Origin of the sequence: Kitasatospora sp. NPDC093102, from assembly GCF_040683915.1 — a bacterium.
In the GTDB taxonomy this organism is placed as follows: domain Bacteria; phylum Actinomycetota; class Actinomycetes; order Streptomycetales; family Streptomycetaceae; genus Kitasatospora.
In genome coordinates, this window is sequence record NZ_JBFBFA010000016.1 from 1 (window position 1) to 56718 (window position 56718).

Sequence of the window (56718 nt, forward strand, 5' to 3'; positions counted from 1 at the left end):
TCGGAAAGCCGTGTGCGGGAGAACTGCATGCACGGTTTGAAGCGGCGGGGACTGGAAACGGAGCAACGGCCACCGCGCCAGTCCCCGACCCTACTGAGGCGACACCGGCGGGCCGCCGACCGCGTGAGCGTGACACGGTGAACATGACACCGTGAACGTGGCACAGAGAATCGGTCGGCAATCGCAATTCGCCTGACGTCCGTACCCGGTTTCCGTCGTTTTCGTGGGCCCTCGCGCCGGCGCCTCGCCTCTGCCATGCAACACCCGTCGGAGTGACGGCGCAACAGCGGTGAGTGACGCACGGACCGCAGGGGAGGCGGGCGGGCGTGCGATGACGGTCCGCAGCTGGACGGTGGTGCCGCCGACTGCGGCTTCCCGTCGCCGGCTGGGACTTCCGGTCACACTCCGTGTGCGGGGAGACGGGGCCGGAATCGAATAAACAAGCAAGCGTGATTGCTTTTTTCTCTGGGCGGTGCCACGCTGCTGCCCGGCGGTGCCCGCCCGGGCGCGGCCAACTCACCGGCAGGGGAGGCGCATTGGTGCGCGACAGCGCGGTACTGCGGATCGGCAACGCCTCGGGGTTCTACGGGGACCGCTTCGCCGCGATGCGGGAGATGCTCACCGGCGGACCGCTGGACGTGCTCACCGGGGACTACCTGGCCGAGCTGACCATGCTGATCCTGGCCCGGGACCGGCTGAAGGACCCGTCGCTCGGCTACGCCCGGACCTTCCTGCGGCAGATGGAGGAGTGCCTCGGGCTGGCCCGCGAGCGCGACGTGAAGATCGTGGTCAACGCGGGCGGCCTCAACCCGGCCCGGCTCGCCGAGGAGTTGCGCGCGCTGGCCCGGCGGCTCGGCGTCGAGGCGGCCGTCGCCCACGTCGAGGGCGACGACCTGCTCCCGCGCCGGGCCGAACTGGGCCTGCCCGAGGGCCTGCTGGCCGCCAACGCCTACCTCGGCGGGTTCGGCATCGCGGCCTGCCTGGCCGGCGGCGCCGACGTGGTGGTGACCGGCCGGGTGACGGACGCGGCACTGGTCGTCGGCCCCGGGATCGCCCACTTCGGCTGGACCCCGGAGGACCTGGACGCCCTGGCCGGCGCCGTGGTGGCCGGCCACGTCCTGGAGTGCGGCGCCCAGGCGACCGGCGGCAACTACGCCTTCTTCCGCGAGCACGACGTGACCCGCCCGGGCTTCCCGCTGGCCGAACTGCACGCCGACGGCTCCAGCGTGATCACCAAGCACCCGGGCACCGGCGGCGCCGTCACCACCAGCACCGTCACCGCCCAACTCCTGTACGAGACCGCCGGACCGCACTACCTCGGCCCGGACGTCACGGCCCGGCTGGACACCGTACGGCTCACCGAGGAGGGCCCGGACCGGGTCCGGATCGACGGCGTGCGCGGCGAGGCCCCGCCGCCCACCCTGAAGGCGGGCCTCAACCGGCTCGGCGGCCACCTCAACGAGGTGGTGTTCGTCCTCACCGGCCTGGACATCGAGGCCAAGGCCGCCCTGGTACGGCGGCAGTTCGCCGAAGCCCTGCCGCCCGGCGCCCGTCCCGCCGAACTGCGCTGGACGCTGGCCCGCACCGACCACCCGGACGCCCCGACCGAGGAGGCCGCCTCCGCCCTGCTCCGGCTGGCCGCCCGCGACCCGGACCCGGCCAAGGTCGGCCGCGAACTCGGCAAGGCCGCCGTCGAGCTGGGGCTGGCCGGGTACCCGGGCTTCCACCTCACCGCCCCACCCGGACCGGGCACTCCGTACGGGGTGTTCAGTGCCGCACACGTCGACGCGAAGGCCGTCGAGCACACCGCCGTCCTGCCGGACGGCCGCCGGATCGCCGTACCCCCGCCGCCCGTCACCGCCCAGGCCCACCCGGTGGAGGGCGAGTTGCCCGAACCGCTGCCGGCCGGCCCCACCCGGCGGGCCCCGCTCGGCCTGGTGGCCGGCGCCCGCAGCGGGGACAAGGGCGGGGACGCCAACCTCGGCGTCTGGGCCCGCTCCGAGGACGGCTGGCGCTGGCTGGCGCACGCCCTCACCGTCGAAAGACTGCGCGAACTCCTCCCCGAGGCGGCAGAGCTGCCCGTCACCCGGCACCTGCTGCCGAACCTGCGCGCGGTCAACTTCACCCTCACGGGCCTGCTCGGCGAGGGCGTCGCCGCCCGCCACCGCTTCGACCCGCAGGCCAAGGCCCTCGGGGAGTGGCTGCGCGCCCGCCACCTCGACATTCCGGAGGTCCTGTTGTGACCGTCCTGCCCACCCGCGTCGACCCGGCCGGGCCCGAGTACGCCGAGCACCGCGCCGCGATGCTCGCCAAGCTGGCCGCCCTGGACGCCGAACACGCCAAGGCCCTGGCCGGAGGTGGTCCCAAGTACCTGGAACGCCACCGGAAACGCGGCAAGCTGCCGGCCCGTGAACGGATCGAGCTGCTGGTCGACCAGGACTCGCCGTTCCTGGAGCTGTCCCCGCTGGCCGCCTGGGGCAGCGACCACCCGGTCGGCGCCGCACTGGTCACCGGCATCGGGGTGATCGAGGGCGTCGAGTGCGTGATCACCGCGAACGACCCGACCGTACGCGGCGGCGCCAGCAACCCCTGGACGCTGCGCAAGGCCCTGCGGGCCAACGAGATCGCGCTGCGCAACCGCCTCCCGCTGGTGAACCTGGTCGAGTCCGGCGGCGCCGACCTGCCCAGCCAGAAGGAGATCTTCATCCCCGGCGGAGCCCTGTTCCGCGACCTCACCCGGCTCTCCGCCGCCGGAATCCCCACCGTGGCCGTGGTGTTCGGCAACTCGACGGCCGGCGGTGCCTACGTGCCCGGCATGTCCGACCACACCGTACTGGTCAAGGAGCGGGCCAAGGTCTTCCTCGGCGGCCCGCCGCTGGTGAAGATGGCCACCGGCGAGGAGGCCGACGACGAGTCGCTCGGCGGCGCCGAGATGCACGCCCGCACCTCCGGCCTGGCCGACCACGTGGCGACGGACGAGGCGGACGCCCTGCGGATCGCCCGCCGGATCGTCGCCCGGCTCGGCCACCGCAAGCCCGGCCCCGACCCGGACCCGCTGGCCGAGCCGCCGAAGCACGACGAGGAGGAGCTGCTGGGCATCGTCCCCGGCGACCTCAAGGTGCCGTTCGACCCGCGCGAGGTGATCGCCCGGATCGTCGACGGCTCCGACTTCGACGAGTTCAAGCCGCTCTACGGCACCAGCCTGGCCACCGGCTGGGCCCGGCTCCACGGCTACCCGGTCGGCATCCTGGCCAACGCGCAGGGCGTGCTGTTCAGCCAGGAGTCCCAGAAGGCCGCCCAGTTCATCCAGCTGGCGAACCAGCGGAACACCCCGCTGCTCTTCCTGCACAACACCACCGGCTACATGGTCGGCAAGGACTACGAGCAGGGCGGCATCATCAAGCACGGCGCGATGATGATCAACGCGGTCGCCAACTCCACGGTCCCGCACCTGTCGGTGCTGATGGGCGCCTCGTACGGGGCCGGCCACTACGGCATGTGCGGCCGCGCCTTCGAGCCGCGCTTCCTGTTCGCCTGGCCGAGCGCCAAGTCCGCGGTGATGGGCCCGCAACAGCTCGCCGGGGTGCTGTCGATCGTCGCCCGGCAGTCCGCCGCGGCGAAGGGACAGCCGTACGACGAGGACGCGGACGCGGCGATCCGCGCGATGGTCGAGCAGCAGATCGAGGCCGAGTCGCTGCCGGTGTTCCTCTCCGGCCGGCTCTACGACGACGGCGTCATCGACCCGCGCGACACCCGTACGGTGCTCGGCCTGTGTCTGTCCGCGATCCACAACGCGCCGGTCGAGGGCGCGCGCGGCTACGGCGTCTTCCGACTGTGAGGGAACGCGTGATGACTTCCACGACTTCGATCGGCAACCTGCTGGTCGCCAACCGGGGCGAGATCGCCCGCCGGGTCTTCCGCACCTGCCGGGAGCTCGGCGTCGCGACCACCGCCGTCCACTCCGATCCGGACGCCGGCGCCCCGCACGTGCGCGAGGCCGACGCGGCCGTCCGGCTGCCCGGTGCCGCGCCCGCCGACACCTACCTGCGCGCCGACCTGATCGTCCGGGCCGCGCTGGCCGCCGGGGCCGATGCCGTCCACCCCGGGTACGGGTTCCTGTCGGAGAGCGCCGACTTCGCGCAGGCGGTGCTGGACGCGGGCCTGGTCTGGGTCGGCCCGCCGCCGGCCGCGATCGCCGCGATGGGCTCCAAGACCGCCGCCAAGCGTCTGATGGCCGAGGCCGGGGTGCCGGTGCTGGGCGCGCTCACCGAGCCCACCGAGGCCGACCTGCCGCTGCTGGTCAAGGCCGCGGCGGGCGGCGGCGGGCGCGGCATGCGCGTCGTCCGAAGCCTGGCGGACCTTCCCGGCGAACTGGCGGCCGCCCGCGCCGAGGCGGCCAAGGCCTTCGGCTCGGACGAGGTGTTCTGCGAGCGCTACCTGCCCGCCGGACGGCACGTCGAGGTCCAGCTGCTGGCCGACGCCCACGGCACCGTCTGGGCGGTCGGCGACCGCGACTGCTCGCTGCAACGGCGGCACCAGAAGGTGATCGAGGAGGCCCCGGCCCCCGGCCTGCCGGCGGAGGTCCGCGCCGAACTGCACGCGGCGGCCCGCGACGCGGCCAAGGCGATCGGCTACACGGGCGCCGGCACCGCCGAGTTCCTGCTCGCCGAGGACGGCCGGTTCTTCTTCCTGGAGATGAACACCCGGCTCCAGGTCGAACACCCGGTCACCGAGGCGGTCACCGGCCTGGACCTGGTGGCGCTGCAACTCGCCGTCGCCGAGGGCGCGCAGCTGCCGCCCGAGCCCCCGGCCCCCCGCGGCCACGCGATCGAGGCCCGGCTCTACGCCGAGGACCCGGCCAAGGACTGGCAGCCCGCCACCGGCACCCTGCACCGGCTCGAACTCGCACTGCCGTACCAGGAGTTCACCGGCGCCGGGCTCCGGCTGGACTCCGGCGTGGAGGCCGGCAGCGAGATCACCCCGCACTACGACGCGATGCTCGCCAAGGTGATCGCCTGGGCGCCCACCCGCGCCGCCGCCGCCCGTCGGCTCGCCGACGCGCTCGCCCGCGCCCGCATCCACGGCCCGGCCACCAACCGGGAGCTGCTGGTCCGTGCGCTGCGCCACCCGGCCTTCCTGGCCGCGGACCTGCACACCGGCTTCCTGGCCGAGCACACGGCCGAACTCACCGCCCCGGACAGCAAGGGCGTCGAACGCGCCGCGCTGGCCGCCGCCCTCGCCGACGCCGCGGGCCGCCGCGGCGCCCTGCCCTCCGGCTGGCGCAACCTGCCCTCCCAGCCGCAGTTCAAGCGCTACCGGGCCGAGGACGGCGCCGAGTCGGCGGTCCGCTACCGGCACACCCGCAGCGGGCTGCTGGCCGAGGACCACCCGGAGGTCGAACTCGTCGAGGCCGCGCCGGACCGGGTCGTGCTGTCCGAGGACGGGCTCCGGCGCACCTACCGCGTCGCCCGGTACGGCGACCGGGTGCACGTCGACACCCCGGCCGGCGGCACCGCGCTCACCGCCCTGCCGCGCTTCCCCGACCCCACCGTCCGCACCGACCCCGGGGCGCTGCTCGCCCCGATGCCCGGCACCGTCGTCCGGGTCGTCGCCGCCGTCGGGGACCCCGTCACCGCCGGCCAGCCGCTCCTGGTGCTGGAGGCGATGAAGATGGAGCACCGCGTCGCCGCCCCGGCCGACGGCACCCTCGTCGAACTGCGCGCCACCCCTGGCCGGCAGGTCGAAACCGGCACCCTGCTGGCCGTTGTCCAGCCCACCGAAGCCTGAGGAAGGACCCGAATGTCCAGCATCGGCAGTCAGCTCCTGGAGACGCCCGAACGCCAGACCCTGCGCCGGGCCGTCGGCGACCTCGGTCGCCGCTACGGGTCCGCCTACTACCTCGCCAAGGCCCGGGCCGGCGAGCCCGCCGAGGAACTGTGGGCGGAGGCCGGCAAGGCCGGCTACCTCGGCGTCAACCTGCCCGTCGAGTACGGCGGCGGGGGCGGCGGCATCACCGACCTCGCCATCGTCCTGGAGGAACTCGGCACCGCCGGCTGCCCGCTGCTGCTGCTCATCGTCTCCCCGGCGATCTGCGGCACCGTGATCGCCCGCTACGGCACCGAGGAGCAGAAGCGCCGCTGGCTGCCCGGCCTGGCCGACGGCAGCCGCAAGATGGCCTTCGGCATCACCGAACCGGACGCCGGGTCCAACGCGCACCGGATCTCCACCGTCGCCCGCCGGGACGGCGACGACTGGGTGCTGACCGGCCGCAAGGTCTTCGTCTCCGGCATCGACCACTCCGACGCGGTGCTGTTCGTGGCCCGCACCGAGGACGCTCGCACCGGCAGGCTGAAGCCCTGCCTGTTCGTCGTCCCGCGCGAGACCCCCGGCTTCGAGTACCGGGCGATTCCGATGGAGATCGTCGCCCCGGAGAAGCAGTTCCAGGTCTTCCTGGACGACGTCCGGCTGCCCGCCGACGCCCTGGTCGGCGACGAGAACGCGGGCCTGCTCCAGCTCTTCGCCGGCCTCAACCCCGAGCGCATCCTCACCGCCGCCTTCTCGCTCGGCCTCGCCCGCCAGGCCCTCGGCAAGGCGGTCGAGTACGCGAAGACCCGCACCGTCTGGTCCACCCCGATCGGAGCCCACCAGGGCCTGGCCCACCCGCTGGCCCAGTGCGCGGTGGAGATCGAGCTGGCCCGGCTGATGACCCAGAAGGCCGGGCTGCTCTACGACGCGGGCGAGGACATCGCCGCCGGGGAGGCCGCCAACATGGCCAAGTACGCCGCCGGCGAGGCCGCCGCCCGTACGGTCGACCAGGCGGTGCAGACCCTCGGCGGCAACGGCCTGACCCAGGAGTACGGGCTGGGCGCGCTGCTGGCCGCCACCCGGGTCGGCCGGGTCGCCCCGGTCAGCCGCGAGATGGTGCTCAACTACGTGGCCCAGCACACCCTCGGCCTGCCCAAGTCGTACTGAGTCACCGAGCCGCACTCAGGTGAGTGAACGCCACGGTGTCGTCCTGACATCCGGTGCGGCGGGCCGAGCCTGCCGCCGCAGGTGAGCAGCCGCGGTTCGGCGCGGTCGGTGGCGCCGTGGACCGGCGCGTCCGGGAAGTCCCGCTTCGGGAACACCCGGACGGAGTCCACGGTGGACACCGCCGTGCGCCGGTCCTCGTGGTCCACCCCGACGGTGCCGTGGGCACCCGGCGCGGTGAGGGCGGCCGGGGCGGCGGTGGCGCGGTGGCGGTGAGCAGCCGGCGGCCGGCGGCAGGGGTGTGGGGTCTCGCGGCGGGGGTGCTCCAGGGGCGGGCGGCCGTGGTGCACACCGTCCTGCCGGGCGCCCCCGGGGACCAACTGCTCCACCCCCGGTTCCCCACAATGGCCGAGCCAGGCCCCTGACTGTCCGTATGCTCCTGAACGCGCCCCGCACCGAATTGCGCACACCGGTTTTGTTGCTGCGTCAACTTCCTTACTGGAGGCTCACCTTGGTGTTCCGAAGCGAGTTCCCCGACGTCCCCGTGGTCGACCTGCCGATCCACGAAGCGGTGCTCGGCGCCGCGGCGAGGCACGGCGACCGTCCGGCCCTGATCGACGGCCTCACCGGCGAGAGCATCAGCTACGCCCAACTCGCCGCCGCCGTCGAGCGGGTGGCCGCCGGGCTGGCCGAGACAGGCGTGCGCCGCGGTGACGTCGTCGCCCTCTTCAGCCCCAACTCGACCGCCTACCCGATGGCCTACTACGGCGCGACCAGGGCCGGCGCCACCGTCACCACGGTCTCCTCCTTCGCCACGCCCGTCGATCTGGCCGGCCAGCTGCGCGACAGCGGCGCCCGCTGGCTGGTCACCGTCTCCGCCTTCCTGCCGACCGCCCGTGCGGCTGCCGAACTGCTCGCCGAACAGGGCCGCCCGCTGGCCGAGATCGTCGTCCTGGACGGCGCCGAGGGCCACCGCTCGATCACCGACCTGCTGGCCGCCACCGGTCCCGCCCCCGAGGTCGCCATCGACCCCGGCGAGGACATCGCCGTGCTGCCGTACTCCAGCGGCACCACCGGCCTGCCCAAGGGCGTGATGCTCACCCACCGCTCGATCGCCACCAACCTCGCCCAGTGCGACGCCCTCTACCGCCCCGCCGAGGGCGAACGGGTGCTCGCCGTCCTGCCGTTCTTCCACATCTACGGACTGGCCGCTCTGCTCAACCAGCCGCTGCGCTGCGGCGCCACCGTGGTCGTGCTGCCCCGCTTCGACCTGGAACAGTTCTGCCACTCGATCCAGGAACACCGGGTGCAGGCGCTGGTGGTCGCCCCGCCGATCGCCCTCGCACTGGCCCGGCACCCGATCGTGGAGCAGTACGACCTCTCCTCCGTCGAGTACCTGCTGTGCGCCGCCGCCCCACTGGACCACGAACTCGCCGACGCCTGCGCCCGGCGCCTGGGCCTGCCGCACCTGCTCCAGGGTTACGGCATGACCGAGCTCTCGCCGGTCACCCACGTCGTCTCCCCGCGCGAGGGCGACCCGCCGCCCGGCTCGGTCGGCCGGATGGTCCCCTCCACCGAGCTGCGGATCGCCGCCCTGGACGGCTCCGACGGCGACCTCGGGCCCGGCGAGCGCGGCGAGCTGCTGATCCGCGGCCCGCAGGTGATGAAGGGCTACTTCGGCCGCCCCTCCGAGACCGCGGCGGTGGTCGACGCCGAGGGCTGGCTGCACACCGGCGACGTCGGCTTCGTGGACGAGCGCGGCTACCTGCACATCGTCGACCGGGTCAAGGAGCTGATCAAGTACAAGGGCTACCAGGTCGCACCCGCGGAGCTGGAGGCCGTCCTGCTCGGCCACCCGCAGATCACCGACGCCGCCGTGATCGGGGTCCCGGACGCCGAGGGAACCGAGTGCCCCAAGGCCTTCGTGGTCCGCGCCCCGGGCAGCGCCCTCACCGCGGAGGAGGTCACCGGGTACGTCGCCGGACACGTCGCCCCGTACAAGAAGGTCCGCGCGGTGGAGTTCGTGGACGCCGTCCCCAAGTCCGCGGCCGGCAAGATCCTCCGCCGTGAGCTGCGCGCCCGTGAGGCCGCGCGCGCCGCCGTCCGCTGACCGGCCGGGGCCCACCCCGGCGGCCGAAGACCGGCGCCCGTCTGTGAGGATCTTCCCGTCGCGCCCCGACGGGGACCCGCCGCGCCCCGACCGGAACAGGAACCGCCCGCCGCCATGACCAGCCACCCCGCCGCCCGCACCCCGCAGCAGGACCGCAGCCGAGCGACCAGGGCCCGGCTGCTCGCGGCGGCCGTGGACTGCCTGGCCGAGCTCGGCTGGCACGGCTCCACCGTCGCTGTCGTCGCCGAGCGGGCCGGGGTCTCCCGGGGCGCCGCCCAGCACCACTTCCCGACCCGCGAGGACCTCTTCACCGCGGCCGTCGAGCACGTCACCGCCGAGCGGCTGGCAGCCGTCCGCGCCCACGCGGACGAACTGCCGGCCGCCGGGCCGGACCGCACCCGGGCCGTGGTCGACATGATCGTGCGCCTCTACACCGGCCCGCTGTTCCGCGCCGCCCTGCACCTGTGGACCGCCGCCGCCACCGAGGAGGCGCTGCGCGAGCGGATCATCGCACTGGAGGGCCATGTCGGACGGGAGGCCCACCGGGCCGCCGTGGAGTTCCTGGACGCCGACGAGAACCGCCCCGGGGTGCGCGAATCGGTGCAGGCCACGCTGGACCTCGCCCGCGGACTGGGCCTCGCCAACCTGCTCACCGACGACAGTCACCGACGTTCCGGAGTGATCCGGCAGTGGGCGGCCGTTCTGGAGAGTACGCTGCGGCCGGTACGCCCATGACGCCCGTACAGCCGGAGCGGCCGGACGCCCCCTGACCAAGGGGTCGCCGGGCGGTCGATGTCCGTGCAGTCTGGAGAAGAACCCCGGCCGGCACGGACCGCGAGGCCCACCCGGCCGGGCACGAGCCGAACCGGGGTGCTGCCTGATCATGCACGGACACGAGTGGGACGCGACCGCCGCCGACCCGGTGCCGGACGATGCCGCGGCACGTCCCGAGGGCGCCCGCCCCGAAGGCCATCGGCTCGTCCCGCTCGCCACGGCGCTGCTCCAGGACGACGGACTGATCCTGCACTGGAGCGAGGACGCCGAGGCCCTGCTCGGCTATTCCGCGGAGGAGGCCGTCGGCAGCTATGCCGCCCGCCTGCTCACCGACGAGTCCGAACGCTCCGAGGTGCTCGGCCTCTTCCAGCGGATCATGAGCAGCAGCGGCTGGTCCGGCGTCTTCCCGGTGCGCCACCGCGACGGCCACAAGGTCGACCTGGAGTTCCGCACCTACCCGATCGCCGGCCCGGCCGGCACCCTGCTGCTGCTCGCCACCGCCTCCGACACCCGCGCCCTGCACGCCGTCGAGGCCGACCTCGCGGTACTGGACGGCATCTTCGGCCGCTCACCGATCGGCATGGCCGTCTACGACACGGAGCTGCGCTACATCCGGATCAACGAGGCGCTGGCCCGGATGAACGGGGTGCCGGTCGCCGCCCACCTCGGCCGCCGGATATCCGCGGTGCTGCCCGGCATCAACAGCACCGAGATCGAGCAGATCATGCGCCAGGTGCTGAGGACCGGCAAGCCCGTCGTGGACGCCCGCTCGCACGGCCGGGTCCCCGGCGATCCCAACCGGGACCACGCCTGGTCCGCCTCCTACTTCCGGCTGGCGGACTCCACCGGCCGGATCTTCGGGGTCTGTTCCTCGATCATCGACGTCACCGAGCGCTTCCAGGCCGAGGCCCGCGCCGCCCGGGCCCAGGAGCGGCTCGCCACCATCGCCGAGGCGACCGCCCGGATCGGCACCACCCTCGATCTCCAGCGCACCGCCGAGGAACTGATCGAGGCCGTCGTCCCGAGGTTCGCCGACTTCGCCACCGTCGACCTGCTGGAGCCGGTGCTGCGCGGCGCCGAGCCCACCGCGATCCCCTCCGACCGGAACGTCACGCTGCGCGCCGTCGCCGTCGGGGAGTCCTACGAGACCGGCCTCGCGCACGCCGTGGACGTGGTCGGCGAGGCCTCCGAGTACGCCCCCGACCGCAGCTACACCCAGTGTCTGCGCAGCGGGAAGCCGCTGCTGCGCGCCTACGTGGACGAGGACGTGCTGCGCGGACTGGTCTCCAGCGAGGACCGGGTGGCCCCCGGGATGGCGGCGGGCATCCACTCGTACCTGATGGTGCCGATCACCGCCCGGGGCATGGTGCTCGGCGGCTCCGAGTTCATCCGAATGCGCAACCTCGAGCCGTTCACCGCCGCCGACGTCGCCCTCGCCGAGGAACTGGTCGCCCGCACCGCGCTGGCGCTCGACAACGCCCGGCTCTACCGCCGCGAGCGGGAGACCGCGCTCACCCTCCAGCGCAGCCTGCTGCCGCAGGAGGTGCACCGCACCCTCGGCCTGGAGATCGCCTACCGCTACCTGCCCAGCAGCGTGGTCAGCGAGGTCGGCGGCGACTGGTTCGACGTGGTGCCGCTGTCCTGCGGGCGGGTCGCCCTGGTGGTCGGCGACGTGATGGGCCACGGCATCCGGGCCGCCGCCACGATGGGCCAGCTGCGCACCGTCGCCCGGACCCTCGCCACCCTCGACATGCCGCCCGAGCAGGTCCTCACCCGACTGGACGAGACCGCCTCCGGAATCGGCGAGGGCCAGTTCGCCACCTGCATCTGCGCGGTGTACGACCCGCTGGAGCGCACCGTCCAGGTCGCCTCGGCCGGCCACCTGCCGCCGGTCCGGGTCGCCCCCGACGGCACCGCCGCCAGGGTGGAGGTGCCGCCCGGGGTGCCGCTGGGCGTCGGCGGGGTGGCCTTCGAGTCGATCGAGTTCACCATTCCCGAGGGCGGCATGGTCGCGCTCTACACCGACGGCCTGGTCGAGCGGCGCGGCCAGGACCTGGACGCCGGGATCGACCTGCTCGCCCGCACCCTGGCCGGACCCGGCCGGACCCTGGAGGAGAGCTGCGACGCCGTTCTCGGGGCGCTGGTCACCGACGGCACCGAGGACGACATCGCGATGATCATGGCCCGGGTGCTGCCGCTGCCCGCCGACCGGATCGCCGCCCTGCCGCTGTCCGGCGGCGGCCGGCTGCCCGGCAGGGCCCGCCGCTTCACCCGCGCCACCCTGGAGGCCTGGGGCCTGTCGGCGCTCACCGACTACGCGGAGCTGCTGGTCAGCGAGCTGGTCACGAACGCTCTGCTGCACGCGGACGCGCCGCGCCGGCTGCGGCTGTTCCGCGACCGGGTGCTCACCGTGGAGGTCTCCGACGCCGGCGGCCAGACCCCGCAGCTGCGCCCGTTCGCCGAGCAGGACGAGGGCGGGCGCGGCATGTTCCTGGTCAGTGAGCTGGCCCAGCGCTGGGGCACCCGGCTCACCCGGGACGGCAAGGTGGTCTGGGCCGAGCTGGAGCTGCCCTTCGGGGCCTCCTAGAGAACGATCGTTCCGCAGACGAGAACGGCCGTTCCCGCTGGGGGAACGGCCGTTCTTGTGTGCCCTTACGCGTCGACCTTCGGCTGCGCGGTCGGCGCGTCGACCACGCCGTCCGCCGCGGCCGCCGGCTCGGCCTTCGGGTCGGACAGCCCTCGCAGCAGCCGCCAGGCCATCACGGCCGCACCGACCAGCAGGACGGCGGCCAGCAGCCCGGCGTTGTTCATGCCGTGGACGAAGGCCTCCCGGGCGCTCGCCAGCAAGGGCCCTGCGAGCTCCGGCGGCAGGCCCTGCGCCGCCTCGACGGCCGAGCCCAGGGATTCGCCGGCCCGGGCGGCGGCCGCCGGGTCGGTCCCGGCCGGGACCGAGAGCCCGCTCGCGTAGATCGAGCCGACCACCGAGCCCACCAGCGCGATGCCGAGCGCGGTGCCCAGCTCGTACGCCGTCTCCGAGACCGCCGAGGCGGCGCCGGCCTTGTCGGCCGGCGCGGCGCTCAGCACCAGGTCCGCACCGAGCGTGTAGACCACGCCCTCGGCCGTCCCGACCAGCAGGAAGGAGGCGGCGAGCAGCAGGTAGGCGGTGTCCTGCGCCAGCCAGCCGAGCACGCCCACGCCCAGACCCATCGCCAGCAGACAGGCCGTCAGTGCCTTGCGGGCGCCGAAGCGCCGGGCGATCAGGGCGGTCAGCAGGCCGCCGACCACCGAGCCCGCGAAGGCCGGCAGCTCCGCCAGGCCCGCCTGGAGCGGCTGGTAGCCGCGGACCAGCTGGAGGTACTGCGAGACCACGAAGATCACGCCGGAGAGCCCGACCAGGGAGATCAGCGAGGCCGAGACGGCCGCCGTGAACCGCCGGTCGCGGAACAGCCGGACGTCGAGCAGCGGGGTCTCCAGCCGCAGCTGGCGGCGGACGAAGACGAACAGCGCCGCGGCGCCCAGCACGAAGGCGGTCGGCACGTCCCAGCGGTCCACGCCGTGTGCGGCGGCCTCCTTGATCGCGTACACCACGCCGATCACGCCGGCCATCGACAGCAGCACGCTCAGCACGTCCCAGCGGCCCGGCGTCGGGTCCTTGGACTCCGGCAGCAGCCAGGCGCCGGACACCAGCAGCAGGATCAGCACCGGGATGTTCAGCAGGAACACCGAACCCCACCAGAAGTGCTCCAGCAGCACTCCGCCGACCACCGGTCCGAGGGCGGCGCCGGCGGTGGCGGCCGCGCCCCAGATGCCGATCGCGGTGGCCCGCTCCCGGTCGTCCGGGAAGAGGCTGCGGATCAGCGACAGCGTGGAGGGCATGATCGTCGCCCCGGCCACGCCGAGCAGTGCGCGGGCCAGGATCAGCCAGCCGGGGCTCGGCGCGTAGGCGGCCAGCAGCGAGGCGGCGCCGAAGGCGGTGGACCCGGCCAGCAGCAGCTTCTTGCGGCCGATCCGGTCGCTCAGGGCGCCCATGCTGACCAGCAGGCCGGCCAGCACGAAGGAGTAGGAGTCGCCGATCCAGAGCAGCTGGGTGCCGCTGGGGCGCAGCGTCTCGCTGATCGACGGGATGGCGAGGGAGAGGACGGTCGCGTCCAGGGCGACCACGGTCACGGCCAGGACGAGGACGGCGAGGCCGGTCCAGCGCTGGCGGGCGGTCAGGGTGTTCATGGTTTATCGGTGTCCGGCCTGTGGTCGGAGGTGCTGTGGGCAGTGGGAACGGGGGTATGGGCGTCCGGTCTGCGCAGCGCGCCGCCGAGGAACAGCTCGGCGAGCGAGAAGGCGGCGTCGCGCGGGGCGAGCCGGCCGTCCTGGATGGACCAGCCGACGCCGGCCACCAGGTCGAAGAAGGCCTCGCTCAGCCAGGCGGCGCTCAGCTCGATGCGGAACACGCCCTGCTGCTGGCCGCGCAGGAAGAGCGCGTGCAGCCGGGCGATCTGCACCTCCCAGAGGTCGTTGATGTCGTCGTGCTCGTAGAGCTGGTTCTCGCCGGCCAGGAAGGCGCAGAGCATGGCGTCCGGGACGGAGGCGTCCACCAGGCGGCGCAGCGCGGCCTCGGCGTCGCCCTGCTCGACCTCGGCGGTGTCCAGTGCGGCGGCGAACCGGCGCAGCCCGAGTAGGCCGACCTCGCGGATCAGGGCGTCGCGCCCCGGGAAGAGCCGGTGCAGCGTGGCGCGGCTGATGCCGGCGGCGCGCGCGATCTCGTCCAGGTGGGCGGTCGGGCGGCGGGAGAGCACGCCGACGGCGGCTTCCAGGACGGTGTCGCGATCGGTGGCCATGGACCGAGTTTAATCCATGTGAGACATCAATGTCTCATTCTTTTGTTCGAGCTCTCAAATGATGCGCAGGATCTCGGTGGCCGGGCAGCAAAAAACCGGGGACGGTGGGTACCGTCCCCGGTCTTCGGGGTGCCGCGCTCCCGGCCGCTGCGGGGCCGCGGCGGTTCAGCTCTGGTTGTAGAAGCCGGTGTCGTCCATCGGGCGGTCGATCACCATGACCTCGACGTCGGCCGGGGTGAGCAGGAAGACCCTCCGGGCGATCCGCTCGATGCCGCCCCGGGTGCCGAAGATCAGCCCGGAGGCGAAGTCGACCATGCGCTTGGCCTCGGCCTCCTCCATCTCGGTGAGGTCCATGACCACCGGGATGCTCGCCCGGATGTGCTCACCGACCGTCCGGGCCGCCTCGAAGCCCGTCGGCCGCAGGGAGACGATCTTCGTGGGCGCGGTGGCGGCCGGAGCCGTCTCCTGTTCGACCCACTCGTCGTCGTACACCGCGGCCGGGTAGTTCCCCGAGGGCATCAGCCACCCGTTGTGGTGCTCGTCGCGAAGTGCTCCCATGCCGCGCCTCCCTGCCTCGTCCCGTCCTGGTCCCCCGGGGGCGCGTGCCGTTCTTGACACGTCATCCACTCGTCGGAACTGTCCGAGTATCGCACTGTTCACCGGTCCCGTGCCCGCTCGCAACCCCCGTACGAGTCGTGCCGCGCCGGAAACCCGGGCGAACCCGGGCACTCCCACTGACGCGGCGCAGCGCCGTACGGTTGCGCGCGTTGACCTTATCGGTCGCGGTCACTGCGTAATTGACCTTCTGTCAACAATGCGGAAACGATTTCACCCGCCGCGTCACTCGCCGGTCGAGCCGTCGACCAATTCGCGCAGAAGATCCGCGTGGCCGTTGTGTCGCGCGTACTCCTCGATCATGTGGGTGAGGATCCAGCGCAGCGTCACCGGCTCGCCGCGGCGCAGGTTCCTGCCGACGGTGTCCAGCGGCAGGCCGGCCGCGGCGCGCCGGGCGGCCTCGACCTCGGCGTGCCAGGTGGCGAAGTCGGCCGCGACGTCGGCGGTGTCGACGTCGTCGAAGTCGCCGTCCTCGTTCTCCTTGGTCCAGAAGTGCCCGGCGGTGATCTCCTGGCCGAGCAGGACGGACTGGAACCAGTACTGCTCCACCTCGGCCATGTGCCGGACCAGGCCCAGCAGCGAGAGGTTTGACGGCAGGACGGAGCGCAGCCGCAGCTGGTCGTCGGTCAGGCCCTCGCACTTGAGCGCGAGCGTACTGCGGTGGTAGTCGAGGAAGGCGGTCAGGGTGACGGCCTCGTCGGCCGTCATCGGCGGGTCCACCCGCGGAGCCTGTTCGGTCATGCGCGCCATCCTGGCGTCCGGCCGCGCACGGGCGCGAACGATTTTGCGTCGCGGGGCCGAAGTGGCCGGCTCGGGCCGGTTCAGCCGGCCGTCGCCCGGCGGCGGGTCCGGGCCGTCCGCCACAGGCCCACCACGCTGCCCAGCACCAGCAGTGTGATCACCCCCGCCGACAGCAGGAAGGCCGCCGAGCCCGGTCGGCCCGCGCTGGCCGCCGCCGTGACGTACACCGCGGTGGTCGGCACCACGCCGATCGCGGTGGCCAGGACGAAGGGCAGGAAGCGGACCCCGGAGAAGGCCGCGCCGTAGTTGGCCGCCTGGAACGGCATGCCGGGCAGCAGCCGCAGCACCAGCACGCTGCGGAAGCCCTGCTCGGTGAACCGCCGGTCCAGCGCCCCGAGCACCTTCCCGCGCAGGTGCGGGCGCAGCGCCTCGCGGCCGAGGCCCCGGCCGAGCACGAAGGCCAGGGCGGCGCCCACCGTGGTGCCGAGCACCGCCAGCAGCACGCCCTGCTGGATGCCGAGCAGCAGCCCGGCCGCGGCGTTCAGGGCCGGCCGGGGCACGAAGGCGAGCGTCCCCACCGCGTAGACCAGGGCGAACAGCGGGCCGAACCAGTACCCCGGCATCCGGTCCGCCAGCCCGCCGGACAGCAGTTCCGTCGGGCTCCACAGCAGCAGCGACCCGGCGGCCGCCGCGAGCACCACCACCAGCAGCGCGAACCGCCACCAGGGGGAGCGCGGCGCGACGGCAGACGTCTGCGGCACGGCGGGCGGCGCGGGAACGGTCGCGACGGGCGGTGCGGGAACGGCATCGGGCTCGAACACCGCCCGAGCCTAACCGGCGCCCCGACCCCGCCCACTCCCCGGGCCCGGTCGGGGAGCGGGCCCGGGCGCCGCCGGGGGAGTGGGCCCGGTTTGTGTGCCGCTACCGCCGGCCCGGTCCGGCCCCGGGTGCCCCCGGGGCCGACGGGCATCGGGTCGACCTCCGGGAGCGGGGGTTCACCTCGGTCGGGCGAGGAATCCCAGCAGGCGTTGCCACGAGTCCCGGGCCGCCTCGGCGTGGTCGACCGCGGCGAGTTCGAAGAAGTTGTGCGGTGCGCCCGGATAGCCGACGAACTCGTGGGGGCAGTCGGCCGCGGTGAGTGCCGCGTCGAAGGCCTCGACGGTGGCCGCCGGGATGTGCTCGTCGGCGCCGCCCCAGAAGGCGAGGATCGGGGCGGTCAGTTCCCCGGCCAGCTGGGTGGGTCCCGGGGCGCCGTTGATGGCGTCGGGGTAGCCGTAGTAGCCGACCGCGCCGGCCAGGCCGAAGCGCGGGGCGGCGGTGCGGAAGGCCTGCCGGCCGCCGAAGCAGAAGCCGAGCGCGACCACCTCGTCGGGCCCGTCGGCGCGCAGCCGTTCCAGTGCGGCGGTGATGTCGGCGTCCAGGCCCTCGGGGGTGAGCGCGAGGAGGTGGGGGAGCAGGTTCGGCATTTCGCCGAATTCCGCCGGGCGCTTTTCCGGGGAGGCTCCGGCGGTACGGCCGTAATAGTCGAGGACGAGGGCCGGGTGGCCCTGTTCGGCGAGCCGGGCGGCGGTCTGCCGGTAGAACGGGGACAGGCCCTTGTTGTCCGGCAGGAGGAGCACGCCCGGTCCGGTGACGACCTCCGGGCGGGCCAGGAAGGCGCCGAACCGGGTGCCGTCGGCCGAGGTCAGGGTGAGGGGGGCGGCCTCGGCCAGCGGCCACAGGGCGGGGCTGAAGGCGGGTGGGGCGGCGTCCGGGTCGTAGCACACGGGGAATCCCTCTCGCGGAGCGCGAAAACCGCCGGACGCGGTCGCGCCCGGCGGTTCGAGACTTTAGCGGGAAATTCCTCGGTAATTCGGCATCATATCGTGGAGAGATCTTTTCCGGAAGGCTTTTCCGGTGACGTTGCGATCACGTTTTCGCCGCCGGAGTTCCGTTCGGTCAGCCGCAGCGCCCCGGCGCTCAGCAGCAGGGCGAAGGCGAGCGCGGTGACCAGTCCGAAGGAGACGGTCAGCGAGGTGGCCTGGGCGAGGGCGCCGATGACCGCGGGGGCGATCAGCCCGGAGGTGTAGGTGACGGTGGCGACGCCCGCGATGGCCTGGCTGGGGTTGGTGCCGATCCGGCCGGCCGCGGCGAAGGCGAGCGGGACGATCACCGCGATGCCGACACCGATGAGGGCGAATCCGGGGATGGCGAGCGCCGGGCTGTCGGCGGCGACCACCAGCAGGCCGCCGACGGTGGCGACGGCGCCGCCGATGCGGGTGGTGCGGACGGCGCCGAGGCGGCGGATCGCGGCGTCCCCGGCGAGCCGGCTGACTGCCATGGTGAGCGAGAAGGCGGTGTACGAGGCGGCGGCGACGGTGGCCGAGGCGCCGGTGACGTCCCGCAGGTAGACGCCGCTCCAGTCCATCGAGGCGCCCTCGGCGAAGACCGCGCAGAAGCCGACCAGTCCGATCACCAGCGAGCTGCGCGGCGGCAGGGCGAACCGTGGCGGCTCCTCCGCGCCCTCGTGCGCCCGGATGTCGGGCAGGCCGCGGCAGACGGGCTGGGCGAGCGCGAGCAGGACGAGCGCGGTGACGGCCAGCTGGAGCCGGGCGTCGAGGTCCAGGTGGGCGGCGAGGATGCCGAAGGGGGAGGCCAGCAGGCCGCCCGCGCTCCACATGCCGTGCAGGCCGGACATGATCGAGCGGCCGAGCCGCTCCTCGATCTCCACGCCCTGGGCGTTCATCGCGACGTCCGCCATCCCGGCCGTGGCGCCGTACACCAGCAGCGCCGCGCACAGCACCGGCAGTGAGGGGGCGAGCGCGGGCAGGGCGAGGGCCAGGCACCAGAGCGAGATCAGCCCGCGCACCGCGGCCCGGCCGCCGTAGCGGTGCACGAAGCGGCCGGCCAGCGGCATGGCGAGGGAGGAGCCGATGGCGGGCATGACCAGGGCCAGGCCGAGCTGGCCGGCGGAGAGGTGGAGGCGGTCCTGGATCCACGGGATGCGGGTGACGAAGCTGCCGCTGACGGCCCCGTGCACGCAGAAGACCAGGGCGATGCTCGCCCGGGCCCGGCGCGGTGCGGTCAGCGGCTCCGGCGGTGGTGGTGCGGTGGTTCCGCTCATGGGGTGTTTCCCTCCCGGTCGCGCGGTGCGGGGCGCGACGTGCCCTGTGGGTGGCCCTGTCGGCAGTCAAGCAGCATGTGGTGCGTCCGGCCCGCGCGGCGGGGACGGCCGTCCGGCGGCCGGGCCGACCGGCTGGCCGTCCGGACGGTTCGATAAATTATCAGGAAGGGATCCTGATAGAAACACTCTGGAAGGATGAGCTGCCATGACCACCGCGCGTACGGCCACGCCGAGCACCGCCCGGGCGATCAACGACCGGCTGGCACTCAACCTCCTGCTCGAACAGGGCCCCCTGACCGCGACCGAGCTGCGCGGCCTCACCGGCCTGTCCCGGCCGACCGTCGCCGACCTGCTCGAACGCCTCCAGCGCACCGGCCTGGTGGCCGTCGTCGGCGAGCGCGGCGAACAGCGGCGCGGCCCCAACGCCCGGCTCTACGCACTGGTCGCCTCCCGGGCCCACCTCGCCGCCTTCGACGTCCGCTCCGGCGGCGTCAGCCTGGTCGTCGCCGACCTGGCCGGGCGCAGCCTCGCCGTCGCCGAGGTTCCGGTCGAGGGCGACGGCGGGCCGGACACCGCCGGGGCGATCGTGGCCACCCTGCTGGAGGCCGCGCGCGGCGCCGGCGTCGAGCGGCTGCACACCGTCGCGGTCGGTGCCCCCGGGCTGGTCGACCCGGCCACCGGGAGGCTGCAGAGCACCGGCAAGCTCCCCGCCTGGCACGCCGAACTCCTCGCCGCGCTGCGGCAGTTGCCCGGCACCGAGGTGATCCTGGAGAACGAGGTCAACCTGGCCGGGCGGGCCGAGTACCGGGTCGGCGCCGCGCGCGACCGCGACACCTTCGTGCTGCTCTGGCTGGGCCACAGCGTCGGCGCCGCGGTGATCCTGGACGGGCGGCTGCGCCGGGGCTTCTCCGGCGGCACCGGCGAGATCTGCTTCCTGCCCGTCCCCGGCACCGTCGGCCTGCCCAGTGCCGACAGCTGCGAGGGCGGCTTCCACGGCCTGGTCGGCAGCGCCGCGATCTGCGCGCTGGCCCGCGCCCACGGACTGCCTGCCGACCCGGCGGGGGACGCCGCCGCTGCGGAGGCCGCCGTACGGGCCGCCCTGGCGGCCGGCGCGGCGGGCGAGGCCTTCCTGGACGAGCTGGCCGAGCGGATCGCGATCGGCGCGGCGGGCGTCTGCGTGGTGCTGGACCCCGGCTGCGTGGTGCTCGGCGGCGAGATCGGCCGGGCCGGCGGTCCCGAGCTGGCCGGCCGGGTCGAGCGGCGGCTGGCCCGGCTCTCCCCGTTGAGCACCGAGGTGCGGGCCGGTACGGCGGGTGGTGGTGCGGTGCTCGCCGGGGCGGTGCTCACCGCCGGGGACGCGGTGCGGCGCGACCTCTTCGGCGAGCCGTGACCGCCTTTGCGTGATCACCCGCGCCGTCCGTACGGCAGGATGGCGCAAGGGGGCACCTGCCTCCGGATCTCGAACCACCGTCAGGAGACGCACATGGGCCAGCCCGAGGTGCCGGCCAACCCGTACCGCATCGGCGAGGCCGCGGCGCTGCTCGGCGTCAGCGCCGACACCATGCGGCGCTGGGTGGACGCCGGGCGGGTCGCCGCCGCACGGGACGAGCACGGGCACCGGATCATCCCGGGCGCCGAACTCGCCGCCTTCGCCCGGGAGCTGGCCCGGCCGGAGAACGCCGAGGTGGAGGGCCGGCCGTCCTCGGCCCGCAACCGCTTCCCGGGGATCGTCACCGGCGTGGTGCTCGGCGACGTGGCCGCGCAGGTGGAGATCCAGGCCGGGCCCTTCCGGGTGGTGTCGCTGATCAGCCGGGAGTCGGCGGAGGAGCTGAACCTGGTCCCCGGTGCACCCGCCACGGCGGTCATCAAGTCCACCAATGTGATGATCGAGCGGCGCTGACGCCCCACCGAGGAATCCCCGAGCGACCCGGAACAACACGACTCCCCGAGCTGGCCGGAACGACGCCGGACGACCCGGAACGAAGCGGAACCGAACGAGAGGCCCGGATGCCACCGCCGCACCTGCCGACCACCCAGAGCGCCGTGCTCGCGATCGAGGCCGTGGCCGGCCGGCACGGCCGCACCGTCCGCGCCCAGCACGACATCGGCCGCGACCGGACCTTCGCCGGGCTGGTCGGCCCGGCCGGTCCGGATGATCTGGACGGGGAACCGGACGCCATCCCGCACGAGGCGCTGCTGGAGTTCGACGGCCGCCCCGCCGTCACCGTCCGGCTGTTCACCCACGACGAGGTCACCGTGACCGTCGAGGGCATCGCCTTCGACGTCGACCGCGACCGCGTCCCCGGTTTCCTGAACGCCGTCTGGTCCGACCTCGTGCACGTCAAGGTGCGCACCTTCCCACCGTCCACCACGCTGATCGTCACCGTCCCGGGGGAGCCGAGCCACCGCGAGGCCATCGGCGTCCACGACCTCACTCCCTGGCTCGCCGGAAGGATCCGTTGAACGCCGTCGCCAAGCCGCTCGCCGTCGCCCACCGCGGCGACCCGTACCGCTTCCGTGAAAACACCCTGCCCTCCGTGGAGTCCGCGCTGGCCGCCGGGGCCGACGCCGTCGAGGTGGACGTCCAGCTCACCCGCGACCGGGTGCCCGTCCTGCTGCACGACCGCACCCTGGAGCGGCTCTGGGGCGACCCGCGCCCGATCGACCGGGTCACCGCCGAACAGCTGGAGGAGCTGCGACGGGGCCCGCTCGCCGTCCCCACCCTGGCCGAGGCGGTCAAGGCGGTGGCCGCCGTCGAGGGCCGCCGGCTGCTGATCGACCTGGACGACCCCGGGCCGGCCGCCGCCACCTGGTCGGTGGTCACCGGGCTCGGCGCCGAACGGGCGGTCGCCTTCTGCGGCCCCGTCAGCGCCATGCTCGCGGTGCGCGAGCTGAGCCCGGACGCCGAGATCGCGCTCACCTGGAAGCAGCCCCGGATGCCCGTGCGCGCCCTGCTGGACGACCTGCGCCCGCGCTACCTCAACCCCCCGTTCGGCCTGGTCACCCCCGAGTTCACCGCCGCCGCGGCGGACGAAGGGCTCGCCGTCTCCACCTGGACGGCCGACCTGCGCCGCACGATGCGCCGACTGCGCGACACCGGCGTCGCGTCCATCACCTCCAACCGGGTCGGCGTCCTGCGCTCGGTGCTGGACGGCCGCCGGTGAGCGTGCCCGCGCCGGGACCGGTCCTCGGGCAGCGGGCGCTCGGCCGGGCCCTGCTGGCCCGTCAGCACCTCCTCGCCCGCACCGACCTGGCACCCGCCGCGCTGATCCACCACCTCGGCGGGCTCCAGGCCCAGGCCGCACCCCAGCCGCCGTACCTCGGCCTGCTCGCCCGGCTCGACGGCTTCACGCCCGAGCAGCTGAGCGCGCTGATCGAGCAGCGGGCGGTGGTCCGGATCGCCCTCCAACGCGGCACCATCCACCTCGTCACCGCCGAGGACTGCCTGACGCTGCGCCCGCTGCTCCAGCCGATGCTGGACCAGGCACTGCGGACCACCTACGGCAAACGGCTCACCGGGCTGGACCTGGACGCGCTCGTTGCCGAGGCCCGCGCACTGGTGGAGGAGGAGCCGCGCACCTTCCAGCAGCTCGGCGCGCTGCTCGCCGCCGGCCGCCGGGACCGCGACCCGGCCGCCCTCGCCCAGGCCGTCCGCTGCCGGCTGCCGCTGGTGCAGGTCCCGCCGCGCGGGCTGTGGGGGCGCGGCGGCCCGGCCGCCCACACCACCGCCGAGGCCTGGCTCGGCCGCCCGCTCGACCCGTCGCCCAGCCCGGACGACCTGGTGCTGCGCTACCTCGCCGCCTTCGGCCCGGCCTCCGCGGCGGACCTCCGCAAGTGGTGCGGCCTGGCCGGCCTCGCCCCGGTGCTGCGGCGGCTCGCACCACGGCTGCTGGCCCTCCGGGACGAGCAGGGCCGGCAGCTGTACGACCTGCCCGAGGCACCCCGTCCGGACGCGGACACCCCGGCGCCGGTGCGGCTGGTCGCCCCGTTCGACAACCTGCTGCTCTCGCACGCGGACCGCACCCGGGTGCTGCCCGAGGAGCACCGCGGCCGGGTGATGACACAGAACGGCATCGTGCACGGGACGCTGCTGGTGGACGGGCTGGTCGCCGGGACCTGGCGGCTGACCGGCGAGCGGGAGGTGGCCGTCGTCCCCTTCGCGCCGCTGTGCCGGGCCGACCGGCAGGCGGCGGAGGCCGAGGCGGAGCGGGTGCTGGCCTTCGCGGGGGCAGGTGACGAAGGCGCGGTGCGGTTCGAGGCACCCCAGTAGCTCGTTCGGGTGTTCGCGGCCGGTCCGGCGGGCAGCCCGCCGGAACCTCTGTTGAGCTGGGGCGGTTCGGAATCATCGACGACCCCCGGCGGAGGTGGCCGTGTCCGCGGAGCACGCGCCCGACGAGCGACGGCAGCCGGACCGGCGCAGGCCGTACCTGATGCTGCCGCCCGGGCTGCGGCAGGCGGCGGCCTGGTCGGCGGCGGTGATCCTGCTGATCGCCGTCGCCTCGCTGGTGGTCTTCGCGCTGGTCGAACTGCGGGCCGCGACCGTGCCGTTCGTCCTGGCACTGCTCGGGACCTCGCTGCTCCACCCGGTGGTGCCCTGGCTGGTGCGCCGGGGCGTCGGACGGGGCCTGGCCGCCGGGCTGACCTGCACGGTGCTGGTCGCCGCGGTCGGCGGGGTGATCTCCCTGCTGGTCAACTCCCTGGTGCACAGCGCCCCGCAGATCGCCGCCTCGCTCCCGGAGGCCGGGCGGCGGTTGTCCGTCTGGCTCGGCCCGTTCGGGGCGAAGATCCAGCACGCGCTGGGCAACGCCAAGGGCGAGACCAATTCGCTGGTCTCCACCCTCACCAACGGCGTGCTCTCCGGGCTGGGCCTGCTCACCCAGCTGGTCACCGGCGGGGTGCTGGCGCTCGCCCTGGTGTTCTTCTTCCTCCGGGACGGCCACCGTACCGGCGACGCCATCCGCTCCTACCTGTCCGAGCGCAGCGCCACGACCGTGATCGCCTGTGCCGAGCGGGCCTTCGACGCGATGGCCGGGTACATGCGCGGCACCACCCTGATCGCCCTGATCGACGCGGGCTTCATCACCATCGGCCTGGTCGCCCTCGGGGTGCCGGGCGCGCCCGGGCTCGGCGCACTGGTCTTCATGGGCGCGTACATCCCGTTCGTCGGCGCCTTCCTGTCCGGCTCGGCGGCCGTCCTGGTGGCCCTCGCCGACGGTGGCCTGGGCACCGGCCTGTGGGCCCTCGGCGTGGTGCTCGCGGTGCAGATGATCGAGGGCAACATCCTCCAGCCGGTCATCCAGAGCCGGACGGTCGAGTTGCATCCGGCCACCATCATGGTCGCCGTGGTGGCCGGCGCCGGGATCGCCGGGATCATCGGCGCCCTGCTCGCCGTCCCGGTCTGCGCCGCCGGGATGGGCGTCGTCTCCGTCCTGCGTGGTGACCCGGGACGGGCGACGGCGGCGGGGGAGTAGGGCGGGTTCGGCAGTCCGGGCGGTCCGGAGGCGCGGGCGGGGGACACCGGGGAGACGCGATGTCGTGACGCCGAACCGGGTTGCCGGGGTGGGGGCGGCATGCGACACTAAAGCGACGCAAGTCGCGATAGTGCTGGGGAGGGGTCGCATGGAACTGATCGAGGTCGCCGAGTCGGGGGCCGGGCCGTACGGGGTGGCCGTGGGGCCCGACGGGGGTGTCTGGTTCACGCTGGTGCACAGCGGGGAGGTCGGGCGGCTGGGCCCGGACGGGACGGTGGAACGCCATGACCTCGGTGCTCCGGAGTGCGGGCCGGCGGTGATCGCGGCGGGGCCGGACGGGGCGCTGTGGTTCAGCCGGATGCGGGACCACCGGATCGGGCGGATCACGGCGGACGGGGAGGCGGGCTCGTTCGGGCTGCCGACGGGGAACGCCGGGCCGTACGGGATCGCGGCCGGGCCGGACGGTGCACTCTGGTTCACCGAGTTGAACGCGAACCGGGTCGGACGGATCACCGTCGACGGCCGGGTGACGGAGTACCCGCTGCCGATCGCCGGGGCCTTCCCGTCGCTGATCGCCGCGGGCCCGGACGGCGCGCTGTGGTGCACGCTCAACCAGGCGGACGCGGTGGCGAGGGTCGGTACGGACGGCGAGGTGACCGTCCACCGGCTGCCCACCGAGGGCACCGCGCCGGTCGGGATCACCGCCGGGGCGGACGGCGCGCTCTGGTACGTCGGCATCGGCGGCGGGCTGGTCGGGCGGATCACCGTGGACGGGGAGGTGGCGGAGCACCCGCTGGCCGACCGCTCGGCCAGGCCGCACGCGATCGCGGCCGGACCGGACGGCCGGCTCTGGTTCACCGAGTGGGGCGCGGGCCGGATCGGGGTGCTCAGCCCGGACGGGCGGCTCGACGGCCACCCGGTCCCGGGCGAGGGCGCCGAGCCGCACGGCATCGCCGTCGCCCCGGACGGCACCGTGTACGCCGCGCTGGAGCGCGGGCAGATCGCCAGGCTGGACGCTCAGGGCTGACGGCGCAGCAGCTCCTCCAGGTCGGCGAGCAGGCCGAGGGCGGCGGCCCGGTCGGGGACCGGCTCGGGGGCCGGGGAGCGTTCGGCGATCACCCGCAGGGCGGCGGCGGCCTGGCGGGCGAACATGGCCAGCAGGTCCAGCCCGGGCAGGCCGGCGCGGGCCTGCGGGGCCGGGTCCAGCACCTCCAGCACGCCGAGCACCCGGCTGCCGTGGGTGAGCGGCGCGGCCATCAGGGCGGTCGGGACGTACGCGGTGGACTCGGCGAAGTCCCGGTCGAAGGTGCGGTTGGCGCCCAGGTCGTCCACCACCATCGGCTCGCCCGAGGCGGCCACCCAGCCGGCGATCCCCCGGCCGGCCGGGAACCGGCGGCCCACCAGCGACTCCTCGCCGCGCCCGGAGACGGCCTGGAAGACCAGCTCCCCGGCCTCCTCGTCGAGCAGGCACACCGAGCCGGCCTGGGCGCCGAAGATCGCCCGGGCGACGTCCACCACGGACTGGAGCAGCTCGCGGGCCAGTGGGTCGACGGCGGGGTCAGTGCTGAGGGTCATCGGGCGCCTCCGGGGTGGGGGTGGAAGGGACCTGGACGTTGGCCGCGGTGAGGTAGAGCGCGCTCTTCAGCTGGAAGGTCGTCAGCCGCGGTTGCCGGGACAGGATGCGGGCGCAGAGCCCGGCCACGTACGGGGTCGCGAAGCTGTTGCCGGTGGTGCGGATGGTGGCGCCGCCGAGCCAGGGCACCCGGACGTTCTGGCCGGGGGCGAAGAACTCCACCGGGGGCGCCGGGTTGTACAGGTGCAGCTCCGGATCCTCCTCCTGGTGGCTGCCCACCGAGATCACCGAGGAGAACCGCCACGGATAGCTCTCCACCGGGGTGTTGTGGGCGGAGGCGACGATCGCGGTGCGGGCGAAGAAGGCGTCGTCGGCGATCGCGTGCAGCTCCTCCAGGAAGCGGGTCCGGGTGGTGGAGAGGCTGAGGTTGACCACGTCGAAGCCCTGCCCGACGGCCCAGCGCAGCCCGGCGATCAGCATGTCGCCGGTGCCGGTGAAGCGCTCGCCGAGGACCCGGACGCTGTAGAGCTCGCAGTCCGGGGCGGTGCGGCGGATGATGCCCGCGCAGGCGGTGCCGTGCCCGCAGGTGTCACCGGTGGTGTCGGGTCGGACGGCGAGCTCCCGGGTGACCGGGTCCTTGACCACCGCCCAGGAGCCCTGCAGGGGCCCGACGAGTGGGTGGTCGGGCTCGACCCCGGAGTCGACCACGCAGACCCGCACGCCCTTGCCGGTGCCCGCGCTGCCGTCGGCGAGGCGGTCGGCGAGCACCGGGAGCTCCGCGGGGGTGCGGTCGCGCAGGCTCCAGGTGAGGCCGGCCCGGCCGTTCACCGGGTGCCCCCGAGCCGCTCGGCGCGCCGCACGCCCGGCAGGTGGCCCTTGGCGGCGAACCGGTCCCGGGCGGTGGCGGCGGCCACCGCGGCCTCGGCGGGGCGGTCGAGCAGCAGCAGGGCGTGCGCCCGGTCGAGCGCGGTCAGCGCCTGGAGCAGCAGCGACTCGGTGGCCCCGGCGGCGGCCAGGGCGGCGGCGGTCAGGTCCAGTGCCGGTGCGGCCTCGCCCCGGGCGGCGGCGAGCCGGCCGCGCAGCGCGTCCAGCTCGACCGCGAGCACCGGGGGCAGCGGGGCGACGGCGTCCGCGCCGTCCAGGTGGCGGGCGGCCTGGGCCGGGCGGTCGGTGTCCAGCAGGACCCGGGCGGTGGTCAGGGCGAGGCGCGGCAGCGGGGCGGCGCTGCCCTGGTGGCGGGCGATCTCGGCGGCGTCGGCGAGCAGGTCCAGCGCCTGGCCGCTCTGCCCGAGCGCGGCCGCCGCCTGGGCGGTCAGCGCGGGCAGTGCGACCATCGCCTCGGCCAGCGACAGTTCCCCGGCCAGGCCGTTCGCCTCGGCGAGCAGCAGCTCGGCCTCCTCGGGGCGGTCGCGCAGCGCCAGCAGCACGGCCAGCGGGCCGTTCAGCGCGACCCGGACGGTCCGCCGGCCGGTGCCGTGCTCGGCGAGCAGGGCGCGCAGCCGGAAGGTCGCGTTCGGGACGGGCTCGGGGCCGGCCAGCAGCGAGGCGGCCAGCGCGGCCAGCACGGTGGCCCGGTCCAGCTCGGCGTCGGTGCGGGAGACCTGGCCGAGCGCCTGGTCCAGCAGCTGCTCGGCCTCGGTGTGCCGGCCGGCCAGCAGGTGCTCCTCGGCCAGCCGCAGCCCGGCCCGGGCCCGGCCGAGGTCGTCCCCGCTGTCGGTGAACAGCGGCAGCACGGCGCGGGCGGTCGCGGCGGGCTGGTCCTGGCCGGGCGGCAGGCCGCGGGCGGCCAGGGTGAGGCGGGCGTGCGCGGCGTCCAGCGGGTCGGCGGCCGCGTCCCGCACCTGGGCGAGGACGGGCAGCGCCTCCTCGGTGCGGCCGAGCGCCAGCCGGGCCTCTCCGAGGCGGCGCAGCGCGGGGCCGGCGGCGCGCTCGCCCGGGTAGTGCAGCCGGACGGCGCGCTCCAGCAGATCGGTGGCGGCGGGCAGGTCGGCGCGGGCCAGTGCGCCGGCCCCGGCGGCGCCGAGGGCGGTGGCCGCGCGGGTGCGCAGCACGTCGGTGCGGGTGTCCAGCAGGCCGAGTTCGAGCCGGTAGCGGTGGGCGCGCTCCAGGTGGCCGCCGACGGCGGCGTCCCCGGTGGAGCGGACGGCCGGCAGGCCGGCGGCACGTTCGTGGCGCTCGGCGCGGGCCCGCTTGGACATCGACTGGTAGACCGACTCCTGGACCAGGCCACTGCTGAACCGGTAGCCGGTGCCGGTCGGTTCGACCAGCCGCAGCTCGGCCAGCCGGGCCAGCGCGGCGTGCAGCCGCGGCGGGGTGTCGTCGCCCCCGGCGGACGGGTCGGCCGGCAGGCCGTCGATCGGGCCGGTGAAGACGTCGTCCTCCGGGTCCGCGAAGGCGTCCATGTCGCTGCCGCCGTGGGCGAGTTCGGCGAGTTCGGCGGCGGTGAAGGCGCGGCCGAGGACGGCGGCGAGGTCGAGGGTGGCGCGCTCGTCGCGCTCCAGCCCGTCGATCTGGGCACTGAGCAACGCCCTTCCGGTGGGCGGCAGTTCGTCGGCCAGGGCGGGGCCCTCGGCCTCGGTGAGGGCCGCCAGCAGCTCCTCCAGGTGCAGCGGGTTGCCCTCGGCGCGCTCCAGCAGCCGGGTGGGCACCGCGTCCTGGTGAGCGCTCAGTTCCGTCAACTGGGCGGCCAGCAGGGCGGATTCGTCCCAGGACAGGCCGCCGACCGGCAGTGTCGGCAGCTCCGGGCGGGCCGCCGGGAGCTCGGGGCGGGCCAGGCAGAGCAGCAGCACAGGGGCGGCGCCGAGTTCGGCCGTCAGCCGCTCGGCGGCGTCCAGCAGCACCGGGCCGGCCCACTGGCAGTCGTCCAGGACCAGGACGGCCGGGCGTTCGACGGTGCGGCCGCGCAGGATCGCGGCCAGCAGCTCCAGCGAGCGGCGGGCGTCGAGGCCCGGAGCCGTCGCCTCGTCCAGCCGGGCCAGCGCCTCGGCGGGGGCGGCGCCCTCGGGCTCGTCCAGCAGGGTCCGGACCGCCTCGGCGAGCGGCGCCAGCACGCCCTGCTCGCCGAAGCTGCGGCAGCGGGCGGTGCCGCAGCGCGCGGTGCGCCGGCCGACCCGCTCGCGCCACTCGCGCACCAGCCGGGTCTTGCCGATGCCCGCCTCGCCGGCCACCAGCAGCAGCTCGGCCCCCTGGCCGCCCGCCACCCGGGCCAACGCGACGTCCAGCTGGGCCAGTTCGCGCTCCCGGCCGACCAGCGGGACGTCGAAGCGGCGCAGCAGCTCCGGGTCGTCCTCGTCCAGGCCGAGCAGGCGGTAGGCGGTGACCGGCTCGGCCTTGCCCTTGAGGTGCAGCGGGCCGACCTCGTCCACCTGGGCGGCCGGCCCGGCCGCGCGCAACGTCTGCGGGCCGATCAGCACCTGGCCGGGCGCGGCCTGGGTCTGCAGCCGGGCAGCGATGTTCACGGTCTCGCCGGAGATCAGTGCCTGGCGCGCCGAGGCGTCCGAACCCGCCACCACCTGGCCGGTGTTGACCCCGATCCGGACGTCCAGGCGGACCCCGAGGGTGGCGTCCAGCTCGGTGTTGAGGTCCTCCAGGTCCTCCAGCATGGCGAGCGCGGCGGCCAGCGCCCGGTGGGCGTCGTCCTCGCGGATCACCGGGACGCCGAAGACGGCCATCACGGCGTCCCCGATGAACTTCTCCAGGGTGCCGCCGTGCGCCTCGATCCGGCGGTGCATCCGCTCGAAGTAGCGCAGGATCACCTCGCGCAGGGTCTCCGGGTCGAGCGCGCCGGACAGGGCGGTGGAGTCGACAAGATCGCAGAAGACAACCGTGACCAGCTTGCGCTCCTCGGCGGCCAGGTCGAGGGCGGCGTTCCGGGGGGTGCCGCAGGAGGGGCAGAACTGGTCGTTGGTGCCGACGGGCTGGGCGCAGAGTGGGCAGGGCATGGTGGCCGTCCTTCGGTCGTCCTTCGCTGTGCGGGCGTGCGCGGCGGAGCGGAACGGATGTGCACGGGCGTTCCGGGCCAGGGTTGCGGCCACGGCTTCGGGCCCGGTTGGAGAACGCCCGGCGAACGGTATGGCCGCAGGTGGAGCGGGGTGAGGGGGCCTCCCGGGCGGGCCGGCCGAGGGTCCCTCGGACCGGCACGGCCGCGCCGGCCTGTGGACATACCGGCTCCCAACCGGCCCCGAAGCCGCGCACAGCCGGCCCGGCCCACGATGGCCGGCAACGGCGGGCAGCCGCTCGCCGGAGCCATAACCACCCCCGTGTGAAAGGGAGTTCGACCATGGCCGAGAACATGGAGCAGCAGAACGTCGGCGAGAACGAGGAGACCCCGGAGGTCGAGGCGCACACCGCCAACGTCCTGGACCTTCAGGCGATCAAGATCCAGGGTGGGGCCTCCGACGGCGGCATCTGCGTGAGCCTGATCAGCTACATCCACGGCGCCGAGACCACCACCGCCTGACCGGAGTCCGGACACCGGGCCGCGCGCGGGGGCGGACGCACCGCCGCCCCCGGCCGCCGTTCACCGCAAGGCTTCCGGGGCGGCCCCGCCGAGACGGGACCGCCCCGGCCCGATCCGCACCCCCGGGTGCCCCCGCCGACCACGGAGGACGGCCATGGAACCCACCCCGCTCGCCCGCAACCGGGACTTCCGGCTGCTCTGGACCGGCGGCCTACTGGCCTCGCTCGGCTCCCAACTCGCCTCGATCGCCCTGCCGTTGCTGGTCCTGCGGGAGACCGGCTCGGCCGCCCGGGCGGGCGCCATCGGCACCGTCTCGGTCGGCGCGCTGCTGCTCACCACGCTGCCCGGCGGGGTGCTCGCCGACCGCATCGAGCGGCGCCGGCTGATGCGGATCTGCGACATCTTCAGCCTGCTCGCGGTCAGCGCGCTGGTCGTCGCCGTGCTGCGCGGGCACACCCCGCTGCCGCTGGTCCTGCTGGTCGCCGCGGCCGGGGCGCTGATCGCCGGCGTCTACGGGCCCGCCGCCGGCGCCCTGCTGCGTGCGGTGGTGCCCACCGGGCAGGCCCGCGAGGCCTCCTCCCGGATGCAGGCGCGCGGCGCCGCCGCCCGGCTGGCCGGACCGCTCGGCGGCGGGGCGCTGTTCGCCTGGCACCCGGTGCTGCCGTTCCTCGCCGAGGGCGTCGGACTGTTGCTGTCCACGATCTGCGTGGCGCTGATCCGGACCCGCTCGCGGCCCGCCACGGCGAGCGGACCGGTGTTCAGCCGGGCCGAACTGACTGCCGGACTGGCCTTCATCTGGCGCCGGCCCTACCTGCGCACCCTGCTGCTGATCTTCGGCCTCGGGATGAACTTCGCGTTCAGCGCGCTGATGTTCGCCACCCTGGCCGTCGCCTCCGACGGGGGCCGCTCCGGCCTCGGCGGCGGCACCGTCGTCTCCTGCACCGCGGCCGGCACCCTGGCCGGCGCGCTGCTCGCCCCGAGGCTGGGTGCCCGGGCCCGCGACGGCAGCCTGGTCGCGCTCGCCTGCTGGGCCTGTGCGCTGACCGCCGGGGTGCTGGTGCTGACCCGGGTCCCGCTGGTGATCGGGCTGCTCTGCGCGGTCTGCATGTGCCTGTCCACCGTCGCGAGCATCGGCTTCGTCTCCGGCATGCTGGTCGCCGCGCCGCCCGACCGGATCGGCCGGGTGCAGAGCGCGGCCGGCTTCCTGTCCACCCTGATCCAGCCGTTCGGCCCGCTGGTCGGCGGCATCCTGCTCGGCTCGCTCGGCGGCACCCGGACCTTCGCCGTTCTGGCCCTCGCCATCGCGCTCTGCGCGGCCGTGGTCACCTGGGCGCCTCCGGTGCGGCGCGGACCGGTGCTGAGCCCCGCCGTCTGACCCGCCGCCCGTGCACACCGCCCGCCACCGGAAGACTCCGGAAGACTTCGGAACAGGAGGCGCGCCATGGACGGCGCCCAGGAGACCCAGCTGTACTGCCTCGCCGACCCGACGTACTACGACACCCCCGGACGGCTGCCGGACCGGGAGAGCCGCTACCTCCTGGACCTCGACGAGCCGCCCGAGGGCTGGCGGCGCGAGCAGCGCGGGCTGTGGACGGCGCTGCGGCCCGCCGGCGGCCACCTGCCCGAGCAGGGCTGGAAGCTGCACGTGTCGGCTGCGCAGGACTGCGCCGAGCGGACGCTGGCCGTCGTCGCGCGGATCTGCGTCGCCCGCCGGGTGGCGTTCAAGTTCCTGCGCAGCCCGGCGGCGCTGCGGGTGGCGAACGGCAAGTTCATGGGGCGGGGCAGCAGCGGCAAGTTCATCGCCGTCTACCCGGCCACGGATGCCGAATTCCTCTCCCTGGCCGAGGAGTTGGCCGATGCGCTGGACGGCTTTCCCGGGCCGTACGTGCTCACCGACCTGCGGATCGGCAACGCCCCGGTGTACGCCCGTTACGGAGCCTTCGTCGAGCTGTGGTGCCAGGACGAGGCCGGACGGCCCGTCCCGGCCCTGCGGGAACCGTCCGGCGCGCTGGTGCCGGACCGGCGCGAGCCGGTGTTCCGGCTGCCCGGCTGGGTCGAGCCGCCGGCGGCGCTGCGCCCGCACCTGGCCGCCCGGGAGGCGGCCGCCGGGGACCTTCCGTACCGGATCGTCGAGGTGCTCCAGTTCTCCAACGCCGGCGGGATCTACGTGGCGGAGCGGCACGGCACCGGCGAGCGGGTGGTGCTGCGCGAAGCCCGCCCGTACGCCGGACTCGACGGCGCCGGGGCGGACGCGCTGACCCGGCTGCGGCGCGAGCAGTGGGCGCTGGAACGGCTGGCCGGGCTGGAGTGCGTGCCCCGGCTGCACGAGGTGCGCACGGTGTGGGAGCACACCTTCCTGGTGCAGGAGCACATCGAGGGCGTCCAGCTGTTCGCCGAGGCGATCCGGCGTTACCCGCTGGTGCACCAGAACTGCACCGCCGAGCAGCGCGCCGAGTACACGCGGTGGGTGGGCGGGGTGGTGGACGGGCTGGCGGAGGCGCTCGGCGCCCTGCACGCGCGGGGCGTGCGGTTCGGGGACCTCCACCCGGCCAATGTGGTGCTCCGGCCGGACGGATCGGTGGTGCTGGTGGACTTCGAGTACGCGGCCGAGCTGGACGACCGGCGGGTGCCGGTGGCCGGCGCGGCCGGACAGCACGTCCCGCCCGGCCTGGACGGCGCCGAGGCCGACCGCTACCTCCTGTGGGGCACCTGGCTGATGCTGCTGATGCCGGTCATGGAGCTGGCCGACTGTGACCCGGGCAAGCTGCCGGCGCTGGAACGGCGGGCGCGCGAGTGGTTCGGACTGGGACCGGAGGAGGGGCCGGCGCGCCCTTCGGCAGTGGCACGGGTGGAGTCGGCGAGCGAGCGGCGCGGGCGGGAGCTGCTGGACGGGCCCTCGCCGGGCCCGGTGCGCCGGGAGCTGATCGCGGGCATCCACGCCGGCGCCACCCCGGACCGGCCGGACCGGCTCTTCCCCGGGGACGTGGCCGGCTTCGCCGACGGCGGTACGGGCGTGGCGCACGGCGCGGCCGGGGTGCTGTACGCGCTGCACCGCGCCGGGGCCGACTGGCCGCAGGAGTACGCGGACTGGCTGGTCGCCGCGGTGCGCCGGCGGGCGGACCGCCCGGGCACCGGGGGGCTGTACGACGGGCCGCTCGGCATCGCGCTGGCGCTGGCCCGGATCGGTCGGGCGGAGGCGGCGGAGGAACTGCTGGAGCGGACCCGTACTGCCCGCCCGGCGCGGGAGGTGGGCCTGTTCGGCGGCCGGTCGGGCTCCGCGCTCGCCCGGCTGCGGCTGGCGGACGCCCTGGACAGCCCCCGGGAGCTGGCCCACGCACTGGACGACGCACGGGAGTTGGCCTCGGTGCTGCGCGGCGAGCCGGTGCCCGGACTGGCCGAGCCCGCGGCCGCCGGGCTGCTGTACGGGCTGGCGGGGATCGCGCTGCTGCACCTGCGGCTGTACCGGCGGACCGGTGAGCGGTGGCTGCTGGACTCCGGGCGCACGGCGCTGGAGCAGGCGGTGGCACGGTGCGTCCGGGTGCCCGACGGGTCGATGCAGGTACTGGAGGCCGGGCGCCGGCTGGCGTACCTGGACCGGGGCAGCAGCGGGATCGCGCTGGTGCTTCGGGAGTACCTGGAGCACGGGGAGCTGCCGGGCGGCGAGGCCTTCCTGGCCGATGTGCGGAAGGTCTGCGCGCCCGGGTTCATCCGGGAGCCGGGGCTGTTCCGGGGGCGGGTCGGGCTGACGCTGTCGCTGGACCGACTGGGCGGGGCGCCGGCGCGGGAGGCCGTGCTCGGGCAGGTGCGCAGGCTCCAGTGGCACCTGGTGGCCCGGCCGGAGGGGCTGCTGGTGCCGGGGATGCGGCTGCGGCGCTTCTCGGCGGACCTGCACACGGGCGCGGCGGGGGTGCTGCTGGCGCTGTGCGGGTTGGAGGGGGAACGCGGGGAGGAGCGGGCGGACGTGCTGGACCTGCTGACCCTGGGGTGAGCGGGCCCGCGGCCTCGTCAGGAGGGTGCCGGCACCCCGAGGGCCTGCGCCGCGCGCTCCCGGGCGTGCAGATGGGTGAGCCGGGGCAGGGCGTACAGGGCGGCGCGGGCGGTGACCTCGCCGGTGGGGGAGGTGACCGTCCCGGTGTCGGTGAGCGACTCCAAGGTGTGCAGGGCGAGCCGTTCGGGCCGGCCGAGGGCGGCGGCGGCCTCCGGGAGGGTGAAGAGCAGGGCGAGCGGCAGGGCGGCGAGCCGGGCGAGGGCGAGCCGGCCCTGGTCGGTGAGGTCGCGCCAGCCGGAGTCCAGCCGGGCGCGGACGGTGACGTCCCCGGCGACCAGTTCGTCCAGGGCGCCCGCCGGGTCCTCCAGCCGGGCCGCGTACTCGGCGAGCGGGAGGTGGCGCAGCACGGCCAGCCGGGTGCCCGCGACCCGTACGGCCACCGGCAGCAGCCCGCAGGCGGCCACGATCCGGGCGGCGGCCGCGCGGTCGGCGCCGATCCGGCCGGTACCGACGATCCGGCCGAGCAGGTCCAGGGCCTCGGTGGGGGCGAGCGGCGGGACGGCGATGCGGCGCACCGAGGCGAGACCGGCCAGCTGGCTGCGGGAGGTGATCAGCACGGCGCTCGGGCCGAAGCCTGGCAGCAGCTCGCGGACCGCGGCCTCGCCGGGGGCGTCGTCCAGGATCAGCAGCAGCCGGCGCCCGGCGAGCGAGGCGCGCCACAGGGCGGCGGCCCGGCCCGTGTCGGTGCGACCGAACTCGCCGCCCTGACCGGCCGTCCGGGCGGTCAGGGCGGCGAGTTCGGCGAGCACCTCGGGCAGCGGGCGGGTGGTGCCGTCCTCGGCGCGCAGCCGCACCAGCACCCGGCCGTCCGGGAAGCGGTCGGCGAGCAGGTGTCCGGCGTGCACGGCGAGCGCGGTCTTGCCGCTGCCGGCCGGGCCGGAGAGCACCGCGACGCGTCCGCCGCCCTCGCCCAGCTCGTCGACGAGGTCCCGTAGTTCGTCGGTTCTGCCGGTGAAGTCGGCGGTGTCGGCGGGCAGCAGGGCGCCGTTCGGGCCGGCGCCGCGCTCCGGGCGGGCGGCGGTGGGCCGGGAGCGGCCGCGGGCGAGCAGTTCGCGGTACCGGGCGGTCAGTGCGGGGCTGGGCTCCAGGCCCAGCTCGCGGGCGAGCAGTTGGCGGTGGGTGTCGTAGACGGCGAGCGCCTCGGCCTGGCGGCCGGACAGGTGGAGGGCGTTCATCCGGGCGGCCTGGAGGCGTTCGCGCAGCGGGTGGCGTTCGGCGAGCTCGGCCAGGTCCTCGGCGACGGCGCCGGCGTTGCCGAGCTCCAGCTCGGTCTCCGCCCAGTCCTCGTGGACGCCCAGGCAGCGGGCCTCCAGGCGGTCCGCCTCCGCCTCGACGGCGGGCGAGCAGCGCAGGTCGGCGAGCGGCGGGCCCTGCCACAGGTCGAGGGCCTGGCGCAGCAGGCGGGCGGCGGGGGCGAGTGCTCCGCCGTCGGCGGCGGCCCGGCCGGCCCGGGCGAGGGCGCGGAAGCGGAGCAGGTCCAGTTCGGGCTCGGCGACCCGCAGCAGGTAGCCGGCGGCCGAGTGGACGAGCCGGTCGGGCCCGTCCTCGCGGCCGAGCAGGGTGCGCAGGGTGCAGACGTAGACCTGGAGGTTCTTCCGGGCGGTGCGCGGCGGTTCCTCGGGCCAGAGCGCGTCGGTGAGCAGGTCGACCGGGACGGCGGTGTTGGCGCGGCTCAGCAGGACGGCCAGCACCAGCCGCTGCTTCAGGGGGCCGAGCGCCAGCGGGCGGCCGCCGGCCTCGCCGGTGACCGGGCCGAGCACGGAGAAGTGCAGCCGGGCAGGGGTGGCGGTCTGGGCCAGGGGCATCGGCGTACCTCCGGAGCGTGGGCGGCGGCAGTGTGGCGGGGCGGCCGTGCGGTGGTGGGCGCAGGCTACTTGACGGTCGATCGGCACTGAAGGGCACGGAATCGGCCGGGTTCGGTCACGCCGTGCACACAACCGGGGTGTCGGCGGGTGGGTCGGACGGTGGGTTCCGCACGGCTGTGCGGACGGTGTTCCGGCAGGTCGGGCGGGGTGGCGGGGGTCTGCCGGGCCGGGTGGGCGGACGGCTCGCGGGGGGCCTTCGGGCGCGGGCGCGGGGTGGTGGGCAGGGGCGCGTTCCGGCGGTTCTCGACCGGGGCTCCGCGCCGTGGTGAGCGCGGCCCGAGCGGGCGGCCATCGCGCCGGCGGCCACCCGACGGCGGGTCAGGAGGTCCCGGGCCCACGGTCGGGAGGTCCCGGTCGGGACCCGGGAACTCGGGCCCAGCGGCCCCGGGCGGGCGGGCCGAAGGGCCCTGGGGTGCGGAGGCGGCCTGTTCGGATCATGGATCGCCATCCATTCGTACGATGTTCCGAAGGAGTGCGTCCTTGAGCGCCACCCAGGCACAGGGCGACCCCACCTCACCGCCAACGGCTCTTCCCACAGGGGCGGTCAGGCCGAGGAGGCCCGGTTCGGCCGCGGTCAGACTGCTGACCACCACCGACCACAAGACGATCGGCACCATGTACCTGGTGTCCTCGTTCGCGTTCTTCCTGATCGGCGGCGTCCTCGCCCTGGTCATGCGCGCCGAACTCGCCCGGCCCGGAACGCAGATCCTCTCCAACGAGCAGTTCAACCAGGCCTTCACCATGCACGGCTCGGTGATGCTGCTGCTGTTCGCGATGCCGCTGTTCACCGGATTCGCCAACTGGATCATGCCGCTCCAGATCGGCGCGCCGGACGTCGCCTTCCCGCGCCTGAACATGCTGTCCTTCTGGCTGTTCATGTTCGGCTCGCTGATAGCCGCGGCCGGCTTCGCGACCCCGCAGGGCGCCGCCGACTTCGGCTGGTTCCTCTACGCGCCGCTGTCCGACGCGATCCACTCGCCCGGCGTCGGCGCCGACATGTGGATCATGGGCGTGACGCTGTCCGGCTTCGGCAGCATCTTCGGCGCCGTCAACTTCATCACCACCATCATCTGCATGCGCGCGCCCGGAATGACCATGTTCCGGATGTCCATCTTCTGCTGGAACGTGCTGCTCACCTCGGTGCTGGTGCTGCTGGTCTTCCCGGTGCTGGCCGCCGCGCTGCTGGCGCTGGAGTGCGACCGCAAGTTCGGCTCGCACGTCTTCGACCCGGCCAACGGCGGGGCGATGCTCTGGCAGCACCTGTTCTGGTTCTTCGGGCATCCCGAGGTCTACATCCTGGCGCTGCCGTTCTTCGGGATCGTCTCGGAGGTCATCCCGGTGTTCAGCCGCAAGCCGATGTTCGGCTACGCCGGCCTGATCGCCGCGACGGTGGCCATCGCGGGTCTGTCGGTGACGGTGTGGGCGCACCACATGTACGTCACCGGACAGGTGCTGCTGCCGTTCTTCTCCTTCATGACCTTCCTGATCGCGGTCCCGACCGGGGTGAAGTTCTTCAACTGGGTCGGCACCATGTGGAAGGGCTCACTGAGCTTCGAGACGCCGATGCTCTGGACGGTCGGCTTCCTGGTCACCTTCCTGTTCGGCGGCCTGACCGGTGTTCTGCTGGCGGCCCCGCCGATCGACTTCCACGTCTCCGACTCGTACTTCGTCGTCGCCCACTTCCACTACACGCTGTTCGGCACCGTGGTGTACGCGATGTTCGCCGGCTTCCACTTCTGGTGGCCCAAGATGACCGGGAAGAAGCTCGACGAGCGGCTCGGCCGGATCACCTTCTGGACGCTGACCGTCGGCTTCAACGCCACCTTCCTGGTGCAGCACTGGCTGGGCGTGGAGGGCATGCCGCGCCGCTACGCCGACTACCTGGCCTCGGACGGCTTCACCACCCTGAACACCGTCTCCACCATCGGCTCGTTCCTGCTCGGCCTGTCGATCCTGCCGTTCCTCTACAACGTCTGGAAGACCGCCAAGTACGGCGAGAAGGTCACCGAGGACGACCCGTGGGGCTGGGGCCGCTCGCTGGAGTGGGCGACCTCCTGCCCGCCGCCGCGGCACAACTTCGTCAAGCTGCCGCGGATCCGCTCCGAATCCCCGGCCTTCGACCTGCACCACCCGGACATCGCGGCCCGGGACGTGCTGGAGCACAGCGGGAAGCCCGCCAAGCACCTGGGCGACGTGGAGCCGGCGAAGTACGACCGGCCGCTGAGCCGGGCGGACCGGGCGGCCTCCGCCCTCGCCTCCGGGGCCTCCGCGCCCACCGATCCACCCTCCTCGGGCGGCTGAGCCCGCTCCCCCCGAATGCCGTCCCCGCCCGCGTCGCTGCCCCCGGGCGGGCGGGGACGGCCCGTCCACTCCTCACCCTCCTCACCCCTTCGTGACCAGGAAGGCCGGGTCGTGAACCACACCGTTCTCGCCATCGGCACCGCCGCCCTCACCGCGAGCGGCTGTGTCTGGTACCTGCCCGCCATCGCCGACCTCCAGGCCGGCGCCGACCGGCCCCGCTCCACCCGTACGGCCGCCGCGGCCTGCGTGCTGTGGTGGGCCGGGCTCGCGCTGACCGGCGGGCTGCTGCTCGTGCTGTCGGACTGGCGGCCCGCCGCGCAGGTCGCGCTCGCCGGACTGGTCGGCGGCACGGCCCTGCGGCTGCGGGCCCTGTGGGACCGCCGCAGGGAGGTGCGGGAGACGGCGGCCCGCTGGGCCGCCCTGGACGCCGGGCCCGCCCCGCGCTCCGGCCGGCCGCCGGCACTGGCCCTGGCCGGATGGCTGGTGGTCGGCGCGGCCGTCGCCTCGCTCGGGGCGGTGGCCATCCTGCTGTCGGGCAGCGGCGAGGTCGTGCCCCGGGTGGCGCTCGCGGCGGTCAGCGGCGCGGCCGTCGCGCTCGCGTTCCTGCTGATGGGGCTGGGGAACGTGCGGCGGCAGGGCCGCTGAGAGCGTTCCTCGCCGGCGGCCCGGGCACTGTGACCCGGTCCGAATGGGGCCGTTGGGCCCTGGGCCCGCGGCCGGGTCCGGGGGATGATGCCCTGGGCCCCGCTGGGAGTGTGCGGGGGTGACGAAGGTGGAGCCGCGTGATGGCGACCAAGACGGAGGGGGCCGAGGCTTCGGCACCGGTCCGGGTGTTCCTGCTGGACGACCACGAGGTGGTGCGCCGCGGGGTGCACGACCTGCTGGACGGCGAGCCCGATCTGGAGGTGGTCGGGGAGGCGGCGACGGCCGAGCAGGCGCTCGTCCGGGTGCCGGCGCTGCGGCCCGACGTGGCCGTGCTGGACGTCCGGCTGGGCGACGGCGACGGCGTCTCGGTCTGCCGTGAGCTGCGCTCGCGGATGCCCGGGCTGGCCTGCCTGATGCTGACCTCCTTCGACGACGAGGAGGCGCTGCTGGACGCCGTGATGGCGGGCGCCGCCGGGTACGTGCTCAAGCAGATCAGCGGGACCGACCTGGTCGCCGCCGTCCGCACCGTCGCCTCCGGGCGCTCGATGCTCGACCCCGGCGCCGCGACCCGCCTCCTCAACCGCCTGCGCAGCGACGCCGAGCCCGCCCAGCCGGTCACGGCCGGACCGGGCCTGACCGCGCGCGAGCAGGAGGTCCTCGAACTGATCGGCGAGGGCCTGACCAACCGGCAGATCGGCGAGCGGCTCTACCTCGCCGAGAAGACCGTCAAGAACCACGTCTCGCGGCTGCTCGCCAAGCTCGGTGTCGAGCGGCGGGTGCAGGCCGCCCTGATCGCCACCGAGCTGCGCCAGGCCTCCGCCGCCGCGCAGCCCTCCGTGCTGCGCTCCGGCCGGTACTGACGGGCGGGCCGGGCGGGTGGGTCCGAGGGCCGTGGGGCCCGGGGCCGACGGCCGGCACGGCGGGGCCCTCGCCGGGCCCTGCCGGGACCATCGGCCCTCGCGACCCGGCCCGGGCCCGGGCGAGCATCGCTCGCATGAACCACGACCGCGTCCCGAGCCCCCGGCCCGTCCCGTCCGACCGCCCCGACCTTCCCGAACTCCGTGAACTCGACCGGAAGCGGTCGCTGGAGCTGCTGGCCCGGGCCGCCGTCGGCCGGGTGGTCTACACCGTCGACGCCCTCCCGGCCGTCCTCCCGGTGCCCTTCCGGCTGGCCCCCGGCGGTGTGCTGCTCTCGGCGCCGGCCGGCTCCGAACTGGCCCGGGCGGTCGACGGCGCGGTGATCGCCTTCGAGGCCGACGAGGTGGACGGCCGGGACGGCTCCGGCTGGTTCGTCACCGTCCTCGGCCGCGCCCAGGTCCGCCCGGCCGCCAGGACGGCCGAGCCGGGCGGCACGGTCCGCATCCGCATCCGCCCGGAACTGGTCATCGGCCGCCGCCTGGCCTGAGCCCGGAGCGCGGCAGCGCCGTAGCCTGCTCAGGGCCCCAGCAACGCCCGGGCGGTGCGCAGGAGTTCGGCGTCCGATGCCGGTTCCGCGGTGCCGGCCAGGCCGGAGCGGAAGAGCGAGGCGCCCTCGACCAGCATGATGAACACCCGGGCGCGGGCGTGCCGCTGATCCTCCGTCAGGCCGGGCCGGCGTTCGGCGAGGAAGGCGGCGACCAGCTCCCGGTAGCGGGTGTAGAAGGCCCGGACCGCGGCGGCCACCGCGGGGTCGCGGGCGGCGAGCGCCCACAGTTCCGCGAAGAGCCGGACCAGCCGCGGGTCCTGTTGTTCGGCGAGGAGCTCGCCGAGCAGGGCGTCCTCCGCGCGGCCCGGGTCGAGCAGCGGGCCGAGCCGCTCCACCGAGCGGTCGAGGACACGCTCCAGGACGGCGGCCACCAGCTCGGCGTGGGTCGGGAAGTAGTGCTGGAGGTGTCCGAGGCGGACGCCGGCGGCCGTGGCCACCGCCCGCATGGTCAGCTCGGTGCCGCCCTCGGTGACCAGCAACTCCTCGGCGGTGTCGAGCAGTTGCTCCCGGCGCTGGGCGCCCTTGCCGCTCAGGCCCCGGACGTTGCTCATGCCGCCGCCTCCGTGCCGCGCCGCCCGTCGGCCGCCGTGACGGTGACGGTGACGCCCGGCTCCGCCAGGTCCTCCAGGACCCGCCCGGGGCGCGGGGTCTGCTCAGGGAAGGCCACCCCGGCGGGCGGCGGGGCGCCCACGGTTCCGTAGCCGCCGACCAGCGGCACGGGGCCGGCGGGGTTGTGGCCGATGCGGTCCGAGGGGAAGGTGGGATGAACGGGGCGACCGTGGGGGACGGGTTCGGTGCTCATGGGAGACAAATATAGGTCGCTCGACCTAAAATTGTCGCCATGACTGAATCCGCCGTTACCGGTTCCCATGACGACCTGCGCTTCTTCGACAGCGGCCACGGCCGCCTCGCCTACCTCGACGCCGGCTCGGGCGAGCCGCTGGTACTGCTGCACGGTGGCCTGCTGGACCACCGCAGCTGGGCGGACCAGCTCCCCGCCCTGCTGCCCGGGCACCGGGTGATCGCGCCGGACACCCGCGGCCACGGCGCCTCCGACAACGCCGGCCGGCCGTTCCGTCCCGCCGACGACCTGGCGGACCTGCTGCGCCACCTCGGCCTCGGCCCGGTGACCGTGATCGGGCTGTCCATGGGCGGGACGATCGCCCTCGACCTGGCACTCGAACACCCCGAGCTGGTCGGCGCACTGGTGATCAGCGGCAACGGCACCAGCCAGTCCGAGTTCAACGATCCGTGGCTCGGCGAACTCGCCGCCGAGCAGGCGGCCGCGCTCGGCGAGGGCGACGCCGAGCGCTGGCTCGACTCGTTCACCCGCCTCGCCTCCGGGCCGCACCGCGGCCTGGGCGAGGTCGACCCGGAGGTGGTGCGCCGGCTCAAGGAGATGACCCGGAACACCGTCGCCAAGCACACCCCCGACGAGCCCCAGTACCTGGTGCCGGTGACCGACACCTGGAAGCGGCTGACCGGGATCACCGTCCCGCTGCTGGCGATCAACGGCGGCGTCGACTCGGTGGACCACATCAACCTGGCCGAACGGGTCGTGCGCACCGTCGTCGCCGGCCGCGCGGTGACCGTCGAGGGCACCGGCCACTACCCGAACATGGAGCGGCCGGAGGAGTTCAACGCCCACCTCCTGGACTTCCTGCGCGCGCTGAAGGGCTGACGGCTCCGCGGGCGCCGGGTTCGCCGCCCGGCGGAGCCTTCCGCCCGGCCGGGCCCGGTGCGCCGGGAGGCCTCAGGACCCGACCGGGGCCTCCCACACCAGCCGGGTGCCGCCGCCCTCGGCCGGGTCGACGGTGAAGGAGCCGCCGACCCGGTCGGCGCGCTCGGCCAGGTTGCGCAGCCCGCTGCGCCGGCCGCCCTCGGGAACGCCGACGCCGTCGTCCGTCACGGTCAGCACCACCCGCCCGGCCAGGGCGCGCAACGTCACCTCGACCCGGGACGCCCTGGCGTGCCGGGCGGCGTTGCTGAGCGCCTCGGCGAGCACCGCGACCACGTGCCCGGCCAGCTCCTGCGGCACGTCGGTGTCCAGCAGGCCCTCCATGCTCAGCCGCGGTGCGAAGCCGAGCGTGCCCTGGGCGTCGGTGACCACCCGGGTGGCGCGGGCGCGCAGGCCGCGGTCCGGCTCGCCGTGGGCGCGCAGGCCGAAGATGGTCGAGCGGATGATCTTGATGGTCTCGTCCAGGTCGGCCACCGCCCGGGCCACCCGGTCCGCCGCGGCCTGGCTCTCGATCAGCCGGCCCGCGCTCTGCAGCGTCATCCCGGTCGCGAACAGCCGCTGGATCGCCAGGTCGTGCAGGTCCCGGGCGATCCGGTCACGGTCCTCCAGCAGGTTCAACTGCTCGGCGTCGCGCCGCCGTTCGGCCAGCTCCAGGGCGAGCGCGGCCTGGTCGGCGAAGCCCAGCAGCGGGCCGGTCTCCTCCGGCCCGAAGGCCGGCTTCCCCTGCGCCCGGGCCAGCAGCAGCACGCCCCGCCCGTAACCGGCGCCGGTGCCCAGCGGCACCGCCACCGCCGCGCCCAGCCCGTCGAAGCGACCCGCCGGGCCGGCCGGGAAGCGGGCGTCACAGGCCAGCTCGTCACTGGTGGCCGGCGAGCCGGAGACGTACGCGGCGCCGGACAGCGTGCCGTCCACCGGCACCGTCACCCCCAGCCGTGCGGACGGCGTGCCGCCCAGCGCGACCTCGACGGTCAGCTCCTCGGCCCGCTCCTCCGGGCCGGCCAGCGCCACCGAGACGTCCGCCAGCTCGGAACCCGAGATCTCCCGCGCCCGGCGGGCGATCAGCTCGACCACCTCCAGCCGCGGCGCCCCCGACAGCAGACTACGGGTGATCTCGGTGCTCGCCCGCAGCCAGCGCTGGCGCAGCTGCGCCTCCTCGTACAGCCGGGCGTTGTCGATCGCCACGCCGGCCGCGACCGCCAGGGTGGAGATCACCGCCTCGTCGTCCTCGTCGAAGTCCAGCCCGCCGCGCTTGTCGGTCAGGTAGAGGTTGCCGAACACCTCGCCGTGCACCCGCACCGGCACCCCCAGGAAGGTGTGCATCGGCGGATGGTTCGGCGGGAAGCCGACCGAGGCCGGGTGGTCGGACAGCACCGGGCAGCGCAGCGGCTGCGGCTCGCGGATCAGCTCGCCCAGGATGCCCCGGCCCGAGGGCGGCGGGCCGATCTCGGCGATCTCCTCCTCCGTCAGGCCCACCGTCAGGAACTGCGACAGGGTGTGCCCGTCCGGCCCGATCACCCCGAGCGCCCCGTACCGGGCGTCCACCAGGTCGGCGGCGGCCTCCACGATCCGGTGCAGCGCCTGCGACAGGTCCAGCTCACGCCCGACCGCCAGCACCGCCTCCAACAGGCTGTGCACCCGGTTCTGCGTGCCGCGCGCCGCGTCGATCCGCCACTGGAGCTCCTCCAGCAGCTCGTCCAGGCGCAGCCGTGGCATCCGCGCGCCGCCACCCGCCGCGCTGCCGTCCGCTCCGCCCACCGCTGTCCTCCTCGTCGTGCTGCCCTGACCGGCCCGTCCACCGTCCGGACGTGCCACATCCGCCCTGCGGACGGCCGCCCCCGCCGCCCGGCCCGGCTCGGGCGCCGTCCGACCAGCGGGATTGCCGTGTTCACGGTAATGCCCAGGTGTCGGTGGTGGGGACGGCGGGGTCGGCCGTAGGCTCCGTCGGGCGGGCCTTTCGGCCCGTCGTCCAGGGCCCTGGGGCCCCTGCCGCCGGGCGGTGGGGGGCTGACAGGGTGGGGGAGGAGCGGACGGGGCGTCAGAGCGCACCGCAGCCCGCACCGAACCGCCGAGCGTCGACAGCGTGTCGACAGTGTGGAGGAAGACTCATGACGTCAACCGTGCTGGCCGGGGTCGACGGCTCGCCGCAGAGCACCGCGGCCGCCCGCTGGGCCGCGGCCGAGGCGGTGCGCCGGGGCGCCTCGCTGCGCCTGGTGCACGCCTGGCCGTGGCTGACCGACGGCGTGTCCTCCTTCGCCGAGCCGGACGCCCTGCCCGAGGCCGTGCGCCGCATCATGGCCGAGTCCGCCGAGGACATCCGCGGCCTGTACCCGGACCTGAAGGTGGAGAACGACGCCGTCCTGGACGCGCCGGTGGACGGTCTGCTGGCCGCCGCCGCGGAGGCGGACCTGCTGGTGCTCGGCTCGCGCGGCCGCGGCGGCTTCACCGGGCTGCTGCTCGGCTCGGTCAGCATGTCGGTGGCCGGGCGCAGCACCGTGCCGCTGGTCGTGGTCCGCGAGACCGGCACGCCGGGCGAGGGCGCGGGCGAGGTGGTGGTCGGCGTCGACGCCCACACCCCGGAGGCGGAGGTGCTCGACTTCGCCTTCCGCGAGGCGGCCCTGCGCGGCGCCCGGCTCCGGGCCGTGCACGGCTGGGACCTGCCGCCGGTGTTCGGCTACGCGGGCGGCGTCGTCCCGGCGGCCGAGCTCGGCCAGCTGGAGGCGCTGGAGGCCGAGCTGCTCTCGCTCGCCCTGGCCGACCTCCGCGAGAAGCACCCGGAGGTCGAGGTGGTCGAGGACGTGCAGCTCGGTGCCGCCCGCGCCCTGGTCGAGGCCTCCGCCGGCGCCGCGCTGGTCGTGGTCGGCCGGGGCCGCCGTCCGATCGAGTTCGGCCCCCGGCTCGGCCGGATCGCGCACGCCGTCCTGCACCACGCCGAGGCCCCCGTCGCGGTCGTCCCGCACGGGTGACGGGCGGCCCGTCCGGTGGATCTGCCCCCGTCCTGATCCGCCGGACGGGCCCGAGGACGGGCCCAAGGGCCCTGTCCCCGGCCCGATCCGGGCGCGCACCCTCGAAAGCAGCGGGACCCCCGGGCGTTTGCGCGAACCCCGCGGTTGAAACCGAAGCCTCGCGGTTGGAGGAGTGGACCGCCATGACGTTCGACCCGGCTCTCACCCAGATGCTCAGCGCAGCCGACCTGCGCCTGCTCGCCGCCGCCGGCGGCGCGGCGCCGTCGCTGCACAACAGCCAGCCCTGGCGCTTCGTGCCGACCCCGGACGGGCGCGGGCTCGCCGTGTACGCCGACACCGGGCGCTCCGTACCGCTGGCCGACCCGGTCGGCGCCGCGGTGCACGTCGCGGTCGGCGCGGCCGTGTTCAACCTGCGGGTGGCGGCCGGCCGGCTGGACCGGGAACCGGTGGTCCGGCTGCTGCCGGACGCCGCCGAGCCCGAGCTGCTCGCCGTGCTCGACCTCTCCCGCCCGGCCGCCGCGTCGGCGCCCTTCGGCCGTGACCTTTACCCCGCCATCGCCTCCCGGCACTCCAGCCGCGAGCCGTTCACCCAGCGCGACGTGCCCGAGGCGGTGATCGGCGAGCTGATCGATGCCGCCCGCGAGGAGGGCGTCGCGCTGGCCGCACTGGAGGAGGAGGGCGTACGGCGGGTGCAGGCGCTCACCGCCGAGGCCGAGAGCCGCAACGCCGCCGACCCGGCCCGCACGGCCGAGTCCCGCGCCTGGCTGCGGCCCGACGACGGCACCGCCGAGGACGGCATCCCGATGGCCGCGCTCGGCCCGCAGGACCACGACGCCCGGGTGCCGATGCGCGAGTTCGCCGGCCGCCCGCCGGAGGCCCCCGCGCAGCCCTCCCGGCGCTTCGAGGCGCTGCCCCAGCTGTGCACCCTCACCACCCCCGGCGACGGCCCGCTGGACTGGCTGCGCACCGGGCAGGCGCTGGAGCGGGTCTGGCTGCTGGCCACGCTGCACGGCGTCCGGCTCACCATCTGGCACCAGGCGATCGAGTGGCCGGACACCCGCTGGGCGCTGCGCGACCCGGCCGCCGGGCCGGGCCACGTCCAGCTGGTGCTGCGCACCGGCTACGGCCCGCCCGGGGCGGCCACTCCGCGCCGGACGGTCGAGGAGACCCTCGGGGACCGCCCTTCCTGAGCGACGGCCCCGGGCCTGTCTGCGGACCGTTCAGCGCGGGCGCTCGGCGGCCGGCAGCACCTGTGCGGCGAGCCGCAGCGGCGGGCTGTGCCGGAAGGTGAGGGTGAACTCCACCCACTGGCCGGCCCGCAGCGGCGGCGGGTCGGCGATCACCAGGTCCGCGTCCTCCGGCGTCATCCGCAGCTCGCCGCCGGCCGGCACCGGCAGTGCGGGTGCCGGCTCCCAGCGGCCCGCCGCGCCCTGGTGCAGGTGCCGCTTCGGGGTGATCTTGCCGCCGAACTCCCAACTGGCGCCGGTCAGTTCGTCCGGTATGTCGCCCGGGTTGCGGACCGTGAAGAAGGCCGCAGTGGCGGAGGCCGCGCCCGCCGCCGGCAGCAGCACCCAGCCCGGCCCGGCCTCCACCGGGCGGGCGCGGCCCGCTCCGCCGACCGCCGTCCATCCGGTGAGCAGGAGCAGGGCCAGCACTGCCGCGCCGACCGGCGGGCCGGCCACCCCGAGCCGTCCCGACCACGGGAGCGCGCGCCTCATCGACGTCCTCCCCGCCGCTGCCCCCGCCCCGGTTCCCAGGTGCGCAGCCGCAGGCTGTTGCCCACCACGAGCAGCGAGCTGAGCGACATCGCGACCGCCGCCAGCATCGGGTTGAGCAGCCCGACCGCCGCGAGCGGGATCAGCACCAGGTTGTAGCCGAAGGCCCAGAGCAGGTTGGCCCGGATGGTCGCCAGGGTCTGCCGCGCCAGGCGTACGGCGTCCACCACCGCCTCGATGTCACCGCGTACCAGCGTCAGCCCGGCCGCGCCGATCGCGGCGTCGCTGCCGGAGGCCAGTGCCACCCCGAGGTCCGCCGAGGCCAGCGCCACCGCGTCGTTGACGCCGTCGCCGACCACCGCCACCGTCCGTCCGGCGGCGCGCAGCTCGGCCACCACCTCGGCCTTGCGCTCGGGGGAGGCCGAGGCGTGCACCCGCTCGATGCCCAGTTCGGCGGCCACCGCCCGGGCGGCGCCGGGGCCGTCCCCGGTCAGCAGCACGGTCTCCAGGCCCAGCCCGCGCAGCCGGTGGACTGCTCGCCAGCTGCCCGAGCGCAGCGTGTCGCCGACCGCCAGGACGGCCGCCGGCCGCCCGTCCAGCTCGACCACGACGGCCGTGCGGCCCGCCTCCCCGGCCTGCGCGACCGCCTCCGCCAGGGCCGGCGGCAGGACGGCGTCGTCCGGCCGCACCACCCGGACGACCCGGCCCTCGACCGTCCCCGACACCCCGACCCCGGTGGTGGCCGCGAAGCCGTCCACTGGCGGCGGCGGCCCGCAGCGCTCCCGGGCCGCCGCCGCGACGGCCCGGCCGATCGGGTGCTCGGAGCGGTGCTCGACCGCGCCGGCCGCCCGCAGCGCCTCCTCCTGGGTGAGACCGCCCGCGGTGGTCACGGCGGCCAGTTCCATCCGGCCGGTGGTCAGCGTCCCGGTCTTGTCCATCACCACCGTGTCCACCCGGCGCAGGCTCTCCAGCACCTCCGGGCCGCGCACCAGCACGCCCAGCTCCGCGCCCCGCCCGGTCGCCGCCAGCAGCGCCGTCGGCGTCGCCAGCCCGAGCGCGCACGGACAGGCCACCACCAGCACCGCGACCGCCGCCGTCACCGCCGCCTGCGGGGCCGCGCCCGCGCCCAGCCAGAAGCCCAGCACGCTCGCCGCGACCGCCAGCACACAGGGCACGAACACCCCGGCCACCGCGTCCGCCAGCCGCTGCGCCCGCGCCTTGCCGGCCTGGGCCTCCGCCACCAGCGCGGTGATCCGGGCCAGTTGGGTGTCCGCGCCGACCGCCGTGGCCCGGACCACCAGCGCACCGCCGACGTTCACCGTCGCGCCCGCCAACCGGTCCCCGGGGCCGACCTCGACCGGCACGCTCTCCCCGGTCAGCAGGCTCAGGTCGAGCGCCGAACCGCCCTCGACCACCACCCCGTCGGTGGCCACCCGCTCGCCCGGTCGCACCACGAACTCCTGCCCGGGCAGCAGCAGTTCGATCGGCACCAGACGCTCCTCGCCGCCCTCCTCCCGCAGGCACACCTGCTTGGCGCCCAGCTCGGCCAGCGCCCGCAGCGCGGACCCGCTGCGCCGGCGCACCCGGCCCTCCAGCAGCCGCCCGGCCAGCACGAACAGCGGCACGCCGACCGCCGCCTCCAGGTACACGTGCGCGGTGCCGCCGCCGTCGGCGGTCAGTGAGAACGGCATCCGCATGTCCGGATCGCCGGCCCCGCCGAACAGCAGCGCGTACGCCGACCAGCCGAAGGAGGCCACCACACCCAGGCTGACCAGGGTGTCCATGGTCGCCGCCGCGTGCCGCAGCCCCTGCCAGGCCCGGCGGTGGAAACCGGCCGACCCCCACGTCACCACCGGCACGGCGAGCGCGAAGCAGACCCACTGCCACGCGGTGAACTGCGCCGACGGCACCATCGACAGCACCAGTACCGGGACGGCCGGCAGCGCGGTGAACAGCAGCCGCCACCGCTCGTCCGGCTCCTCCGCCGTCACCCCGACCGGCGCCCCCGCGGGCAGCGGCTCGGCGGTGTAACCCGCCCGCTCGACCGCCGCCACCAGCTCCGCGACCGGCACCCCGGCCGGATGCAGCACCCGGGCCCGGCCGGTCGCCAGGTTCACCCCGGCCGTCACCCCGTCGATCCGGGCCAGCCGCTTCTCGACCCGGCCCACGCAGGCGGCGCAGGTCATCCCGCCGACCGCCAGATCGGTGGCGACCACGGGCTCCGCGGCCGCGCTCACCGCATCCCGCCCATGTCGTGCCCACCCGTCCCGGGCGACGCCCCACCCCCGTCGCTCGGCCGCAACCCGGGCGCCACCGGCCCGACCTGGCGCCCCATCCCGTAGGCCACCACGAACACCACCACCAGCAGCAGGACGAACCCCGCCAGCACACTCAACGGCCGGACACCCGGCGATTTCGCACTCACGCCCCAGCAGTCGGACGGGCCCCGCGGTTGGTTCCCGTACGGTCCGAACTCCCGCGCGAAGATCCCGCGCGAACAAGCGGACGACGGGTCGCGGCCCGACCGGGTGGCGTCCGGACGATGTCCGGCCTGCCGTCGGCCAGGTCCGGCGGCCTCGGCGACGCGCCCTTCGCGCAGATCCCGCTGCCGGAGCGCGGCCACGGCGCCGACCGGCCCCGGGGCCGGTCACGGATCAGGGCCGCACACTGCGCGGCCCGGTCACGGCGGCACCCAGCGAGCCGACCCGGGCCCGCAGTTCGCGGTCGGCGGTGACGACCAGGCAGGCCCGCTCCGGATGTTCGGCACGGGCCGCCCGGACCAGCTCCACGATCCGGTCGTCCCCGCTGCCGCCGGCCTCGACGACCCGCACCTGCGGGAGCCCGGCGACGCCCCGGGCCGCGCCCTCCAGCACCAGGACCACCTCCAGCGGTCCCGGCCGGTCCGGCACGCCCCGCCCGGCGACGGCGACCAGCGCGTCCCGCAGCCGCTCGGCGGCGCCCCGCCGGTCCCGCCACCAGCCGTCCGGGACGGAGCCGACCACGTTCGCGCCGTCGACCACCAGCAGGGGGAGCGGCGCGGCCTCGTTCTGTTCCATGGCCACCAAGCCTGCCAGCCCGCCCGGTGCCCGGCTGCCGGCCCGCCCGGGCGTCGGTGGTGAGCCAGGAGCGCAGGCTGCCGGGCCAGGCCTCGTCGCGCGGCCCGGGGCGCCGGCGCCCGTGGTCAGTCCGTCAGGGTGATCCGGATGCCGACGGTGCCGCGCTCGCCGCGGCGCAGCCGGCTGCCGAGCAGGGTGAGCACGCCGAGCAGACCGTACTTCTGGCGCAGCAGGGTGCGGTAGGCGGCGGTGCGCTCGGGACCGAGGATCTCGGCGGTGGCGGGGTACTGCTCGCCGGTCGGGCGGCCCTTGACGTCGCAGGGGCCGACCAGCACGTCGGCGCGGTTGCGGATCCGCTTGACCTTCCAGGAGTCCGCGACGGTCCAGACGCCGAGCGCCTCCCCGTCGCGCACCACCCACACCGGGGTCGGCACGGCGGTGCCGTCCTTCTTGTACGTGGTGACGAGCAGGTAGCTCCCGGCGGAGAGCAGGGCGAGCCGGGCGAGCCGGTCCGCGGCGGAGGGGTCGGGCGTGGTCATGGCCGGAAGTCTAGAGGGCGCCCGGTCGCGGTCCGGACCGTGGTTCAGCGAGGCACCCGGGGCCCGCGGGTCCGGGCGGCGGTGCGGAGCAGGACGCGGGCGCGGCGGGTGAGGTGCCGCCGGCCGCGGCCGTGGCCGCCGATGCCGCTCGAGCCGCCCCTGCCGTGCGCCGGGGCGGGCGCGGTGCGGCGGCGGCGGGCGACGGCGTGGACGGTGGCCCAGGCGGCGACGGCGGTGCCGAGGACGGCGGCGGTCCAGACGACGGGGACGAGGCCGGAGCCGGAACCGTGGTTCAGCGGCGGGCGGGACCAGGGCGGCAGCACTTCGGCCTCGGCCTCCCCGGTGGGGGAGGCGGCCTCGTCGACCAGCCGGCCGACCGGCTGGACCTTCCCGGTGGCGGCGAAGCCCCAGTCGAGCAGGCTGGCGGCCTCGTCGTAGACCTTGCCCTGCGACTCGGGGTGCATCACCGTCACCAGCAGGGTGCGGCCGCCGCGTTCGGCGGCGCCGGTGAAGGTGGCGCCCGCATTGGTGGTGTAGCCGTTCTTGACGCCGATCAGGCCCGGGTACTTGCCGAGCAGCCGGTCGGTGTTGGCGATGTCGAAGCTGGTGCGCTGGCCGGTGAGCTTGTCCATCCCGCCGGGGAAGCGCGCGGTGCGGGTGGCGCAGTAGCTGCGGAAGTCGGCGTTGTGCAGCCCGGCCCGGGCGAAGAGGGTGAGGTCGTAGGCGGAGGAGACCTGGCCGTCCATGTCGTAGCCGTCGGGGGAGAGCACCTTGGTGTCGCCGGCCTGGAGCGCCCGGGCGCGCTCCTGCATCTCGGCGACGGTCCGCTGGATGCCGCCGTTCATGTGGGAGAGGACGTGGACGGCGTCGTTGCCGGAGCTGAGGAAGACGCCCCGCCAGAGGTCCTCGACCCGGTACGGCAGGTCCTCCTTGACGCCGACCAGGCTGCTGCCGACGCCGAGGTCGGCGAGCTCGGCCGTGGTGACCTTGTGCTCCAGCGCCCGGTCGAACTTGGGCAGCACGGTGTCCGCGAACAGCATCTTGAGGGTGCTGGCCGGGGGCAGCGGCAGATGGGGGTCGCGGGCGGCGAGCACCTCGCCGGTGGCCGCGTCGGCGACCAGCCAGGAGCGGCCGGTCAGCTCGGACGGCAGGGCCGGCGCCCCGGCCAGCGGCGCGACCTGGACGGTCGTGCGGCCGAGCCGCTCCCCGCCGACGGCGCCGCCGGAGTCCTGGGCGAGGGCCGACGGGGCGACGACAGTGAGCACCAGGGCGGCACAGACGACGGCGCCGGCCGCGGCCCGGGTGACGCAAGGCGACTTCTGTTGCACACGTTTGGGCTGCACACGGCGAACGTACCCGGGACGCGGCCGGGCTGCCGGGCCTGCTGCTCCGTCCGGAGCCCCGGGCGGGCGGGGGTCGGCGGCGGACGACTTTGGTGGCGGCGGTCCGCGCCGAAAGTCGGATGTCCGGCCGGGGGCGGATTTCTAGGCTCGGGGCATGAAGACCCTGTTCGGCTACCTCGGTTCCGTGTTGATCGTCGGCGGCGCCTCCGGCCTGCTGTCCACCTGGATCGAGGGCTTCCGGCTGTTCGGCTTCGTGCGGGTCCTGGTGCCGGCGGGCCACGAGATCGCCGGGTACGCCACCCTGGTGGTGCTCGGCGTCCTGCTGGCGCTCCCCGCCGCCCGGCGGTCCTAGCAGCGCTCCCCGGCCGCGATGCCGTCGAGCAGCACGGCGAGCCCGGCGCGGAAGGCCTCCCGGTGGCTGTCCTCCGGGGCGCCGCCGCCGGTGCTCTGAAGGGCGACGAGGAGGGGGAAGCGTTCCGCGAAGTCGGGTGCCAGCTCGGCGAGCCGGGCGGAGCGGGTGGCCCACCAGTCCTCGTCGGTGACCCCGGTCGCGGCTGCCGCGCCGCGCGCGTCGGCGGTGGTGGCGGCGAGGCCGCGGACGAACTGCCACAGCGCGGCGACCGCCCCGCGCAGCCGCTGCGGCGGCAGGCCGGCCGGCCGCAGCGCGCGCAACAGCGCCTCCATCGCGGCGAGTTCGGCGGGACCGAGGACCGGACGGGCCTGGGAGACCTGGAGCACCCAGGGGTGGCGCAGGTAGCAGGCGTACAGCTCCTCGGCCCAGGCGGTGACGGCTTCCCGCCAGTCGTCGGCCCCCTGGAGCTCGCCGGGAGGTTCGGCGCGGAGTTCGGCGAGTGCCCGGTCGTGCATCAGGTCGAGCAGTTCGGCCTTGCCCGGCACGTAGGTGTAGAGCGCCATTGCGGTCCGGCCGAGCCGTTCGCCCACGGCGCGCATCGACAGCGCGGCCATGCCCTCGGCGTCGGCCACCGCGATTCCGGCGGACACGATCGCGTCCACACTCAGACCCGGCTTGGGGCCGCTGCGCCCGGCGCGCGGCTCCTCGGGCGCACCCCAGAGCAGGGCGAGCGAGCGATGGGCGTCTCCCTGCCCGGCGTAGACGGTCATCCGGCATCTCCTTATGGCGTAAAGTGTCGTGCCGACGGCAACTCTTTATGCCGTAAGGTTACCAATCGGAGGGGTTTCGCGATGACATTGCCCGTCACCTTCGTCGAGGTTGCCGAGGTCCGGCGGATCACGCCGCGCACCGCCCGGATCACCTTCGCCGCCGAGGAACTGCCCGACACCGTCGGCACCGCCCCCGACCAGCAGCTCAAGCTCTGCTTCCCGCTCCCCGGGCAGTGCGAGCCGGTGCTGCCCGTCCGGCAGGACGACCCGATGGGCTGGTACCAGGCCTACCTGGCGATCCCCGAGGCGGAGCGCCCGGTGATGCGCAGCTTCACGCTGCGCCGCCGGCGGCCCGGCACCCGGCTGGTGGAGATCGACTTCGTGCTGCACGGGGACACCGGCCCGGCCGCCGCCTGGGCGCTGCGGGCAGCGCCGGGGGACCGGCTCGGGATGGTCGGCCCCTCCGCGCTGTACGCCCCGCCGGTCGCGTTCACCGAGGCCGCGGCGGACGCCGACTGGGTGCTGCTGGCCGGCGACGAGACCGCGCTGCCGGCGCTCGCGACCCTGGTCGAGGCGCTGCCCGAGGGGGAGCGGGTGTACGCGTGGATCGAGGTCGCCGACCGGGCGGAACGTCAGGACCTGGAGGGCCGTGCCGACCTGGAGGTGGAGTGGCTGTACCGCGACGGCGCGGCCCCGGGCACTGTGCTGACCGAGGCGTTCCGGGACGCCGTGCTGCCGGGGGGTGAGCCCTTCGTCTGGCTGGCCGGGGAGGCGGGGGCGGTCCGGACGATCCGTCGGCACCTGGTCGAGCAGCAGGGGGTGCCGAAGGAGAACATCGACTTCAGCGGCTACTGGCGCCACCGGCTGACCCAGGACGACGCGCCCACCGCCGAGGACCTGGCGGACGCTCAGGAGCGGCTGGCCGGGTCCTGACCGGGCCGGGCGGCCGCTCCGACGGGAGCCGGGCGGCCGTTTCGCCGGGCGGTGGCGGGGGAAGGGAGTCCGCCACCGCCCTTCGCGTGGCGGGCCGCCCGGCTCCGGCGAGGGCCGGTCGGTGGAAAGATGCGGATTCGGCCCGATTTCCTCCGTGAATTTTACTGATTGATGGTCAACTTTACTTTCTGATGGGGATTTACCCCCTTGTCGTGATCCTCTCGGGTGCGCTGGAATGCGTCAGCCGTCCATCTGACGAGAGGATTTATATGATCGGCTGGCGGAAAACCCAGCTAGCAGCCGCCGTCACGGTCACCGCCGCGTCCATGGTCCTGAGCCTCGGGACCATCGCCGGTGCGGCCCCGGGCCCCGACCCGCAGAACGCCCAGGCGGCGTCCGCGGACGGGGCTCCGGTGCCGGTGATCGTGATCCTGAAGGACCAGATCGCGGACGCCCCGGCCGACCACGGCCACCTGGGCGCCCGGCAGCAGAAGGCCGCCGACGCGCAGGCGCCGCTGCTGAACAAGGTCAAGGCGGGCGGCGGCACCGACATCAAGAGTTTCGTGGTCGGCAACGCCTTCTCGGCCACGGTCAGCCCCGCCCTGCGTGCCCAGCTCCAGGCGGACCCGGCCGTCTCCACCGTGGTGGCGGACGCCCAGGTCCAGGTCGCCCCGGCGGCGGCCGCCAAGGCGAAGGCGGCCAAGGACGCCGGTGCCGCAGCCGGCGCCAAGGCGCCCAAGACCGACGCCGCCCCGCAGGCCGTTTCGGGCAGCAACGGTCAGGGCGCCGAGGAGAACGCGACCAACACGGTCTGCCCCTCCGACCCGAGCAAGCCGCTGCTGGAGCCCGAGGGCCTGTACTCGACCAGGGCCGTCACCGGCAACGGCAAGCCCGGCGTGGAGGACCTGGCCACCGGCAAGGGCGTCAAGGTCGCCTACATCGCGGACGGCCTCGACCCGAACAACCCGGACTTCATCCGGGCCGACGGCTCGCACGCCGTGGTCGACTACCAGGACTTCGCGGGCGACGGCTGGGACGCGCCGACCGGTGCGGCGGAGGCCTTCGGCGACGCCTCGGCGGTCATCGCCCAGGGCCGCCAGGTCTACGACGTCTCCAAGTTCGTCAACTCCTCGCACCCGCTCCCGGCCGGCTGCAACATCCGCATCCGCGGCCTCGCCCCGGACGCCGACCTGGTCGCGCTGAAGGCCGGCGGCGAGATGATGTCCAACTCCTCGATCCTCCAGTCGATCGACTACGCGGTGCGGGTCGCCCACGTGGACGTGCTGAACGAGTCCTTCGGCGGCAACGTCACTCCGGACAGCGGCGCGCACGACACCATCTCGCTCTTCAACGAGCAGGCCGTCAAGGCCGGTGTGACCGTCGCCGTCTCCACCGGTGACGCCGGGATCAGCGGCACGATCGGCACCCCGGCCACCGACCCGTACGTGATCGCGGTCGGCGCCTCCACCGACAACCAGAACTACCAGCAGACCGGTTACGCGGCCTCCCGGTTCTCCAACAAGACCTGGAGCGACAGCCGCATCTCCGCGCTCTCCTCGGGCGGCTTCACCCAGGCCGGCCGGACGGTCGACCTGGTCGCGCCGGGCGAGTCGGACTGGGCGCTGTGCACGCCCGACACGAGCAAGTACACCGACTGCACGGGCTACAACGGCCAGCCCTCGCCGATCCAGCCGTTCGGCGGCACCAGCCAGTCGGCCCCGTTCGTCACCGGCGCCGCGGCCCTGGTCATCCAGGCCTACCGGGACACCCACGGTGGCGACTCGCCGGCCCCGGCACTGGTGAAGAAGTTCCTCACCGGCACCGCCACCGACCTCGGCGTGCCGGCCGAGGAGCAGGGCGCCGGCCTGCTGAACGTCCGCGCCGCCGTCGAGGCCGCCCGCGGCTACGACGACGGGGACGGCACCGACGGCGCGAAGACCGTCGTGGTCAACACCGGCCAGGTCGACATCGCCGGCGCCCCCGGCTCGACCCACACCGCCGACGTGTCCGTCACCAACACCAGTGACAGCACCCAGACGGTGAGCGCCGCGACCCGCAGCTTCGCCCCGCAGTCGAGCAACCAGCAGACCGTCCAGCTGGACCCGTCCTCCAAGGACACCTTCAAGTACGCGACCAACGGCGCGGACTGGGTGCAGAAGCAGGTCAAGTTCACCGTCCCGGCCGGCGCCGACCGCCTCGCGGCCTCGATCGCCTGGCAGGGCGCGCCCAACCCCGTCACCAACGGCCCGGTGGTCCGCATGACGCTGCTCGACCCGTCGGGCCGCTTCGAGACCAACACCCGTCCGCAGGGCGGCGCCACCCCGGCGAACTTCGGCCT

Annotated in this window: 48 protein-coding genes (1 of these 48 only partly in view); 27 read left to right on the top strand and 21 right to left on the bottom strand. The window is 75.1% G+C overall.

The features are described from left to right. The first annotated feature begins 539 nt into the window (after window positions 1–539). The 7 genes from AB0O11_RS21320 to AB0O11_RS21350 all read left to right on the top strand — a co-directional run bounded on the left by AB0O11_RS21320 (window position 540) and on the right by AB0O11_RS21350 (window position 12440). A complete protein-coding gene (locus tag AB0O11_RS21320) occupies window positions 540–2243 on the top strand; it encodes an acyclic terpene utilization AtuA family protein (RefSeq protein ID WP_363389137.1) in 1704 nt (567 codons plus the stop codon). Next, complete coding sequence (locus AB0O11_RS21325; RefSeq protein ID WP_363389140.1) at window positions 2240–3838, top strand: carboxyl transferase domain-containing protein; 1599 nt, start codon at window positions 2240–2242, stop codon at window positions 3836–3838. The genes AB0O11_RS21320 and AB0O11_RS21325 overlap by 4 nt, the downstream gene beginning before the upstream one ends. Before the next feature lie 11 nt (window positions 3839–3849). Then, complete coding sequence (locus AB0O11_RS21330; RefSeq protein ID WP_363389143.1) at window positions 3850–5787, top strand: biotin carboxylase N-terminal domain-containing protein; 1938 nt, start codon at window positions 3850–3852, stop codon at window positions 5785–5787. Window positions 5788–5799: 12 nt separating this feature from the next. Further along, the gene (locus AB0O11_RS21335; RefSeq protein WP_363389146.1) at window positions 5800–6972 is read left to right on the top strand and encodes an acyl-CoA dehydrogenase family protein; all 1173 of its coding nucleotides are present in this window, start codon (window positions 5800–5802) and stop codon (window positions 6970–6972) included. 508 nt (window positions 6973–7480) lie between these two features. Next, entirely contained in the window at window positions 7481–9079 is a 1599-nt protein-coding gene (locus AB0O11_RS21340; RefSeq protein ID WP_363389149.1) for a 4-coumarate--CoA ligase family protein, read from the top strand. Between the two features lie 114 nt (window positions 9080–9193). After that, window positions 9194–9814: a TetR/AcrR family transcriptional regulator gene (locus AB0O11_RS21345; protein ID WP_363389152.1), complete on the top strand. Its 621-nt coding sequence runs from the start codon at window positions 9194–9196 to the stop codon at window positions 9812–9814. A 148-nt stretch (window positions 9815–9962) separates the two neighbouring features. Then, window positions 9963–12440 carry a SpoIIE family protein phosphatase gene (locus AB0O11_RS21350; protein ID WP_363389155.1) on the top strand — a complete coding sequence of 826 codons (2478 nt, stop codon included), beginning with the start codon at window positions 9963–9965 and terminating at the stop codon, window positions 12438–12440. A 65-nt stretch (window positions 12441–12505) separates the two neighbouring features. Here the strand turns inward: AB0O11_RS21350 and AB0O11_RS21355 are convergent, their stop codons facing one another. From AB0O11_RS21355 to AB0O11_RS21385, 7 genes are all read right to left on the bottom strand, one after another. Beyond that, on the bottom strand, window positions 12506–14077 hold the full coding sequence (locus AB0O11_RS21355; RefSeq protein WP_363389157.1) for an MFS transporter: 1572 nt from the start codon (window positions 14075–14077) through the stop codon (window positions 12506–12508). Further along, complete coding sequence (locus AB0O11_RS21360; RefSeq protein ID WP_363389160.1) at window positions 14074–14685, bottom strand: helix-turn-helix domain-containing protein; 612 nt, start codon at window positions 14683–14685, stop codon at window positions 14074–14076. Before AB0O11_RS21360 ends, AB0O11_RS21355 begins: the two co-directional genes overlap by 4 nt. Window positions 14686–14850: 165 nt before the next feature. After that, window positions 14851–15243 carry a cell division protein SepF gene (locus tag AB0O11_RS21365; protein WP_363389163.1) on the bottom strand — a complete coding sequence of 131 codons (393 nt, stop codon included), beginning with the start codon at window positions 15241–15243 and terminating at the stop codon, window positions 14851–14853. A 282-nt stretch (window positions 15244–15525) separates the two neighbouring features. Further along, window positions 15526–16041: a DinB family protein gene (locus AB0O11_RS21370; protein ID WP_363389166.1), complete on the bottom strand. Its 516-nt coding sequence runs from the start codon at window positions 16039–16041 to the stop codon at window positions 15526–15528. An 80-nt stretch (window positions 16042–16121) separates the two neighbouring features. Further along, window positions 16122–16862, bottom strand: coding sequence for a VTT domain-containing protein (locus AB0O11_RS21375; protein WP_363389168.1), 741 nt, complete (start codon window positions 16860–16862; stop codon window positions 16122–16124). Between the two features lie 174 nt (window positions 16863–17036). Continuing rightward, complete coding sequence (locus AB0O11_RS21380) at window positions 17037–17807, bottom strand: dienelactone hydrolase family protein (RefSeq protein WP_363389171.1); 771 nt, start codon at window positions 17805–17807, stop codon at window positions 17037–17039. 92 nt (window positions 17808–17899) lie between these two features. Beyond that, entirely contained in the window at window positions 17900–19144 is a 1245-nt protein-coding gene (locus tag AB0O11_RS21385) for an MFS transporter (protein WP_363389174.1), read from the bottom strand. A 205-nt stretch (window positions 19145–19349) separates the two neighbouring features. Here AB0O11_RS21385 and AB0O11_RS21390 point away from each other — a divergent pair, with 205 nt between their 5' ends. From AB0O11_RS21390 to AB0O11_RS21420, 7 genes are all read left to right on the top strand, one after another. After that, window positions 19350–20534: an ROK family transcriptional regulator gene (locus AB0O11_RS21390; RefSeq protein ID WP_363389178.1), complete on the top strand. Its 1185-nt coding sequence runs from the start codon at window positions 19350–19352 to the stop codon at window positions 20532–20534. Between the two features lie 93 nt (window positions 20535–20627). Next, window positions 20628–21044, top strand: coding sequence for a helix-turn-helix transcriptional regulator (locus AB0O11_RS21395; RefSeq protein ID WP_363389180.1), 417 nt, complete (start codon window positions 20628–20630; stop codon window positions 21042–21044). A gap of 107 nt (window positions 21045–21151) precedes the next feature. After that, a complete protein-coding gene (locus AB0O11_RS21400; RefSeq protein ID WP_363389183.1) occupies window positions 21152–21607 on the top strand; it encodes a hypothetical protein in 456 nt (151 codons plus the stop codon). Continuing rightward, on the top strand, window positions 21604–22308 hold the full coding sequence (locus tag AB0O11_RS21405) for a glycerophosphodiester phosphodiesterase (RefSeq protein ID WP_363389186.1): 705 nt from the start codon (window positions 21604–21606) through the stop codon (window positions 22306–22308). The genes AB0O11_RS21400 and AB0O11_RS21405 overlap by 4 nt, the downstream gene beginning before the upstream one ends. Continuing rightward, window positions 22305–23414: a winged helix DNA-binding domain-containing protein gene (locus AB0O11_RS21410; protein ID WP_363389189.1), complete on the top strand. Its 1110-nt coding sequence runs from the start codon at window positions 22305–22307 to the stop codon at window positions 23412–23414. The genes AB0O11_RS21405 and AB0O11_RS21410 overlap by 4 nt, the downstream gene beginning before the upstream one ends. 100 nt (window positions 23415–23514) lie before the next feature. After that, window positions 23515–24615, top strand: a complete 1101-nt coding sequence (locus tag AB0O11_RS21415; protein WP_363389192.1) for an AI-2E family transporter — start codon at window positions 23515–23517, stop codon at window positions 24613–24615. Window positions 24616–24763: 148 nt separating this feature from the next. Further along, window positions 24764–25642, top strand: a complete 879-nt coding sequence (locus tag AB0O11_RS21420) for a virginiamycin B lyase (protein WP_363389195.1) — start codon at window positions 24764–24766, stop codon at window positions 25640–25642. Here the strand turns inward: AB0O11_RS21420 and AB0O11_RS21425 are convergent. From AB0O11_RS21425 to AB0O11_RS21435, 3 genes are read right to left on the bottom strand one after another with little or no spacing between them, the layout of a single operon-like run. Beyond that, complete coding sequence (locus AB0O11_RS21425; protein ID WP_363389198.1) at window positions 25633–26190, bottom strand: GAF domain-containing protein; 558 nt, start codon at window positions 26188–26190, stop codon at window positions 25633–25635. The two genes, AB0O11_RS21420 and AB0O11_RS21425, sit on opposite strands and share 10 nt — an antisense overlap. Next, window positions 26174–27016 (bottom strand): S8 family serine peptidase, encoded by an 843-nt coding sequence (locus AB0O11_RS21430; RefSeq protein ID WP_363389201.1) that lies wholly within the window; start codon window positions 27014–27016, stop codon window positions 26174–26176. Before AB0O11_RS21430 ends, AB0O11_RS21425 begins: the two co-directional genes overlap by 17 nt. Further along, complete coding sequence (locus AB0O11_RS21435; RefSeq protein ID WP_363389203.1) at window positions 27013–30129, bottom strand: adenylate/guanylate cyclase domain-containing protein; 3117 nt, start codon at window positions 30127–30129, stop codon at window positions 27013–27015. The genes AB0O11_RS21430 and AB0O11_RS21435 overlap by 4 nt, the downstream gene beginning before the upstream one ends. Window positions 30130–30467: 338 nt before the next feature. On the opposite strand from AB0O11_RS21435, the gene AB0O11_RS21440 reads away from it, so the two are divergent. The 3 genes from AB0O11_RS21440 to lanKC all read left to right on the top strand — a co-directional run bounded on the left by AB0O11_RS21440 (window position 30468) and on the right by lanKC (window position 34635). After that, window positions 30468–30647: a hypothetical protein gene (locus tag AB0O11_RS21440; RefSeq protein ID WP_363389206.1), complete on the top strand. Its 180-nt coding sequence runs from the start codon at window positions 30468–30470 to the stop codon at window positions 30645–30647. A gap of 154 nt (window positions 30648–30801) precedes the next feature. Next, on the top strand, window positions 30802–32022 hold the full coding sequence (locus tag AB0O11_RS21445) for an MFS transporter (RefSeq protein ID WP_363389209.1): 1221 nt from the start codon (window positions 30802–30804) through the stop codon (window positions 32020–32022). Window positions 32023–32088: 66 nt separating this feature from the next. Then, window positions 32089–34635: a class III lanthionine synthetase LanKC gene (lanKC, locus tag AB0O11_RS21450; RefSeq protein WP_363389211.1), complete on the top strand. Its 2547-nt coding sequence runs from the start codon at window positions 32089–32091 to the stop codon at window positions 34633–34635. A gap of 17 nt (window positions 34636–34652) precedes the next feature. Here the strand turns inward: lanKC and AB0O11_RS21455 are convergent, their stop codons facing one another. After that, window positions 34653–36500 carry a BTAD domain-containing putative transcriptional regulator gene (locus AB0O11_RS21455; RefSeq protein WP_363389214.1) on the bottom strand — a complete coding sequence of 616 codons (1848 nt, stop codon included), beginning with the start codon at window positions 36498–36500 and terminating at the stop codon, window positions 34653–34655. Between the two features lie 639 nt (window positions 36501–37139). On the opposite strand from AB0O11_RS21455, the gene ctaD reads away from it, so the two are divergent. The 4 genes from ctaD (at window position 37140) to AB0O11_RS21475 (ending at window position 40911) form a co-directional block, all read left to right on the top strand. After that, window positions 37140–38861 carry a cytochrome c oxidase subunit I gene (ctaD, locus tag AB0O11_RS21460; RefSeq protein WP_363389441.1) on the top strand — a complete coding sequence of 574 codons (1722 nt, stop codon included), beginning with the start codon at window positions 37140–37142 and terminating at the stop codon, window positions 38859–38861. A gap of 111 nt (window positions 38862–38972) precedes the next feature. Then, window positions 38973–39506 (top strand): hypothetical protein, encoded by a 534-nt coding sequence (locus tag AB0O11_RS21465; protein WP_363389217.1) that lies wholly within the window; start codon window positions 38973–38975, stop codon window positions 39504–39506. 140 nt (window positions 39507–39646) lie between these two features. Beyond that, window positions 39647–40366, top strand: a complete 720-nt coding sequence (locus AB0O11_RS21470; protein WP_363389220.1) for a response regulator transcription factor — start codon at window positions 39647–39649, stop codon at window positions 40364–40366. A 134-nt stretch (window positions 40367–40500) separates the two neighbouring features. Next, window positions 40501–40911 carry a pyridoxamine 5'-phosphate oxidase family protein gene (locus AB0O11_RS21475; protein ID WP_363389223.1) on the top strand — a complete coding sequence of 137 codons (411 nt, stop codon included), beginning with the start codon at window positions 40501–40503 and terminating at the stop codon, window positions 40909–40911. A 29-nt stretch (window positions 40912–40940) separates the two neighbouring features. On the opposite strand, the gene AB0O11_RS21480 is transcribed toward AB0O11_RS21475, so the two are convergent. Further along, on the bottom strand, window positions 40941–41522 hold the full coding sequence (locus AB0O11_RS21480) for a TetR/AcrR family transcriptional regulator (protein ID WP_363389226.1): 582 nt from the start codon (window positions 41520–41522) through the stop codon (window positions 40941–40943). Continuing rightward, window positions 41519–41773 carry a hypothetical protein gene (locus AB0O11_RS21485; RefSeq protein ID WP_363389228.1) on the bottom strand — a complete coding sequence of 85 codons (255 nt, stop codon included), beginning with the start codon at window positions 41771–41773 and terminating at the stop codon, window positions 41519–41521. Before AB0O11_RS21485 ends, AB0O11_RS21480 begins: the two co-directional genes overlap by 4 nt. Window positions 41774–41812: 39 nt before the next feature. Between AB0O11_RS21485 and AB0O11_RS21490 the strand changes: the two genes are divergently transcribed. After that, the gene (locus tag AB0O11_RS21490) at window positions 41813–42652 is read left to right on the top strand and encodes an alpha/beta hydrolase (RefSeq protein ID WP_363389231.1); all 840 of its coding nucleotides are present in this window, start codon (window positions 41813–41815) and stop codon (window positions 42650–42652) included. Between the two features lie 72 nt (window positions 42653–42724). On the opposite strand, the gene AB0O11_RS21495 is transcribed toward AB0O11_RS21490, so the two are convergent. Next, the gene (locus AB0O11_RS21495; RefSeq protein ID WP_363389443.1) at window positions 42725–44422 is read right to left on the bottom strand and encodes a GAF domain-containing protein; all 1698 of its coding nucleotides are present in this window, start codon (window positions 44420–44422) and stop codon (window positions 42725–42727) included. A 392-nt stretch (window positions 44423–44814) separates the two neighbouring features. Here AB0O11_RS21495 and AB0O11_RS21500 point away from each other — a divergent pair, with 392 nt between their 5' ends. Both AB0O11_RS21500 and AB0O11_RS21505 read left to right on the top strand, forming a co-directional pair. Beyond that, window positions 44815–45672 (top strand): universal stress protein, encoded by an 858-nt coding sequence (locus AB0O11_RS21500; RefSeq protein WP_363389234.1) that lies wholly within the window; start codon window positions 44815–44817, stop codon window positions 45670–45672. A 182-nt stretch (window positions 45673–45854) separates the two neighbouring features. Next, a complete protein-coding gene (locus tag AB0O11_RS21505; RefSeq protein ID WP_363389237.1) occupies window positions 45855–46862 on the top strand; it encodes a hypothetical protein in 1008 nt (335 codons plus the stop codon). A 30-nt stretch (window positions 46863–46892) separates the two neighbouring features. Here AB0O11_RS21505 and AB0O11_RS21510 read toward each other — a convergent pair whose 3' ends face one another. From AB0O11_RS21510 to AB0O11_RS21535, 6 genes are all read right to left on the bottom strand, one after another. Next, complete coding sequence (locus tag AB0O11_RS21510; protein WP_363389240.1) at window positions 46893–47390, bottom strand: copper chaperone PCu(A)C; 498 nt, start codon at window positions 47388–47390, stop codon at window positions 46893–46895. Continuing rightward, window positions 47387–49624, bottom strand: coding sequence for a heavy metal translocating P-type ATPase (locus tag AB0O11_RS21515; protein WP_363389243.1), 2238 nt, complete (start codon window positions 49622–49624; stop codon window positions 47387–47389). Before AB0O11_RS21515 ends, AB0O11_RS21510 begins: the two co-directional genes overlap by 4 nt. Next, window positions 49621–49782 (bottom strand): hypothetical protein, encoded by a 162-nt coding sequence (locus AB0O11_RS21520; protein WP_363389246.1) that lies wholly within the window; start codon window positions 49780–49782, stop codon window positions 49621–49623. The genes AB0O11_RS21515 and AB0O11_RS21520 overlap by 4 nt, the downstream gene beginning before the upstream one ends. A gap of 259 nt (window positions 49783–50041) precedes the next feature. After that, window positions 50042–50443, bottom strand: a complete 402-nt coding sequence (locus AB0O11_RS21525) for an NTP pyrophosphohydrolase (RefSeq protein WP_363389249.1) — start codon at window positions 50441–50443, stop codon at window positions 50042–50044. A gap of 125 nt (window positions 50444–50568) precedes the next feature. Next, window positions 50569–50982 carry a PPOX class F420-dependent oxidoreductase gene (locus AB0O11_RS21530; protein WP_363389252.1) on the bottom strand — a complete coding sequence of 138 codons (414 nt, stop codon included), beginning with the start codon at window positions 50980–50982 and terminating at the stop codon, window positions 50569–50571. A 44-nt stretch (window positions 50983–51026) separates the two neighbouring features. Beyond that, window positions 51027–52250, bottom strand: a complete 1224-nt coding sequence (locus tag AB0O11_RS21535; protein WP_363389445.1) for a D-alanyl-D-alanine carboxypeptidase — start codon at window positions 52248–52250, stop codon at window positions 51027–51029. Between the two features lie 229 nt (window positions 52251–52479). Here AB0O11_RS21535 and AB0O11_RS21540 point away from each other — a divergent pair, with 229 nt between their 5' ends. Continuing rightward, window positions 52480–52677 carry a hypothetical protein gene (locus AB0O11_RS21540; RefSeq protein WP_363389255.1) on the top strand — a complete coding sequence of 66 codons (198 nt, stop codon included), beginning with the start codon at window positions 52480–52482 and terminating at the stop codon, window positions 52675–52677. On the opposite strand, the gene AB0O11_RS21545 is transcribed toward AB0O11_RS21540, so the two are convergent. Beyond that, window positions 52674–53447, bottom strand: coding sequence for a TetR/AcrR family transcriptional regulator C-terminal domain-containing protein (locus AB0O11_RS21545; protein ID WP_363389258.1), 774 nt, complete (start codon window positions 53445–53447; stop codon window positions 52674–52676). The genes AB0O11_RS21540 and AB0O11_RS21545 overlap by 4 nt on opposite strands. Window positions 53448–53528: 81 nt before the next feature. Between AB0O11_RS21545 and AB0O11_RS21550 the strand changes: the two genes are divergently transcribed. Next, window positions 53529–54380: a siderophore-interacting protein gene (locus AB0O11_RS21550; RefSeq protein WP_363389261.1), complete on the top strand. Its 852-nt coding sequence runs from the start codon at window positions 53529–53531 to the stop codon at window positions 54378–54380. A gap of 212 nt (window positions 54381–54592) precedes the next feature. Continuing rightward, window positions 54593–56718: the 5' portion of a S8 family serine peptidase gene (locus AB0O11_RS21555; RefSeq protein ID WP_363389263.1), read on the top strand. Its footprint extends 1432 nt past the window's final position; 2126 of the gene's 3558 nt are visible here — the first part of the coding sequence; the start codon lies at window positions 54593–54595; its stop codon lies off the right edge, out of view.

Excerpts from the sequence above, each read along its gene's own strand:
- AB0O11_RS21505 (WP_363389237.1), top strand. The coding sequence starts at position 45,855 with ATGACGTTCGACCCGGCTCTCACCCAGATGCTCAGCGCAGCCGACCTG.
- AB0O11_RS21455 (WP_363389214.1), bottom strand. The coding sequence starts at position 36,500 with ATGCCCCTGGCCCAGACCGCCACCCCTGCCCGGCTGCACTTCTCCGTG.
- AB0O11_RS21480 (WP_363389226.1), bottom strand. The coding sequence starts at position 41,522 with ATGAGCAACGTCCGGGGCCTGAGCGGCAAGGGCGCCCAGCGCCGGGAG.
- AB0O11_RS21495 (WP_363389443.1), bottom strand. The coding sequence starts at position 44,422 with ATGCCACGGCTGCGCCTGGACGAGCTGCTGGAGGAGCTCCAGTGGCGG.
- AB0O11_RS21355 (WP_363389157.1), bottom strand. The coding sequence starts at position 14,077 with ATGAACACCCTGACCGCCCGCCAGCGCTGGACCGGCCTCGCCGTCCTC.
- AB0O11_RS21395 (WP_363389180.1), top strand. The coding sequence starts at position 20,628 with ATGGGCCAGCCCGAGGTGCCGGCCAACCCGTACCGCATCGGCGAGGCC.
- AB0O11_RS21365 (WP_363389163.1), bottom strand. The coding sequence starts at position 15,243 with ATGGGAGCACTTCGCGACGAGCACCACAACGGGTGGCTGATGCCCTCG.
- AB0O11_RS21530 (WP_363389252.1), bottom strand. The coding sequence starts at position 50,982 with ATGACCACGCCCGACCCCTCCGCCGCGGACCGGCTCGCCCGGCTCGCC.
- AB0O11_RS21540 (WP_363389255.1), top strand. The coding sequence starts at position 52,480 with ATGAAGACCCTGTTCGGCTACCTCGGTTCCGTGTTGATCGTCGGCGGC.
- AB0O11_RS21475 (WP_363389223.1), top strand. The coding sequence starts at position 40,501 with ATGAACCACGACCGCGTCCCGAGCCCCCGGCCCGTCCCGTCCGACCGC.
- AB0O11_RS21510 (WP_363389240.1), bottom strand. The coding sequence starts at position 47,390 with ATGAGGCGCGCGCTCCCGTGGTCGGGACGGCTCGGGGTGGCCGGCCCG.
- AB0O11_RS21420 (WP_363389195.1), top strand. The coding sequence starts at position 24,764 with ATGGAACTGATCGAGGTCGCCGAGTCGGGGGCCGGGCCGTACGGGGTG.
- AB0O11_RS21390 (WP_363389178.1), top strand. The coding sequence starts at position 19,350 with ATGACCACCGCGCGTACGGCCACGCCGAGCACCGCCCGGGCGATCAAC.
- AB0O11_RS21500 (WP_363389234.1), top strand. The coding sequence starts at position 44,815 with ATGACGTCAACCGTGCTGGCCGGGGTCGACGGCTCGCCGCAGAGCACC.
- AB0O11_RS21490 (WP_363389231.1), top strand. The coding sequence starts at position 41,813 with ATGACTGAATCCGCCGTTACCGGTTCCCATGACGACCTGCGCTTCTTC.
- AB0O11_RS21445 (WP_363389209.1), top strand. The coding sequence starts at position 30,802 with ATGGAACCCACCCCGCTCGCCCGCAACCGGGACTTCCGGCTGCTCTGG.
- AB0O11_RS21345 (WP_363389152.1), top strand. The coding sequence starts at position 9,194 with ATGACCAGCCACCCCGCCGCCCGCACCCCGCAGCAGGACCGCAGCCGA.
- AB0O11_RS21470 (WP_363389220.1), top strand. The coding sequence starts at position 39,647 with ATGGCGACCAAGACGGAGGGGGCCGAGGCTTCGGCACCGGTCCGGGTG.
- AB0O11_RS21400 (WP_363389183.1), top strand. The coding sequence starts at position 21,152 with ATGCCACCGCCGCACCTGCCGACCACCCAGAGCGCCGTGCTCGCGATC.
- AB0O11_RS21550 (WP_363389261.1), top strand. The coding sequence starts at position 53,529 with ATGACATTGCCCGTCACCTTCGTCGAGGTTGCCGAGGTCCGGCGGATC.
- AB0O11_RS21350 (WP_363389155.1), top strand. The coding sequence starts at position 9,963 with ATGCACGGACACGAGTGGGACGCGACCGCCGCCGACCCGGTGCCGGAC.
- AB0O11_RS21385 (WP_363389174.1), bottom strand. The coding sequence starts at position 19,144 with ATGAGCGGAACCACCGCACCACCACCGCCGGAGCCGCTGACCGCACCG.
- AB0O11_RS21485 (WP_363389228.1), bottom strand. The coding sequence starts at position 41,773 with ATGAGCACCGAACCCGTCCCCCACGGTCGCCCCGTTCATCCCACCTTC.
- AB0O11_RS21330 (WP_363389143.1), top strand. The coding sequence starts at position 3,850 with ATGACTTCCACGACTTCGATCGGCAACCTGCTGGTCGCCAACCGGGGC.
- AB0O11_RS21425 (WP_363389198.1), bottom strand. The coding sequence starts at position 26,190 with ATGACCCTCAGCACTGACCCCGCCGTCGACCCACTGGCCCGCGAGCTG.
- AB0O11_RS21370 (WP_363389166.1), bottom strand. The coding sequence starts at position 16,041 with ATGACCGAACAGGCTCCGCGGGTGGACCCGCCGATGACGGCCGACGAG.
- AB0O11_RS21440 (WP_363389206.1), top strand. The coding sequence starts at position 30,468 with ATGGCCGAGAACATGGAGCAGCAGAACGTCGGCGAGAACGAGGAGACC.
- AB0O11_RS21435 (WP_363389203.1), bottom strand. The coding sequence starts at position 30,129 with ATGCCCTGCCCACTCTGCGCCCAGCCCGTCGGCACCAACGACCAGTTC.
- AB0O11_RS21335 (WP_363389146.1), top strand. The coding sequence starts at position 5,800 with ATGTCCAGCATCGGCAGTCAGCTCCTGGAGACGCCCGAACGCCAGACC.
- AB0O11_RS21545 (WP_363389258.1), bottom strand. The coding sequence starts at position 53,447 with ATGACCGTCTACGCCGGGCAGGGAGACGCCCATCGCTCGCTCGCCCTG.
- lanKC (WP_363389211.1), top strand. The coding sequence starts at position 32,089 with ATGGACGGCGCCCAGGAGACCCAGCTGTACTGCCTCGCCGACCCGACG.
- AB0O11_RS21360 (WP_363389160.1), bottom strand. The coding sequence starts at position 14,685 with ATGGCCACCGATCGCGACACCGTCCTGGAAGCCGCCGTCGGCGTGCTC.
- AB0O11_RS21525 (WP_363389249.1), bottom strand. The coding sequence starts at position 50,443 with ATGGAACAGAACGAGGCCGCGCCGCTCCCCCTGCTGGTGGTCGACGGC.